The following is a 57,671-nucleotide window of genomic DNA, read 5'->3' on the forward strand; positions in this document are numbered from 1 at the left end:
TTTTTTTATCACTTGAATGAGTGTGAATTAAAATAATTTCACAGGAATATCAAGGAATAAACGCCATTCATTGGTGTCTGGCATATAAACGTTGTTATACGTTTGGTCTGCGCGTAAGTGTGAATAACGTGCACGGAAGCTTACATCTTTAGCAAAACCAGATTGAACTGTATATTTCACTTGGTTAAAGAATTCGCTTTCTTTGGCATTATCATCAGTAACAACACCATTGCTCACCGCTTTAATATCCCAACCATAAACATACGCAGTCGTCCAATTTAAACCAGGTACGCCATAGCCACCGAAGTCTAAGTTATATTGAAGTTGCGCTGATTTTTCATGGTTGCCAATGAAATCAGATAAATATGAGTTAGGAAGATAGATCGACTGACCGCCATCTGCATTCGCACCGTAGTCATAACCCGTATTGCCCGTGTTTTGTTGGTAAGCCAACATTACAGAGTGTGGACCTTGGTTATAAGTACCTGATAATGCCCAGATATTGTTGCTACGATCATCTACATTGGTATCACCTTTGGTCGATGAGTAAGTAGAAGCGTCTTTATCCCATTCAGTGTGATAACCACTGAAATCAAATGTTAATGAACTTTGATTTGCAAGAGGATATTTATAGTTTGCATTTACATAATGACGTTCTAAAGCATTTTTAGAATCTAAACCATAATATGATGCATTTAATTGATCATCAAATTTATATTTAGCACCCCAAACAACAGCATCATCTAGTTTGTTTTGATCTGTTGCAATTTGGTCTGAATATTGGTTTTTAGTAAATTTACCAGCAATAAGCTCAAGATCTTTGATTTCATGGCTTGTTATTAAAGTACCTGTAAAATATTCAGGAACTAAACGAGCTGTATTGCTTGCAAGTACAGGCAAGTCTAAAACTTGAGTACCGTAACGTACAGTCGTATTTGAGAAACGAGCTTTAACATTTGCACCACCACGCGCCCAATGATCATAAGGATTACCCTCATCATCACGTGGGATCATGTTGTTACCAGAATGGTTATTGTCACCAATTTTAAATGAACCATCACCAACTACGCCAACACCGAAACCAACGATACCTTTGGTAAAACCAGAATCAATATTAACAATTGCTGTTTGAGCAAAAGAGCTTTTGTCTGTATCTGGTGCAACATTTTTGTAGTCACGGCTGATATAACCCGTGCGGAATAAAATAGATCCTGTTGAGTCTTCTAAAAATCCTTTTGCTTCACTTTGTTCGCTAGCAAATGCTGGGGCAATAATGGCAGCATTAATTAATACCGCTAAAGTAAGTTTTGTAGCTTTAAGCATGTGTTTCCTCGTAAGCGAGAGAATATGGTAATCACTGACTGAATTCAGAACAGATAATGGATGAATTGTATATTTAATCTATAAAAATGGAATCACTTTTGATCAAAAATATTTCATTTTTGTAATATATTTATCCAATATAAAGTCATTAGCTTATGAAAAAACTGTATAAGTATGTATAAATTAATGAAATTTAGAGAAATATAGAAAATATTCAGAAAAATGATGAATTAACATTCATAATTTTTTTACTAGAAGTTCAAAAGCACAGTAAAATTCAACTTTATTTTCTCCTGTTCGCACTCATTTTAATGCAAATAACGTTCTCTCAAATACTATGGGCTATGCCTATAGCAGTACTTTCGTGCTCAGCAATTGCTGAAGAATCACATAATTCTGTAGCACAGGGGCTTTTCTCTGGAAACATCGGCTTCGTCTCAAAATATATTTATCATGGTGGTGTCGAAAATGATGACCTCGCAATACAAGGTGGATTGGAATATGCGCATAAAAGTGGCGTTTCTATCGGGTATTGGGGTTCAACTTTAGATTATGATCCTTCCGATGAAACACAAGATCATGGTTTTGAACATAATATTTACTTATCTTATGGACAACAAATCGCACAAAATTGGAGCTATAACCTAAAAACCACAGCTTATATTTATCAAAATGGCGGATCTGTTTATGCAGATCAAAATACGCAACGTAAAACGACAGCTTTTGATGTATTGGGTGAGTTGGTTTATAAAAATTTAAGCTTTAGTACGTCTATGATCTTGGCCGATGCCTCTTCTGCTAATGCAGGAGATCTGTATTTTAGTGCAGCTTATAGTCAGCCCTTAGCCCATGATTTTATTTTAAATACAGTGCTAGGTGCTTCGGCATATAACAGTAGTCATGATGATGATATTGTCCAAACTAAAAAAGATTTTGCTTTTAATGAAGCTCGATTCGGGATCAGTAAAACATTTGCTGATTCGGGTGTTTCAGCCAGTTTGGATTATGTGCTTGGTGGTGAAGATCGTTTAGGCGAAGATTTTGAGAATAATGTGGTCTTTGCTCTAAGCTATAATTTTTAGTGGATAGATCTCTTTAAAAGTGCATTGTTGCAGACAGCAGTGCACTTTTTTTAAGCATTTTAAAGAAGAATATTGATTTTAGATTAAAAAATAAAACCAAATACAATTTAACACGCTCATTTTTATTGGGTTTTATTTTCAATTGGGTACTTATAAATAGGAAATGTATACCGTTGCTAGAAATATGACTCCACGTTTACATTTATGCTTACAAGTCGATTGATACAAAACCTCTGGTTGTGTTGCTTGTTGAAATTGAAACTTTGGTGCTAAGTAGATAAGCGGTTTAACTATTTTAATTTAAAATTAAACAATAAAAAACAAATACTTGTGTATTTGTAAATATTTTTATTACAAGTCTATTAAAACTTGGCATGACGATTGCTAAGCAAATATCGAGTTTATTAAATTTTAGCAAAACAAATATACATCGAATGATGGGGGAGCACTCAAGATGAAATTCTCAACTAAAGCATTAACATTAGCAGTTTTGTCAACGACAGCAACAATGGCGATGGCAGAAGATGATACGCTTTCAAAATTAGGTTTAAGTTTCTCTGGTAGTGCTGCTGTAACCAGCGATTATCGTTATCGTGGGATTACACAAACAGGGAATGATCCAGCAGTACAAGCAGGCTTTACCTTGTCGCACAATTCAGGTTTATATGCGGGTCTTTGGGGTTCAAATGTAAACTTTGGATCGCCTGACCCACATTTAGAACTTGACCCTTTCATTGGTTATTCAACATCATTGGATGGTTTTGCGAGCAAGCCAATTTTAGATGTTGGGGTTTGGTATTATAGCTATCCGAGTGCAAGTGATCTTAATTGGGTTGAGCTGTACGGTAAATTGATCTTTAAAAATGCATTTGCAGAAGGTGATAGCATTTTAACCAATATCAATTATACAAATGACTATGCTGGTGCAGATGCAGACAGTTGGAATGTTAATGTTGGTTATTCTATACCATTTGGATCGACTGGTTTTGGTGGCGTTGCAAATGTTGGTTATACCGTTGTTACTGATGATGACAAGTATGACTTTAATGGCGATGATAACTATGTTGATTGGAAAGCTGGTGTAACGTATACCTTTAAGTCTATTCCAACTGTAACGGCTGAGCTTGCTGCGATTGGTACCAATATTGATACCAAAGATATGACTGATTCAACTAAGCGTGGTGTTGAAACAGGTGCAGTATTTACATTGACCAAAGCATTTTAATTTTAAAACCAGTGATAAAAGCAATGTACTAAACCAAAGGTGACGATATGTCACCTTTTGTTTTTTGCGTATCACCATTAATAATGAATTTACATTATTGAGTTGCTGTAAAGGCTGGAGAATATTTGACTTCACCTTGTGGGAAGGTTTGATCAAAAGAAAGGGCTTGAAAATATTCAGCAGGTACATTCGCTAAAGTTAAATTTGGAATAACGTTGAAACCAAATTTTGAATAATATGTAGGATCGCCTAAAACTACACATCCCGCTGCGCCAAGTTGTTTTAACTGTTCTAATACAGCGTGCATTAACGCTGAACCAACACCTTGCTGTTGATATTCAGGTGCAACAGAAATTGGGCCTAAACCATACCAATCTGATGCGCCCGAGGAAATCTCTACAGGTGAAATCGCAACATGCCCAATGATTTGTTGATCATGTTCAGCAACCATTGAAAGGGTGAGTTGTTGCATCTTTCTTAGCGCATTGACAATAAATTGTTCAGTATGATCTGTATGTTCGGCATTTTTAAAAGCAGACTCCGTCAGTTTGAAAATAGCATCAACATCTTGATCTTGTTCATTTCTTAAAATTAAATTCAGCATATTTTTATCCTGTTTAAATTTTCAAAAGCTAAGATTGAGTACCACGATAAGACAAAGCCTCAGTCAAATGGGTGCTTTGAATTTCTTCACTCTGTGCCAAATCGGCAATGGTGCGTGAAACACGTAAAATACGATGATATGCACGTGCAGATAAATTTAAACGTTGTTGTGCCATTTCAATCATTTTTTTCGAAGTATCATCCAAAACAGCATGTACTTCTAAGTCTTTTGGAGAAAGTGCATGATTTAAACCAGCTTGTCTTTGTATTTGGAAATCAAAGGCTTGAATCACACGCTCTCTGACCACCGCTGAATTTTCTACAACTTGTGAATCTTGTAATTCCTGAGCTTTTAAGGGGGGTACATCAATATGTAAGTCAATTCGATCCAGTAAAGGGCCAGAAATCCGATTCTGATAACGTTTAATGGCTTCCGCAGAACATTGGCAACGACTGTCTTGATTAAATGCATAACCACAAGGGCACGGATTCATTGCTGCAATCAATTGAAAATTCGCAGGAAAAGTGATTTGACGAGATGCACGAGAAATCACGATTTCTTTAGATTCTAAGGGTTGTCTTAAAACCTCTAAAACTTTACGGTCAAATTCAGGCAACTCATCTAAAAATAAAACGCCTAAATGGGCCAGTGTAATTTCCCCAGGTTTTGGATGTGAGCCACCACCAACCAAAGCGATTGCAGACGCTGTATGATGAGGCGCTCGAAAAGGACGCTGCCCAAAATGGTGCTGCATATTGGCAATCGAATAAATGCTGGCAACTTCTAAATTTTCCTGAGCATTGAGAGCCGGTAAAATACTGGGCAACCGTGATGCCAAAAGCGTTTTGCCTGTACCCGGTGGCCCTCTAAATAAAATGGAATGTCCGCCTGCTGCTGCAATTTCCAAAGCACGTCTTGGGCGTAGTTGTCCTTTGACATCGGCTAAATCAAATTTATATTGTTGTGAATGTATGCTTTTTTGCGAAATGGCTGCTTCGATTTTTTGCGAACTTAAAAAATGCTCACAGACTTGTTTGAGATGGCTTGCTGCAAAAACTTTGAATTCAGGCAATTGCGCTGCTTCATCAGCATTTTCTTTTGGCAACATCAGTTGGTGCTTTGCCATTTGACATGCCATGGCAATGGTGAGTGTTCCTGTTGTAGGGCGTAAGTGACCATCTAAAGCCAATTCACCAATAAATTCAAAATCATCTGTGACATTTTCAGGCAGTTGTCCCGTTGCAATGAGTATTCCCAAAGCAATGGGTAAATCTAAACGTGAACCATCTTTGGGTAAATCTGCTGGTGCAAGATTGATGGTTAAGCGTTTGGTTGGAAATTGATAACCACTGTTAATAATGGCTGAACGCACACGATCTTTGCTTTCACGAACTGCGGCTTCAGCTAAGCCAACAATAGTCAAAGACGGCAGCCCTGCACTCACATGGACTTCAACTTCAATTAAAGGTGCATGTAATCCAAGCAAACCTCGGGTATAAATTTTTGCAAAAGACATTATTATTTTCCAATTTGCTTTATTTTTAATCGTTTTATTGTTCTTATTGCACTAAGTTTGTGCAAAAACTATTAACTATTTTTTTGAATTAATACTTCAAGTGCTTTTACTTGTGCTTGTAATTCATTTAAACGCAAATTGGCATTATTTAGTGCAGTTTTTTGACGTTCAATTTCATCTTTGGACACAATATCCATTTTGGTGACGGTTTCGTTGAGTAATGCACGTAAATTATGTTCTAAATCTTTTTTAGGTTGATCGACTTGTTCTAATATTGCTTGTAATAATGTTTCAATCATGAGAAATCCGCTAATGTTATAGTCTTTCGCGAGTGTAGCATTTCTCATTTTTTTTTGCTTTAGGAATCATCGCTTCAAAGATAAAAATCAGATAACCAAGCACCGTCGCTATGCTACAAAGCTGTTTCAAGCTTAGATGTAATGGAGTTTCAGTATTTATTGTTTTAAATTTATAAAATAAAAAAAGTCTGTGGTTCACCATTGAATCGTAAAAAATATGTATAAATTTTCAGTTTTTTAAAGCTCAAACTTCACCTATATGGATAGAATAGGTTATAAAGGCAATCATGTTAATCCGATGAGCATCCCCAACCGCTAGGAAGATTGGCATGAAAATTGAACATAAAACCTTACTGGTGAAATAAGCCGAAGGAAAACAATATGAAGCTCGTAACTGCAATAGTAAAACCGTTTAAATTAGATGACGTGCGTGAAGCATTGTCTGAAATTGGCGTTCAAGGGATTACCGTAACTGAAGTAAAAGGTTTCGGTCGTCAAAAAGGCCACACTGAACTTTACCGTGGTGCAGAATATGTTGTTGATTTCTTACCTAAAGTAAAAATCGAAATCGCGATCAGCGATGACATGGTTGATTCAGTGATTGAATCAATTACACGTGTTGCTAGCACTGGAAAAATTGGTGACGGAAAAATTTTCGTGACGAATTTAGAGCAAGTCATCCGTATTCGTACAGGTGAAACAGGTCCAGACGCTGTTTAATTTGGCACGAAGTTTGCTGGTTATGTACATAGATACATAATTTACAAAATTAGGTTGGGGGATACGAATGAAAAAAATGCTACTAGCGCTCAGCCTGTCTGGCGCACTTCTTGGTGGATCAGTTGCGTGGGCAGAAGAAACTGTAACAGAGCCTACAGCAGCAGTTGCTGCGAGTGATACTTTGGCAACAGAAGCAGTTGCAGCTCCTGAAGTGACGCCTGCACCTGTTGCAACACCAGAAGAAAAACCAAAAGCGGATACAGGTGATACAGCTTGGATATTAACTTCAACTGCACTTGTTCTACTCATGACCATTCCTGGTTTAGCACTATTCTACGGTGGTATGGTACGTAAGAAAAATGTGCTTAGTACCATGGCGCATAGTTTTTCCGCAGCAGCTATAGTCAGTGTAGTTTGGATCGTGATTGGCTATTCACTGGCCTTTGGTGAAGGCAATGCCTTTATCGGCAGTTTAGACAAAGTCATGCTGTCTGGGATAACCACAGATGCCTTAAGTGGTACGATTCCTGAGATCTTATTCGTTATTTTCCAAATGACTTTTGCGATTATCACTGTTGCGATTATCAGTGGTTCAGTTGCTGATCGTATGAAATTCAGTGCTTGGATTGCGTTTATTACAGTTTGGGTAATTGTGGTCTATGCACCAATTGCACACTGGGTATGGGGTGGCGGTTGGTTAATGAATGATGGTGCGCTTGACTTTGCGGGCGGTACAGTTGTTCATATTAACTCGGGTGTTGCTGGTTTAGTTGCAGCTTATTTACTCGGTAAGCGTATGGGCCTGGGCAAAGAATCTATGGCACCGCATAACTTAGCGCTCACTGTTTTAGGTGCAAGCCTTGTTTGGGTTGGCTGGTTTGGTTTCAACGGCGGTTCAGCGTTGGGTGCAAATGGTTCAGCAGCGTATGCATTGGTGACTACGCAAGTTGCAGCAGCAGCAGCAGCAATTGCTTGGCTAATCGTTGAAAAAATCGTACGCGGTAAAGGTTCTGTATTGGGCGCAGCATCAGGTGCAGTTGCTGGTTTGGTGGTGATTACACCAGCAGCAGGTTTCGTCACTGTAGGTGGCGCACTCATCATGGGCTTAATCGGTGGTGTTGTATGCTTTTGGGGGATTTCAGGTCTTAAACGTATCCTTAAAGCAGATGACTCTTTAGATGCCTTTGGTTTACATGGTGTAGGCGGTATCGTAGGTGCAATCTTAACGGCTGTATTTGCTAGTGAATTCATCATGGGTGATAAAGCACCAACCGATATGATGCATCAATTGTGGGTACAAGTAGAAGGTGTATTGGCAACGATTGCTTACTCAGCAGTGGCGACATTCATCCTACTCAAAATCATCGATGTTGTGATTGGAATCCGCGTTGAATCTGATGATGAGCGTATGGGTCTTGATTTAAGTCAACACGGTGAACGTATTGAATAATACGCCAACTATATAATTTAAAAACAATAACTATATATTGTGTAAAACAGCCCATTTGGGCTGTTTTTTTTCCATATCTTGCGAAATGCTCAACAAAAACCAGTTTTTTTGCTACACTAGCTAAAATCACGAATTTTGTTCAATTAAACCACTATGCATTGTCCATTTTGCAACGCCGCTGATAGTAAAGTGATCGATTCGCGTTTGGCAGCGGAAGGCTGCCAGATTCGTCGACGCCGTGAATGTATTAATTGTGGTGAGCGTTTCACGACATTTGAAAGTTATGAAGTCGTGATGCCACGTGTAACCAAGTCTGATGGTAAAAATGAGCCATTTGATGAGGCGAAGTTGCGCCGCTCTTTAATGCACGCTTTACAAAAAAGACCTGTGACTCAAGAACAAATTGAAACGGTATTGAGTGATATTCAATTGCAAATCCGCCGTTTGGGTGAACGTGATGTGCGTTCAAGGACCATTGGCGAGATTGTCATGCAAGCTTTATTTGCTTTAGACCATGTTGCTTATGTGCGTTTTGCGTCGGTTTATCAGGATTTCCAAGATGTAGAAGCATTCCGACATCAAATTGAGCAAATGCAACATCGTGACCAAGACCATTAATTTATTTTCAAAAAATGATTTATCAGGAATGCTATGTCTGAGTTAAGCGAAAATGCGAAGCATGTCGAATCTGATTCGGATCAATTTTGGATGCGTCAAGCCATTGCAGAAGCTGAGAAAGCGATTTATCGAACTCGTCCTAATCCTGCTGTGGGTTGTGTGATTGTGAAAGAGGGTGTGATCGTTGGACGTGGAGCAACGGCTCCAGTCGGTGGTCCACATGCTGAAGTTTTTGCGATGAGAGAAGCTGGAGAACAAGCGCGTGGCGCAACAGCTTATGTCACACTTGAACCATGTGCACATTATGGACGTACTCCACCTTGTGCAAAGGGATTGGTGGAAGCTGGCGTGGCAAAGGTCGTGATTGCCTGTGCAGATCCAAATCCTTTAGTTGCAGGGAAGGGTGTACAAATACTGCAAGACGCTGGTATTGAAGTGGTTACAGATGTCTGTACAACTGAAGCTGAAGTGCAAAACAAAGGTTTTTTAAAAGCCATGGCAACGGGCATGCCTTATGTACGTTTAAAAGTTGCATCGAGTTTAGATGGTCGTACAGCAATGGCTTCGGGTGAATCTAAATGGATTACTGGTACGGAAGCCCGACAGGATGTGCAACATTGGCGAGCAATTTCAGGTGCTGTGATTACAGGGATTGAAACAGTCTTAGCCGATGATCCACAATTAAATGTACGCACACTGCCAAATATTGATCTTGAGAATATTGTGCAGCCAAAACGCATTATTTTAGATCGTCAGGGGCGTTTGCCTTTGACAGCACAAATTTTACAGCAACCTGAAACAGTGATGGTCATGGGGCCATTTCGTCAGGAACTTGCAGATTTAGGCGTGGTACAATTAGCTGTTCAATCTTTAAAAGATTTGCTCGCGACTTTAAAAGATTTACAAATTTATGATGTGTTGGTTGAAGCTGGTGCAACATTATCGACGGCATTTTTGCAGGAACGATTGGTTGATGAAATGATCAGCTACGTTGCACCTACTTTTTTAGGACAATCAGCACGTGCCATGTTCAATGCAGAGTTTGAATCTATGGCACAACAACTTCGTTTTAAGCTTATAGACGTCAGCCAAATGGGGGATGATATTCGCTTAAGACTCATCCCTTCACAAGAGTCAGTATGAATTCAGAGTTACCATCATCGGTTTATCACAAGCGCCGCCATGCTGCACGTACAACAGATGAATATCTGTTTCATCAGCTTGTTCCTTATTTGGGAAATAAGCGCCGTTTGTTACATCTGATTCTTGAAGCACTTGAAATTACAGGAACATTGAATACGGGCAGTAAACGTGCGCCAATTTTTGCAGACTTTTTTGCAGGCAGTGGTGTGGTTTCTCGTTTAGCACGTCAAAATGGGTATCGTGTCATTGCCAATGACTGGGAACCTTATAGCCATGCATTGAATCATGCCATTCTTGCATGTACAGATGCGCCCGCATTTAAAGAACTCGGTGGCTATCAAAAAGCCATCGATTATCTCAATCGCTTACCTGAAGTCAAAGGTTGGGTGACACATAATTTGTGCCCACGCAATGATGAAATTTACGATCCAGCTCGTGATCGTTTGTTTTTTAAACGCCGTAATGGGATGCGTATCGATGCCATTCGCCAGCAAATTGCGACATGGCAAGCGCAGGGTGCAATTGATGATGTAGAAATGAGTGCCTTGCTTGCACCATTATTGTATTCAGCAAGTTTTGTCAGTAATACCAGTGGTGTATTCAAAAGTTTCCATCATGGGTGGGGCGGTAAAACGCAAACTGCTTTGGAACGTATTGAATCATTGCTATGGCTTACGCCGAGTCGTTTTAGTGAAGTCGGTGATAATAAACAAAAAACGCCAATGGCTGAAATGTGGTGTGTAGATGCACAGCATTTGGCCAATCAAATGAGTGGCTTTGAAGTTGATGTGGCGTATTTAGATCCGCCGTACAATCAACATGCTTATAGCAGTAATTATCATGTACTCAATTCTTTAACACTTTGGGATCAAGTCGATTTACCAACCCCAGATACCAAAGGATTTAAAAGCGGAATTGATCGTGCATGGCGTAAAGAACGTCCAAGTCCATATAATTCATCAAAATATGCGCAAGAAGCGTATGAGAAATTATTGGAAACCATCAACGCCCGTTATATCTTGACCAGCTATTCGACGGATGGAAATATTGAAGCTAAAGACTTATTGGCTGCCAATTTAAAACGAGGCAAAGTAACGCTACTGACGCAGGATGTACCACGTTATCGTGTGAGTAAACAGCGTCAGTCAGAACGTGCACGTGTGCTTGAGTTTATCGTGATTACCGATACACATGCTAAATCTGGTCCACCATTACGTCAGTTATTGGGTCAGCTTTACCATTTTGCAGAATTGGGTGGCGTAGATACTTCGGGTGTAAGTACACAATTGGTGCTTTGGTAAAACCCTTTAAAAAAGACAATATGACACAATATAGTCACTAGAGAATTGGTTTGAATCCCTCATTCACTGAGGTAGTAGGATAAAGTTATGTTCACAGGCATTATTGAAAGTTTGGGAAAAGTTGAAAGTTTACAAAGTGTCGGTGGAGATATACGCTTACGTATTCATACAGATTTAGACATGTCTGATGTGCATTTAGGCGATTCGATAGCAACGAATGGTATTTGCCTCACTGTAATTGAATGGGGCGACAATTGGTATGCAGCCGATGTTTCTCGTGAAAGTTTAAATCGCACAACGCTAGAAAATTGGAAAGTAGGGCAACCTGTCAATGTGGAAAAGGCGATGCTGCCAACCACACGTTTTGGTGGACATATTGTCAGTGGCCATGTCGATGCAGTCGGTGAGATTACCGTGGTTCGTTCAGATGCACGTTCAATCTATTATGAAGTGACTGCACCTGCGGAGATTGCTAAATATTTAGCAGAAAAAGGTTCTGTGACTGTAGATGGAATCAGCCTCACCATTAACCATTTGCGTGGCAGTGTTTTAAGTTTGAATTTAATTCCGCATACGGCTGAACGTACCAATATCGGAACGTGGAAAGTTGGTTCTAAAGTTAATTTAGAAGTAGATGTTTTGGCACGTTATATTGAGCGTTTATTGTTGGGTGATAAAGCTGCTGAACAAAAAGCAGAATCAAAATTAAGCATGGAATTTTTGGCAGCAAATGGCTTTTTAAAGTAATATGCGCCGAATATGTGAAGAAAAAACCTAATCTATTTAGGTTTTTTTATATTTATGTCGTTAAATTAGACTAATATATTAAAAATGCTTCATCGAAGAGAGTTATGTATTGCTTGATTTTTTACTGCATTTAGAACAATTACTTCCTACGTTATTAGAAAATTACGGGCTTTGGATTTATGCAATTCTGTTTTTGATTATTTTTGCAGAAACAGGTTCCGTATTTATGTTCTTTTTACCAGGTGACAGTTTACTGATCGCTATTGGTGCTTTGTGCTCTACAGCAGAGTCGGTACATTTACATTATATGGGGCTGTTATTATTTATCGCCTCTGTATTGGGTTATATCGTTAATTACTACACAGGTCGTGTTTTAGGTTTTAAATTTTTCCATGCACACTCACGTTGGTTTAAGCCTGAATATATTAAAAAAACCAATCATTATTTTGTGAAGCATGGTGGTAAAACCATTCTAGTGGCTCGTTTTGTGCCTTTTGTACGTTCTTTTGCGCCATTTGCGGCAGGTGCAGGACATATGAAAATGCCTGTATTTATGTTGTATAACATCTTAGGTGGTTGGGTGTGGATTGCTTTACTACTTGGAATGGGGTATGGCGCAGGCAATTTACTGTCTTTGCTGATTGCTTCGTTTTAATTGTTTTATTATCACGATCCATACATATAAAAAAGCCCTGATTGGGCTTTTTTTGGCAGTAGTTATCTACCGACTATTGATCAAAGACAGTTTACTTTTTTTCTGCTGAAAAATTCGAGTTCGCAAGAATATACTCAATTTCTTCTTTAGCAGCCGTTTCTAATTTAGAACGGAAAGCCTGCACAGTTTGTTCAATCAGTGTTTCAGCTTCGAGTTCAAGTCTTAAACGGACACTTTCTAATTCTGAAGTGATTTGACGATCATCTATTCTAAATTGACCGCTGGCGTAGTCGATGGCTGCTACATCTGGGTTTTTCGTGTATTTTTCGCTGTATTCAGAAATTTCAATATCAATATGTTGGCGTAGATTTTGTAAAGTCAGTTGTTGATCTTTAAATTGTTGAATTTCATCTTGTTGTAATTGTTGATTATACGCATCTTGTTGCGCACGTTTTTCAGCTAAAGCTTTTTCTAAAGCCAATTGTTTACGAACACGTGCTTCTTCAATCAGTTGTGCTTTTAAATCGGCATAGGCTTGCTCAACTTGAAGTTGTGCAATTTGCATTTGGCGCTGATCATTGTTGAGCCAGTTTTGTATGTCTGTTACAGGGCTTAGAAGGTCACAGATGCGATTGAGGTCATCGACAAAAGTTTGGCGTACAGCCTCAGGCGTATCTAACCAACGCTTTTTAAAATCTTGACCGACATTTAATGTCACCACGCATCTCCTCGTTTTTAAATATGAATTTCAATAAATTAGAGTTTGAATGTTTGAGGAGTAATCCCCATTCGTCGATAGGCTTTGTATTTCTCACGACCAATGTGTTTTGCAGACTCATCATTTTCAACAATTTCTATAATGTGACTAAATTGTGTCACTTGTTCAAGTGGTTGATTGTTAAAATTAAACACAATCCATTCAACAGGGCTAGATTCTGTTGATGAGGTTGCTGTAGGCAATTGCGCAGAAATACAGATTGGGGCATGTGTTTGATCAATACCATGTGCTAAAAAGCTTGTTGGATCAAAGCTCCACAAACGGTCATCGAGTTGTTGCTGTAATTCAGGATCAGGGCAATGCAGCCAAATTTTAGCTGCATTTCGTAAAATTTTACGACATAAACGACAGGCACTTTCGGCCTGCCGTTCAGGGCTTTTTTCAAAAAGATAAAAGCTAATTTTAGCCATTTGATTGCGCACGGTTGGCAATAAATTGCATCAATAATGGAACTGGGCGACCTGTTGCACCTTTATTTGGACCTGAATTCCATGCAGTACCCGCGATGTCTAAATGCGCCCAACGATAATCACGTGTAAAGCGTTGTAAGAAACACGCTGCGGTCACAGCACCTGCTTTTGGTCCACCAATATTGGCAATATCTGCAAATGGTGTATCAAGTTGTTCTTGATAATCTTCATAAACAGGCATGCGCCATACACGGTCAAATGAGGTATGACCTGCTGCAATAATTTCCTCAGCGAGTTCATCATCTGGAGTGAATAATCCTGAAACCACAGAACCTAAAGCAATCACACATGCGCCTGTTAATGTTGCAATATCAATCACCAATGCAGGGTTGAAACGTTTGATATAGGTCAAAGTATCACAAAGAACTAAACGGCCTTCCGCATCGGTATTTAAAATTTCAACCGTTTGCCCACTCATCGTTGTGACAATATCACCCGGACGTGTTGCATGGCCTGATGGCATATTTTCAGCAGCAGCAATCGCACCTACAACATGAATCGGTAGTTTCGCTTCGCATAATGCGCGAATCGTACCTAATACTGATGCTGCACCACACATATCGAATTTCATTTCATCCATGCCTGCGCCTGGTTTTAATGAAATACCACCTGTGTCAAAAGTGACGCCTTTACCGACAAGAACAATCGGCGCTTGATCAGTATTGGCTTTATATTCTAGGGTAATGATGCGACCCGGACGGTCTGAACCTTTGCTCACAGCAAGGAAAGCATTCATGCCTAAATCAGCAAGTTTTTGTTCTTCAAGAACGCTTACTTTTAATAAATCTGGAAATTCAACAGCCAATGCACGTGCTTGTTCCGCTAAATATTCTGGGAAGCAAATATTACCTGGGCAGTTTCCAAGGTCACGGCTAAAATTTTGACCATTTTGAACAGCTTCAACAAAGTTTAATTGTGCATTGGTCAATGTGGTTTGATTTGCAATGAATTCAACACTTTCTAAACTAAACTCATTTTTCTTCGATTTAAACTCATCGTAACCATATGCTACTTGAGTAATACTTAAAGCGAATAAATAATGTAATTCAACAGGAAGTGCCGAGATATCGATACTGATTTGTTTGAATTTTTTTTGTGATGCTTTGATAATGGTTTGTGCGATTTTTGCTAATTTCGCTGCCTTTATTTCAGCGACTTTATCGATACCCACTAAAGTGCATTGTGCAATTTGAGTCAGTTTTCCGATAAGTGGCAATGTTTCATTAAAACCTGCTTTGTACTGTATTGTTTCAACTAATGAGTCTAAATCATTGATTTTATATGTTTCTTGAACTGTTTTTAGGTTTTCAGAATCCACCAAAATAAACAATGATTGGCTAGATGTAGGCGTTGAAAATGATGGGTTTATTGTAAGTTTCATATGCTGTATTTGTGCCTTTTTAACGTTTCACTTCATTAAACCATTGAACCACTTCCAATGGTAGAATTTCAATGTGGTTTTATATTTTTAACTTCGGGTAAACTAGTACTACTTCACGATTTACTCTTATTTGGAAGATTAATTTGATTATTCGACGTTATCTCGTCAAGCAAGTGGTTTCGACTTCGTTGGTCGTCGTTGCACTATTAACACTCATCATGATGGGTGGACGTTTGATCAAGTATTTTGGCGTGGCAGCGCAAGGTCGCTTAGATGCCAGCATCCTGTTTAGTATCATTGGTTATCGCTTACCTGAATTTTTAACATTAATTCTTCCATTGGGTTTCTTTATTGGATTGATGCTGGTCTTTGGTCGTTTGTATGTCGATCATGAGATGGCTGTGTTCAATAGTAGTGGTTTGAGTCGTATCCAATTGGCACGCTTATTAATTCCACTCACCGTCATTTATCTATTTGTGCAAACGATTTTGATGGTTTGGCTATCTCCTTGGGGGATTCGCCAGTATGAACAATTGGTATCGACCCAAGCAGTTCGGACAGGTTTTGACCTTGTACGACCCAAAGAGTTTATTTCCTCTGGCGCCTATACCATCTATGCGGGTTCTTTATCCGAAGATCGTAAGAATTTAAAAGATATTTTCTTTTATCAGCGTGCTGAAAAAGAAGGTAAACCTGATGTCATGATTTTGGCAAAAGAAGCGACACGCGTTGAAATGGCGAATGAAACGGCCAGTATTGTCGATCTAATTCAAGGGCGTCGCTATGAAATTTATCCGGGAACACCTAAATATACACAAGCTGAGTTTCAATCTTATCGCCTGCGTTTAGAGAGTGATAAAGAAGCCAAATTTGAGAGTGGTGAAGTCGAAGCCTTACCGATTGGAAAATTACTGGAAGTTAAAAATGATCCAGTGATTGAGAGTGAATTGGGGTGGCGTATTTTTGTACCATTTTCAATGATTGTTGCACTGATGTTGGCAACGGCATTGTGTGAAGTTAGTCCTCGACAAGGTCGTTATTTAAAACTGTTCCCAGCCTTGTTGATTTTTGCCAGTTTAATTGTGGCATTGATGGCGATTAAAACTCGAATTAGTAAAGCTGAAGTTGGGATTTGGGCTTATCCAGCAATATTGTTGGTCTATGCCATTGCTGCGGCTTTATTCTCTAGAAAGCAGAAATTAGCGCCGAAAATTAAGAAACAAATACAGCGAGTGAGGTCATAATGTTAGCACGTAGAATTGTCGCCAAGCATGTGACTAAAACCACGGCACTTGCAATGTTGGGTGCAACGGCTGTGTTATCTGTGTTACAGATTTTATTTACCTATTTGGGTGAATTGGGAGACTTAAAAGAAGGTTATACGGCTTGGAATGCTTTGCAATATGTATTGTGGGGCGCACCACGTTATCTTTATGAAATTCTTCCTATTTCTGCATTGATTGGTGCGGTACTTGGCTTAGGCTCAATGGCATCCAATAGTGAGCTCATTGTGATGCGTGCTTCAGGGATTAGCTTGTGGCGGATCGTGGGTTGGGTAATGCGTTCAGCCATGCTGTTGGTTGTTTTGTCTTTTGTATTGAGCCAATTTGTTGTGCCTTATACCAATGAACATGCGAAAAGCATCAAAAGTCACCGTAGCGTCGCTGCATTGGGTGAGGTAAAAGGGTACTGGACACGTGAAGGGCAACGCTTTATTTACATTGACTACGCCAACTCACAAGGTACGTTGAAGCAAGTTCAAGTGATTGATTTTGATGAAAGTTATCGTATGAAGTCTTTATTGAATGCTGAACAAGGTAAGTTTGTTAAAGATGGGCAGTGGAATTTACAGAATAGTACCCAAGTGAACTTACTTGCGAATGGTCAGGCTCAGGTGGCTGCAACGAATCAACAAGACTTAGCTTTGGCTTTACAACCAAAATATGTGCATATGGTGACCATTGATCCTGAAGATTTGTCACCAAGTCAGTTGATTAGTTTTATGAAATATATGCATGAATATAGTCAAGTTCCAAAAACTTATTTATTGGCTTTTTGGAAGAATGTCGGATCGCCATTTGCTTTATTAGCCTTAGTTTTAATTGCGTGTTCATTTATTTTTGGGCCATTACGTCAACAATCGATGGGCTTCCGCTTGGTGATTGCTCTATTTGTTGGATTAGGTTTCTATTATTTACAAGATTTCTTGGGCTATGCAAGTTTGGTCTATGCACCGTCGCCTGCATGGTTTGTATTTTTACCGATTGTACTCATGTTTGGTGCAGGAAGTTATTTGCTCTACAGAGCACGCTAGCCCGTTTTAGATCAAGAATAGATCAATAAGGTTGAGATAGATTAAAAATTCAGATCATGAACATCAATGATTGCCATGGTCTGAGCATAGAGTCTGCCGTAAAAAAACGGTAAGATATCACGATTAATTTGTAAACAGAAAAGAGTGTAAATCATGACGGATGCAACTGCTGGCAAAATCCCTCACGTTCTTGTGATTATGGATGGTGTGGGTCATCGTGAAGCGGTCGAAGATAATGCGTTTTTAGCAGCAAAAACGCCAAATCTAACCATGATGCAAGAAAAGCATCCGCATAGTTTAATTTCTGGTTCAGGTGAAGATGTAGGTTTACCTGATGGGCAAATGGGGAATTCAGAAGTCGGCCACATGAATTTAGGTGCTGGTCGTGTGCTTTATCAAGATTTTACCCGTATTACCAAAGACATTCGTACAGGTGATTTCTTTGAACACGAAGTTTTGATTGATGCTGTAGAAAAAGCCAAAGCTGCCAATGGCGCAGTGCATATTATGGGCTTGTTGTCTGAAGGTGGTGTGCATTCACATCAAGATCATATTGTCGCAATGTGTGAGCTTGCATTGAAACGTGGTGCAAAAGTTTATTTGCATGCATTTCTTGATGGACGTGATACGCCACCACGTAGTGCAAAACCTTCATTAGAAAAATTGGATGAAGTTTTTGCACAGTATCCAAATCAAGGTCGTATTGTCACGATGATTGGTCGTTATTTTGCAATGGATCGTGATAATCGTTGGGATCGTGTTGAGCAAGCTTATCGTTTGATGACTGAAGGTGAAGCAGCACGTGTAGTAGATTCGGCGGTTGATGGCTTAGAACAAGCGTATGCAGCCAATGAAAATGATGAATTCGTAAAAGCAACACGCATTGGCGATATTGTCAAAATTCAAGACGGCGACAGTGTGATCTTTATGAATTTCCGTGCTGACCGTGCTCGTGAAATTACCAAAGCTTTTGCTGAAAAAGATTTTGCAGGTTTTGAACGTAAAGTCGTACCTAATTTATCAAAATTTGTCATGTTAACGCGTTATCAAGCGACAATTGATGCACCTGTGGCGTATATGCCTCAAGAGTTAAAGAACTCAATTGGTGAATATTTATCATCATTAGGCAAGACTCAGTTGCGTATTGCAGAAACTGAAAAGTATGCACACGTGACTTTCTTCTTCAGCGGTGGTCGTGAAGATGAATATCCGGGTGAGAAGCGTATTTTGATTCCATCGCCGAAAGTTGCAACTTATGACTTACAGCCTGAAATGAGTGCGCCAGAAGTGACAGATAAACTTGTGGATGCGATTAATTCTGGTGAATATGATCTTTTGGTGGTGAACTATGCCAATGGCGATATGGTTGGACACACAGGTGTATTTGATGCAGCTGTGAAAGCGGTTGAAGCTGTGGATATCAGCTTAGGTCGTTTATATGAAGCAGTGATGGCAAAACATGGACATATGTTGATTACAGCTGACCATGGTAATGTTGAGCAAATGCAAGACTATGTCAGTGGTCAGGTACATACTCAGCATACAACAGAACTCGTACCATTCATCTATGTTGGGCCTACTTCGGCAACGATTGCAGAAGGTGGTGTTTTGGCAGATGTTTCACCGACTATTTTAAGTTTGATGAACCTTCCTGTGCCATCAGAAATGCAAGGGCGTAATCTGATTACGTTAAATCCATAAGATACAAATAAGATAACAAGACAGGTGTGTGAATGGCTCAAGCTTGGAAATATATTGCTGTTTTAACAGGATTACTGACCAGTGGAAGCCATTCTGTATGGGCAGTTGAAAATACTGCCCCACTTGATTTTGATGGAGAAACGGAACAAACGGTTACAGAAGTACCGATTGAGTCGATAGAACAATTTGTACAAATTTACGGAATCGTCAAAGATAATTATGTAGAAGAAAAACCAGATGATGTCCTATTTCTACAAGCAATCAAAGGGTTGGTCGGTGGGTTAGACCGCTACTCACGATATTTAACCGCTGAAGAATACAAGCAACTGATGCAATATACTGAAAGTGATCTTGCAACAGCAGATTTTGAGTTAACTTTCGATAATCATATTCATCAATGGAAAATTAAAAACTTACGTGAAAACTCAGATTCAGCCAAATTGGGCTTAAAAAATGGCTTCACTATTTTTAAAATTGAAAATCAAGAACTTAAGAATTTAAATGCAGAACAAGTTGATGACTTATTACACGGGTCGATCGGATCAACTTTTCAGTTGCAACTCAGTGAAAAAAGCCCTGCAATAACCATTATGAGAAATCGGAAGTTAGATGTCGCCGATATCGAACCGATGATGCTACATAATCAGGTTTTAGTCTTGAAGGTTAAGGTTTTTCAGCAAGATACGGCCAATGAAATTAAACGATTAATTGAAGAATATAGTTCGCAAAAAGTGAAAGCTGTTTTATTGGACTTACGTAATAATCCAGGAGGATTATTGTCTGCTGCCGTTGAAACGGCTGATTTATTTTTAAACCAAGGTACTATCGTTTCAACCAAGAGCCGTTCGGAAGGCAATCAACAATTTCAAGCTTTGCCGGGAAATGAATTTCCAAATATTAAATTAGGTATTTTGATTAATGGTCGCTCAGCATCCGCAGCTGAAGTTTTTACAGCGGCGATGAAAGAACATCAGCGAGCTTGGGTGATTGGTGAAAAAAGTTATGGTAAAGGCGTGGTGCAGAAATTATTCCCATTACCCAATGGCGCAGCCCTACAAATGACGGTTTCACATTACTTTACACCCAATGGAAATATGATTGATGGGCAGGGCATACGTCCAGATTTAGAGCTACCATGGGCGATCGATTTAAAAGAAGAAAGTTATCTCAACAATGTTTCTGATCAATTGCTTAAACATCGTTAATATTTGATTTATTACACCGTAGAGTAAATCGGGCAATAAAAAGCTGAGCGTTTTTGCTCAGCTTTTCAGTTTTCAAAAATGATGAAAGATGAAGAGCTTAATCATCATCTGTATCTAAACCAAATTTCTTCAAACGATAGCGTAGAGAGCGGAAAGTCATCCCCAATTTTTTTGCTGCTAAAGTCCGATTCCAATGGGTTTGGTTCAATGCAGAAAGAAGCACTTCTTTTTCCACTTTTTCCAAATATTCCTCTAAACCTTCTTCAGGAATTTTCTGGCCTTTCAGTGCTATATCTGTTTGTACTGCTGTTTTTACATCCGTTTCAGCGGTTTCATTTTGGCTGACTCCACGAAGTGGTGCAGGTTGTAAGTGTTGAATATCCAATTGATCTTCATCACACATGGTAATGGCTTTTTCAATGATATTACGCAGTTCACGAACGTTACCAGAGTAGTGTTGTTCTAATAAAAACGCTTTAGCTACTTCAGTGAGTTGTTTCGTTGGAATTTGCCACTCAGCACAGATCACTTGAATAAAATGCGTAGCTAAAATAAGAATATCTTGGTCGCGTTCACGTAAAGGTGGTAACACAACATCCATGACATGAATTCTAAAAAAGAGGTCATGACGGAATTTACCTTGCTCGACCAATACTTCAATGTCTTGGTGGCTGGCACTGATAATACGGAAATCGACTTCGATTTCAGTATCACTGCCTAAAGGACGGATTTTCTTTTCTTGCACAGCACGCAGTAGCTTGGCTTGCATTGCCAATGAAAGTTCTGCAATTTCATCTAAAAATAAAGTCCCACCATTGGCTACTTGGATCAGACCTTGTTTGTCTTGTGTTGCACCAGAGAAACAGCCTTTTTTATGCCCAAAAAGCTCACTTTCCATCAGATCTTCTGAAATCGCACCACAATTAATCGCAATAAATGGACTATCACTGCGGTTGCTTAATTTATGAATCAAATTGGCAACAACTTCTTTACCTGTACCTGATTCACCTGTAATGAATACAGGCGCTTGTGAGCGTGCAATCTTTTTAATCGATTCTCTGAGTTTGCGAATGACTTGAGAGTTACCAATCAGCATTGATTGCTCAATTGGGATTTCAGCAACATTAACGTCCAATTGCGGTACATGCAGCGCTTTTTGTAAGAGCTGTTGCAAGTGTAATTGGTTAATCGGTTTACTGACGAAATCAAAAGCCCCAGCTTTGAGTGAAGCAATTGCAATTTCCATGTTGCCATAAGCCGTTAAAACAGCAATGGGCGTTTTAGGATAGTGTTGAGAGACGTGTTTTACCAAGTCTAAACCACTTCCATCAGGAAGGTTAAGATCGGTAATACAAGCATCGTATTTGTATTCACTAAAAAAATATTTGGCTTGTTGTAAATGATGGGCCATATGGGTTTTTATTCCCATTCGTGAAAGGCTCATTTGCATGAGCATGCATAAATCTTGTTCATCATCTACAAGTAAAACCAATGGTTGTCGTGTAGTCATATCCCCAAAAACCTAAGTTTATTCCGTGAGTGGGCATTCGATACGAAAGCATGCCCCTTGTTGTTTTTGCTCAACGTAAATTAATTTCGCTTGATTCGCTTCACATATGCTGAGTGATAGGTACAATCCTAAACCAGTTCCATTGATTTCGGTACTAAAAAATGGCTGAAATAGTTGCGAGATGTCGTGTTTTGCAACACCTTTTCCATAATCAATCACATCAATACAAATATGATGCTCATTTTTAAACGCTTTAATCAGAACAAAATCTGCATATTCATCATTATGACGTAGTGCGTTACGAACCAGATTGATCAATACTTGGCGAAGCTGCATATCATCAAAATTAACAAAAAGCTGTGTTTGAACATCCAATTGAATGTTTTGACGAGCATCCTGTAGATCATTAATGAGTAAATCATTCAAAAAATTTTGAAGATGAATTTTAGTTGCTGTGGTTTTCCTATTTTTCGCCATATCTAAAGTATCTTTGATGATACTGTTAATACGCACAGCTTGTTTTGAAATCATTTGATGAAGAATCGCTTGTTGTTGTCCGCTACTTCCCATAATTAAATCATTGGCTTGTACTATAGCCGCGAGAGGATTTCTAATTTCATGAGCAATACTGGCAGATAGCTGTCCCAAAGCTGCGAGCTTTAATTGTTGAACCTTTTGATTGATTTTTTGAGCATCTTCCAAAACTAAAAGCGTCAATGCTTGATGCGGAACGACCAACTTTTGTACACGAATATCAACAGTATAAGCCGATTTATACGATTCGAATTGAAAGCGCTCACTGTCTTTGATCACAGTATTTTCTAATATGTCATATAAATCAGGTTGAAAATGCGAAAGAAGATATTGCTCATGTGCATAGAGCGGAGGAATACCTAAAAGTAAGCATGCAGCAGGATTACTGACAATAATTTTGTATTGTCCATCAAGCACTAAATAGCCGACTTCAATTTGTTCTAAAATATAGCGATTGATATTTTGTAATTTAAACAGCTCAATAGATTGATAGGTATTCAATGACTCAAGCAATTGAAAGCGGTTAATTGCAACCTGTCCAATACCGTAAACCATAAAAAATAAGAAAGCCAATAAAGCGCTATTCCCAATATTATTCAGATTTGAGAAATCAAAAAAACTGCCAAAAAATTGCTGATAAATAACAGCAATCACAGCAACCAGTGTTACGAATAAAGCTTTTCGTTTTGAGAGTAAAAAATTTGCGACAAATACAGTGATAACAAATAAAATACTAATGGCAAGATTTGGGCCGTCCAATGCAAAGGTGAGTAAGCTGAGGAAAGGAATGTCGACGAGAAAAAAGCCAATAAATTGTCGATTGACCCCATGTGGATAGAACCTGAGCAATACCATTTGCAATGCTGCAATCACGGTAAATGCAGCTACAGAATAAAAATATAAACTTGGATAGGTGTAATGAGGCTCTTGATTCTCTAAGGTAATCAAAAAGATCACGATAAGACAGAATGCAATAACCAGTCGATAAATTGAATACAGCGCGCCTAGACGGTAAATCGTTTGATAAATAGGAACAGATACCGTAGGCTGCATAATGTACTCAAATTAAATTTTATATTTTTAATTGATTTAAGGTTTGATCAAACCATAACGAATAGCAAGATGAGTGAGTTTAACATCACTATCGAGACCTAGTTTTTCAAAAATACGATAGCGGTAAGTATTGACGGTTTTAACACTAACAAAAAGTTTATCTGAAATTTCTTGAGCGCTCACACAATTGACCACCATCATGGCAACTTGCATTTCACGTTCTGAAAGCGCATCAAATGGCGAAGTCTGTGTATCTGATAAATATGAACTCGCCAATTGTTCAGCAATATCAGCACTAAAATATTTACCGCCTTGCATGACTTTTTTAATTGCTCGAACCATTTCAGTAATTGGCGCACCTTTGGTGATGTAACCTCTTGCTCCAGCTTTAAGGAGTAATGATGGATAAGGTTCCTCTGCAAGCCCACTGACCGCCAAAACTTTGGTATCAGGTGCTGTTTGCAATAAGCGACGTGTTGTTTCAACACCACCGATCCCCGGCATATTGACATCTAGTAAAACCACATTGGGATGCTGCTGTCTGACGATCGTAATGGCTTCTTCGCCTGATTCGGCTTGTCCAATGACTTGAATATCCGTCTGATCTTCCAGCATTCTGCAGATGCCTGTTCTTACTAATTCATGGTCATCTACCACTAAGACAGTAATCACTTACACCTCCTCACAATTCTTAATATCAATATTTTTGTTACATAACGCAAAAAATACTTGCAATGTCATCACAAAATTAGCAATCCTATTCCTAATAACCGTAAAATATTTATGCACAATGCTGTGATTAAAATATTTGTTTTAATATAGTCACGTTTGAGTGTAAATGTAAGTCATATTTGAGGCAATTAGCAAGTTTGTGAAAACCTCCCTGAGATGAGTAAATTATCGTGAAAAATCCCAAAAAAACGTTAATGCATGTACTGAGTTTATCAGTACTACTCAGTTTGAGTTCAACTGGTTTTGCTGACATCGTTATGAATTCACCGGGGACGGCAGGACAAGCAACTGTCAGTTGGTCTTCTTCAGATGCTAGCCAATTGTTGAATGATGACTCTGTTGAAGATGGTGATGAGCCTTCACCGCAAGGGTCTACCACTTTAACGACAACCATCCGTGCCTCAAATACAGCACCTACAGGCTTGACCAATAGATCTGTACAAATTGTTGATACCAACAGTTATAGCAGCCAACCTTCAGTTAACGCACGCGCTGCTTTGGTTATGGATGCAAAAACAGGTGAGGTGTTGTTCAGTAAAAATACCAATACTGCGATGCCAATTGCATCCATTACCAAGTTAATGACAGCGGTAGTGACCGCAGACGCTCGTTTGGATATGTCTGAAGATATCACGTTGCAACAAATTGATTTTGCTGGTGCGGGAGGTAAAAACTCAAGCTCAACATTAAAAGCAGGCGATACCATGAATCGCGCTGAAATGTTACTTGTTGCCTTGATGAAATCTGAAAACCCAGCAGCCGCAGCATTAGCGCGTACTTATCCAGGTGGTCGTCAGGCTTTCTTTGCCGCAATGAATGCCAAAGCACGCCAATTGGGCATGAATTCTACACATTATGTTGAATCAACTGGTTTAGACCCACACAATATATCTTCTGCACGTGATCTAGGTATTTTGGTAAGTGCAGCTTCTCAATATGGTTTGATCCGCCAATTCTCAACGACAGCGCATTATGATTTCAATTTAGGCTATCGAATTCTTAAATCAAATAATACCAATGCATTGGTTCGTAATGGTGGCTGGAATATCAATATTTCAAAAACAGGCTATATCAATGAAGCAGGGCGTTGTGTGGTGATGCATACTACTGTCAACAATCGTCCAGCCGTAGTGGTGTTGCTTGGTGCAAGTTCATCTCAAGCACGTACCAACGACGCAACCAATTTATTGAATTGGGTGAGCAATTTACCAAAACGTATTTAATATTTTCAATTAAAAAACGCTTCCTTTGTGAAGCGTTTTTTATGTCTAATAGTGTGAAATTCAAATATTTAATTAAATATTTTAATCAGGTTTCTATTTGAAATCAGTGGTTAGTGCATGAATCACTCTATTTTTTCTTGCTGAGAATCTTGACCATGTGCTGAGATTTTCCCACCCACAGTGAGTAGACCTGGGCTACCACCTTGCTCCACAACATAAGAAATTACATGATCACCATAGGTCGCAACATCCCCTTTAATGGTAATACTTTGCGCCTCACCACCATTTTTGATACTTAATGCGTATGCTGGCAAATCAAAATACACACCTTTGACCAATGAACTGCCTATAGAACCATGAGTGATCACATTACCATTTACTGTGAGCGTTCCAATTTTTTTACCGATTTGTATCCCGACAGAACCATCTCCAAATGTTTCTATAGACTGGAATGAAATATTTTCGACGGTACCATCGTATTGGTTATAACCTCTTGCCCCTAAACCAAAGGTTTGTAATGGTGCATTTACGGTAAAGTTTTTCACAATTCCAAAGTTTACAAAGCCTACACCGCTTGGCCCATAAGAAATGACGGGTGCATTACTGGTCCAGTTATCGACGCTGCCCCAGACATCTAAAACCATATCATTTACGCCATAAGTGATCACTTCACCATCTGTAATGACCTCTTGTGCATGTGCGCCATAGAGTACGAATACACCCGCAGTAATATAATCCGCAACACCTAAAGGTATTTTGCCATTGGAATAAACAGCTTTTGTATGTAATGTCGAAATTTCAGTTTTACCGCCTTGATCGCCAAAACCTGAAATGAATACACCAGAACCTGAAACTGGTGCATTTTTTCGGCCAATACTTAAATTATGAATAGAAACAGACACTAAGCTATCAGCATTTGCATTAATATTATAAATTGTCAAAGCACCTTGTAAAACATTTACGCCATACTTTTGTGGTTGTTCCAAATAATGCCTAGCATCAGCAGCATGGATATCTAAACCATTGATAATAATATTGGTTTTTTCTACACCAACTCTTGTAATGATCGAAACTTGCCCCTTGACTGACAAATTCTCAAATATAAAAGTGCCGAGGTCTTGTTGAACAATCGTATTAAAAATCGCTTTGTGATTCTCAGGTGCATCTATATTCAGGTTTTTAATCGAATTGTTTGCACTTACCCCAATACCATCTGAATGCTGAAATGAAAGTAGCGGAAGTTCTCCATTTTCCTGAGGTTTTCCAGTTAAAGTTACACCTTCAGATAATAAGATGCTGTAATTACATAGAATACTTCTGGTAATGATAATGTCTTTTTGTCCAGTTTGAATTGCAGTAATGAGGTCGTTGAATGTATTGATTAGCATGATCATTTTCCTTTTTATATGACTGAAAATCCATATCAACATAAGGATTTTATTTATCATATAATTTTAGGAATTTTGAATATATTTCTAAATTGTATTCAGGTTGTTATTACTTATAATTATTATATTATTCAATCGGATCGGTTTCATTTTTACATAATAATGTTTTATTTTATGCAAAGAAAATAACCAAGCATTGCTCATTTTAAGTATGGGTCATACTAAACCGCTAAAAAATTATTTTAAGACAGCACCGTGCAAAAAAACCAGTTGCGAACAACTGGTTTTTTTATTTTAGAATGAGACAGGTTTATTCTTACATATTAGAAAGAATCGAATCTCTCACTTGATTCATTGTTGCATCGATAGATAACATCACTGCATCTTCACATTGTTTAATCGCAGTATCAGGATCTTTTAGACCATTACCTGTTACGGTACAAACAATCATTGAACCTTCAGGAATCTTACCTGCTTTGATATCACGGATTGCACCGCCAATAGATGCAGCAGAAGCTGGCTCAACAAATACACCTTCATACATTGAAAGTAGACGTTGTGCTTCTAAGATTTCAGCATCTGTTAACTCATCAAACCAACCATTTGAATCACGAACAACGGCTTTAGCATGATTAAAGCTTTGTGGATTACCAATACGGATTGCTGTTGCAACAGTTTCAGGGTTTTCAACAGGGCCACCACGTAAGAATGGTGCAGCACCCGCTGCTTGATAACCGACCATGATCGGACGACCTTCAGGATTTGGACCTGTGAATTTGTCCGTTGCAGGGTCATAAACCACTTGCTCAAATTCTTCAATCGGTTGGTTCGCAACAGCTTCTGTATAACCCATCCAGTGCGCAGTGATATTTCCTGCATTACCAACTGGCAAGCAGTGATAATCAGGCGCACGACCTAATGCTTCAACGATTTCGTAAGCAATGGTTTTTTGACCTTGCAGACGATAAGGGTTGATCGAGTTTACAATCGTTACAGGTGCTTGATCTGCAACTTCTTTCACTAGACGCATACCGTCATCGAAGTTACCACGGATTTGCATGGTAATTGCGCCGTACATCATGGCTTGCGCCATTTTACCCATTGCAATTTTGCCTTCTGGGATCAATACAAATGCTTTGATGCCTGCACGTGCAGCATAAGCCGCAGCCGCAGCAGAGGTATTGCCTGTAGATGCACAGATAATCGCTTTAGAGCCTTCTTCAACCGCTTTCGTTACAGCCATGGTCATACCACGGTCTTTAAATGAACCTGTCGGGTTTAGACCTTCATACTTCACATAAATTTCAACATTTTTACCAATAATACCTGGAATATTGTCTAATTTAATGAGCGGTGTATTACCTTCATTTAAAGAAATAGCACGTGTAGTTTTAGATACTGGTAAGCGGTCACGATAGCGATCAACAAGTCCTGTATAGCGATTGGCATTAGACATGATGGTGTTCCAATTGTATGTAGAGCAAATAAAGATATTCTTTTAACCCCCAAAACGTTTTCGATCAAACAGTTTTGAGGGAATGTAAAACCCGATTAGTTATCGAGCAATTCTAAACGAATTCTGACGATTTCGCCATGAATAGCAGGCAAAGCTTGGATTTGAGAAAGTGCAGTATTCATGATCGATTCCTGAATTGGATCCGTTAAAATCACGATAGGAATCAAATCTTTTAAGCGAGGCTGCTGCATAATGGCATCGATACCAATACCAGCACGGCTTAAAATTGTTGTTACATCTGCAAGTACGCCAGTTTGATCTTCAGCATTTAAGCGAATGTAATAACCCGTTGTCATTTCATCACTGCTTAAAATTGGTAAGTCAGATAATGCTTCAAATGCAAGCTGTGGAATTGTTCCTGCGCCATCTTCGGTATAGATAATGTCACGGACAATATCTACGACATCCGCTACTACAGCAGAGGCGGTAGGCCCTGCACCTGCTCCAGCACCGTAATATAGTGTTGGGCCGACAGCATTGGCTTGAACCAATACTGCGTTCTTCACACCATTGACATTGGCAATTAATTCTTCTTCAGGAATTAAAGTTGGATGAACGCGAAGTTCGATGCCTTTTGCAGAACGACGTGCGATACCTAGATGCTTAATTTTATAACCGAGTTCTTCTGCATACTTCACATCTTGAGCAGTCACTTTGGTAATACCTTCGGTATAGACTTTGTCGAACTGTAAAGGAATACCAAATGCACAAGAAGCCAAAATCGTCAGTTTATGTGCCGCATCAATGCCTTCAACGTCAAACGTTGGATCTGCTTCGGCATAACCCAATTCTTGCGCTTCTTTAAGTACATCTGCAAAGGCACGACCTTTTTCACTCATCTCGGTGAGGATAAAGTTACCTGTACCGTTGATGATCCCTGCAAGCCATTCAATTTTATTGGCAGCCAAGCCTTCACGAATGACTTTAATAATTGGTATACCACCTGCAACAGCAGCTTCAAATGCAATTTGGACATGATGGTCATCAGCAGCTTTAAACAATTCATTACCATGTTCTGCTAAAAGTGCTTTGTTTGCAGTAATGACTTGTTTGCCATGTTTAATGGCTTCCATAATGACTTCATAAGCAGGGTGAATACCACCCATGACTTCAACGACAACATCGACATCAGGTTGACGGACGATATCAAGTAAATCCGCACTTTGTTTGATACTTGCAGGTAAATCTAAATCTGGGCGTGGGCGACGCGTACCCACATGAGTAATTTCAATTTCACGACCGGTGCGACGTCGAATTTCAGCAGCGTTTTCTTGTAGTAGTTTAAGGGCTCCACCGCCTACGGTACCTAGACCGAGTATTGCCAGACGAACTGGTTTCACGTCACACTCCAATTATGCATATAAATTATATTAAGCTTAGATCATAGCTAAAAAATGCGCCAGACTCTAGGGTCTGGCGCACTTTATATTGATGTATAAATAATAGTAAATTTATTGATAAAAACTATTTATTTAAACGGCTTTCAATTTCGTCTGCAGTCATGTAGCCGCCTAGGTATTCACCCTCTGAACTGTAAATCGCTGGTGTACCATTTACGCCCATTTTAAGACCTAAAGCATATTGATCACGCACTGGGTTTTTGCATGTCGCAGGTGGAAGTGCTACACCTGCAATTGCTTGGTCAAATGCAGTTTGACGGTTTGGGCTACACCATACACTTTCCATTGCAGGAATGAATTGTTCGCCACGTGGCCATGCAATATAACGAACTTCGATGCCTTTTGCTGTGATTTCACCCATATGCTCATGCAGTTTATGGCAATACGGACAGCTTGCATCGGTAAAGACATAAACGACGTGCTTGGCTTTGCCTTGCGCAGGGTAAACCAATAAATCTTCAACTTTTAGACTTGCGAAGTGTTTTTTATTCTCGGTTGCTTGAATTTTGTCGCCAATACTGCTGAGTTTTTTATCACCTAAACGAATGACATCCCCTTGAATAAGGTATTTACCATCCGCAGTTGCATAAACTGAGCTCATGCCTTCCATGCTAACCCAATACATATTTGGCATTTCGGTTGGCTTAACATCTAAAATCTTTGCGTTGATGTCCGCTTTTTTGAAATTTGCTTGTAGTGTTTGAATTAAACGTTGCTGTTTGTTTCGTTCAGTTAAATTCGATGCTTCACCAGTCGCTGGTGAAGTCGCTGTTAGGGTATCATCTTTTTTTGAGTCTTGGTTTTTTGAACAAGCACTCAATGCCATTGCACTTGCGACTACACAAGCAAGCATCAATTTTGAACGATTTAATTGCATAGATAACTCTTTATGATTCTTCAGTATGATTGATTTGAGCGAATTCGATTTAGGCGAATTAGCATAGCAAAATTTTCAACAAGATTCGTTAAAACTTGATTAAGGGATATAAATTAGCGACATATAACACAATATTATCTTTATATTCTTAAACTTAATTACTATTCACTTAATCTAAAAATGAGTAGTTTTAAGCCCGAGGATGATATTTCTCATGCAATTGTTGCATTCGCACTTGTGCAACGTGGGTGTAAATTTGGGTGGTTGATAAATCGCTATGCCCTAACAACATCTGCACCACACGCAGATCTGCGCCATGATTTAATAGATGCGTTGCAAATGCATGTCTGAGTGTATGTGGCGATAATTCAGATTGAATATTGGCTTGTAAGGCATAACGTTTAATGGCATACCAAAAGTTTTGGCGACTCATAATGCCACCGTGTTGTGTGAGAAATAAATAATCCGTAGATGATTTATACAGTTGTGGTCGTGCATCGACTAAATATTTCTCAACCCATTCACAAGCTACAGCACCTAAAGGAACCAAACGTTCTTTGTTGCCTTTACCTGTAATGCGTAAATAGCCTTGTTTTAAATTGATCAATTCAAGTCTTAAATTTAATAATTCAGTAACACGTAAACCACAAGCGTAAAGCACTTCAAACATGGCTCGATCACGCAACCCAAGTGCTGTTTCGGTATTGGGTGCTTGAATCAACGCATCCACATCCTGTTCAGATAAATCTTTCGGTAAAGCCCTTCCTAGTTTCGGGGTTTTATGTGTTGCGACAGGATTATCAAGACGAATTTTTTGTTCACGAAGAAATTTAAAAAAAGATCGTAATGCAGATAGCGTACGGGCAATTGAACGAGGACTTTTACCTTGTTTAGTGAGTTTGATCAGCACATCAGAAATATCGTCAGCAGACCAGTCTGGTAAATTGGTATTCGCATCTTCACTGCATTGAATTAAATCAGATAAATAGGCATTACGTGTATGTGGACTAACCGTTTGAGCAATTAAATAGTCACGAAAACCGTTTAGAAAACTCAAATTTTCTGGAATTGTTACGGCTGTTGGTATTCGTGGTTTTTTATTTAGCATAGTTTTAAAGCATAAGAAAATCGGTTTATTGTTGAAATGTAGACTAAAAAAACAAGGAAGTCGAATCCTGAAGAGAATGAGAATTGGAATCAAACCTTATTTGGTAATTATTCTCATTTGTATGTATAATAAATTATATATCGAATTAATTTTAGGATTAGTTGCAGTGCGTTTGTCAGACTTGAAAGTAAAGCAAACTGCCATTATCAGCAAGGTCAATCGCACCACTGAAGATAATGACAATCAACCAGATTTAGTGGCGAGCCGTTTGGAAACATTAGGTTTTGTAGCTGGCACACGTGTACAAGTCATCACTAAAGGCGTTTTTGGTGGTGATCCTATTTTGATTCAGGTGGGATTTACTCGTTTTGCACTACGTAAAATTGAAGCAGCTAAAATTGAAATTGAAAAAGTATTGGAAGGAGCTTCGACATGAGCGAAACGTTACGAGTCGCTTTAGTCGGGAATCCTAACTGCGGTAAAACTTCACTATTCAACCATTTAACAGGAACTCGCCAAAAAGTTGCCAACTATGCAGGGGTAACGGTTGAACGTAAGGTCGGTACATTTAATTTACCTTCTGGTCGTGGCGTGCGTGTGTTGGATTTACCTGGAACGTATAGTTTAAATGCAACCAGCCCTGATGAAGCGATTACTCGTGATGTGGTCATGGGGAAAATTGCTGAAGAACAGACGCAAGATGCATTTTTATGTATTGTCGATGCGACAAATTTAAAACTACATCTTGGCTTAGTGTTGGAAGTGATTGAGCAAGGTAAGCCGATTCTACTTGTTTTAAACATGATGGATGAAGCACGTCGCCGTGGTATGCAGATCAATACTCAGAAGTTGTCACAACGTTTAGGTGTACCTATCGTAGAAACTGTGGCTGTGCGTAATGCAGGTATTGAAAACTTGATGGCTGCTTTGGATAGTGAAAAATTCAAAACACCTGACACAGAACTGAGTGATGTTAAATTATCAGGCTCGAATCATGAAAAAATTGATCAGATCTTAAAAGATGTGGTGATTTTTGTTGATCATGAAGATAAGCGTACAGATTTCCTAGATAAAATTTTTCTGCATCCTGTTTTGGGTCTACTCAGCTTAGCTTTGATGATGTTCGTGGTGTTCCAAGCCGTATTTGCTTGGGCTGCGCCATTTATGGATGGTATTGAAGCATTCTTTGGTTGGTTTGGTGAATGGATTGGTCCATTTATCTCACAACCTTTACTCAAAAGTTTAGTGGTAGATGGTGTTGTTGCAGGGGCAGGCAGTGTTGTAGTGTTCTTGCCACAAATTTTAATTTTATTCTTCTTTATTCTGGTCTTGGAAGAATCTGGTTATTTACCTCGAGCAGCTTTCTTACTCGATAAGTTGATGTTTAAAGCAGGTTTAAGTGGGCGTGCTTTTATTCCTCTACTTTCAAGCTTTGCTTGTGCTGTACCCGGCATTATGGCGACTCGAAGTATCAGTGATCCACGAGATCGTTTGGTGACGATACTTGTGGCACCGTTGATGACCTGTTCTGCTCGATTGCCTGTTTATGCTTTATTGATCGCTGCATTTATTCCAGAAAAAATGGTTTGGGGCTTCCTGAATCTACAAGGTTTAGTGTTGTTCGGTTTATACATGGCAGGGATCGTGAGTGCATTGATTGTTGCAACGGTGTTGAAATTCTTCCAAAAAGATAAATCGCAACATGCATTGTTGATGGAATTACCAAGTTATCGTATTCCAGATATTAAAAGTGTTTGGATTGGTTTATTAGACCGTGCCAAGATTTTCTTAAAGCGTGTCGGTGGCATTATCTTCGCTTTATCGATCTTGCTCTGGTTCTTATGTACCTTCCCGCAAGCGCCCGAAGGTGCAACTTTACCTGCGATTGACTATTCATTTGCAGGGATGTTAGGTCATGTCATGCAGCCGATTTTTGAGCCTATTGGTTTCAATTGGCAAATCTGTATTGCATTGATTCCTGCTATGGCAGCTCGTGAAGTTGTGGTTGCAGCGCTTGGAACAGTGTATGCCTTGTCTGCGACTGATGAGGATGCTGTATCTCAGGGTTTATCGCAACTGATCAGCCAAGGTGATTTGAGTTGGTCTTTAGCTACAGGCCTGTCACTGTTGGTGTGGTTTATTTACGCACCGCATTGTTTGGCAACTTTGGCAACAGTACGTCGTGAAACGGGTTCGTGGAAAACTGTGGCTGGAATGACAGTGTATTTGTTTGGTTTAGCTTATTTGATGGCATTTTTAACCTATCAAATTGCATCTCGTTATTTTGGTTTGTAAGTGTTCGATTGATATTGCTTTTTTGTACGGTCAGGTTTTGTTTAAGTCGATAAGCGAAGGAGCTTGAGATGATTGAATTATTGATTATTACAGCATTGGTTGTTTGGAGTGCGATCTTCGTTTTTAAGAAGGTGTTTCCAAAAACGGCTTATTCGGTATTTTCTAAACTTGCTCAGTTTTGCCGTGCTCAAGGTTGGAGTCGTCTAGCAACATGGTTACAGCCTGCAATGGTCGCAGGTTGTGGTGGCGGTTGTGGATGTTCAAGTAGTGATGCTGATGCGCCAAAAAAAGTTGAAGTCCAAGCGGTGAAGTGGAAATAACCAATTCATTTTAAATTCAAAAGCCATTCTAAGACTTAGGATGGCTTTTTTTATGTTTAATGATTGATGATGTGATGTATTTTTCTTTTGTTATTTGAATGTTTCTATTTTGAGGGGCTTCATCATTTATTTATGTATTTGCATCTACTACAGGATTGAAGCATAACAAAAAGATTTCAGTCATCTATTTGATGCATTTTTTGATGGCATTATTCCAAACGAATATGACGATATTTTTACGCACTGACACAAAAAATTATCAAGAAATCAAAAACAGAAAAAGCTTTCAAATCGCCAAAGTGCTAACATTTTGCAAGTTTCAAAATTTACTCTGAGTGGGACAATAATGTTAATTCAACGTGGTGGCTTAAAAGTCGTTGCTGGGCTAGGTATTTCTGGTGTTTCAGCGGTTAATTTTTTACATGAACATGGTTACCGAGTTGCAGTTACAGATTCACGTGAAGTCCCACCAGGACATGACAAAATTCCTGCCGAAGTACAAACTCGCTTTGGTCAGTTTGATCAAGATTTATTACTACAAGCTGAAGAAATTATTATTAGCCCAGGGCTTGATCCAAAGTTACCTGAAATTCAAGCAGCGATTGAAAAAGGTATTCCTGTTGTCAGTGAAATTCAGATTTTACGCCGTGCGACAGATAAACCGATTGTTGCGATTACAGGTTCAAATGCAAAAAGTACAGTAACGACATTGATTGGTCTTATGGCGCAAGAAGCAGGCGTGAAAGTGGCTGTAGGTGGAAATTTAGGTCGTCCTGCACTGGATTTAACCCATGATAATCCAGATGTTTATATTTTAGAGCTTTCAAGTTTTCAGCTCGAAACCACAACCAATTTAGCTGCTGAAGTTGCAGTTGTGTTGAACATGAGTGAAGACCATTTAGATCGTCATGGTGATATGTCAGGTTATCACACAGCAAAACATCGAATTTTCCAAGCTGTGAAAAAGGTGGTGTATAACCGTGATGATTCACTGACACGTCCACTGGTTCCAGATGTCACGCCAATGCAAAGCTTTGGCTTAAATGCACCTGATTTGAACCAATACGGTATTCTCAGAGAAGATAACGGTACAATTTGGTTAGCACGTGGGCGTGAGCGCTTATTGAAAAGTTCTGAGATGTATATTCAAGGTACACACAATGTTGCGAATGCCTTGGCATGTTTAGCGCTGGGTGAGGCAATTGGCTTACCAAGAGAGAAGATGTTAGAAACATTAAAAACCTTTAAAGGTTTAGAGCACCGTTGTGAGTTTGTGAAAGAAGTCAACAATGTTCGTTATTATAATGATTCTAAAGGGACGAATATTGGTGCGACATTGGCGGCACTCGATGGTTTAGGTGCTGCAATTGAGCCACAAGGCGGTAAAGTTGCCATTATTCTTGGTGGGCAAGGTAAAGGCCAGGATTTTACAGCATTACGTGATTCACTACAGAAGTATGCCAAAGTTGCTGTCTTGATTGGTGAAGACTGTCCAATCATTGAAAAAGCAATTGAAGGTACAACGACATTGCTCCATGCTGATTCTTTGCAAGAAGCCGTTGCTTTATGTCAGCAAAATACGCATGCTCATGACGTGGTGTTATTATCGCCAGCATGTGCAAGTTTTGATATGTTTACAGGTTATCCAGAGCGTGGACATCGCTTTGTTGAATATGTAAATGCTTTGAACTAAAAGAATCATAAGGATAACAGTATGGCTGGGTTAGCTCAGACGACTATAAGTAAAATTCAACAGGTGTATGAGCGCTGGCTACCTAAGTTTCCAGCGGAGATTACACCTCGTAATGTACTCGTATTTTGCGTCATTTCATTGTTGTGCATTGGTACGGTCATGGTGGCTTCGGCTTCAATGCCTTATGCAGAACGTATGCATGAAAATGAGTTTCACTATGTGATTCGACATGCAATTTCAATTGTCGTGGCATTGGTTGCTGCGATTATTACCTATCGTATTTCATTGAATATATGGTTTAACAATACTTTTCCATTGTGGCTCATCACGATTATTTTGTTGCTCGCAGTTTTGGTGGTGGGAACAGAGGTGAATGGTTCGACACGTTGGATTCGTGTAGGTGGATTTACTTTGCAAGCCACAGAGGTTGCTAAGGTAATGATGACCATCTTCACCGCAGACTATGTGGTACGAAGGGCGCAAGAGGTACGCAGTAACTATAAAGGATTATTGCGCTTAGCCATTGTGATGTTGCTTACAGTCGGTTTAATTATTGCTGAACCCGATTTGGGTGCGACAGTGGTAATTGCAGTTTCTATGCTGGGTGTATTCTTCTTGGCAGGTGCACCACTGATTCAATTTGGCATCGCATTTGGTGCAATTCTTTCAGCCTTTATTTTCCTGATTGTCTTTGAACCATATCGTTATGAACGTTTGATGTCATTCTCCAATCCTTGGGCAGACCCATTAGGTTCAGGTTATCAATTGTCCAATGCTTTAATGGCTTTTGGTCGTGGAGAATGGTTTGGTGTCGGTTTAGGGCATAGTATTCAAAAAATGTCTTATTTACCTGAAGCACATACCGACTTCATGTTGGCAATTTTGGGTGAGGAGTTTGGTTTCTTTGGTATTGCAACGGTTTTAGCTTTGTCTTTTGCTATGGTTGTTTGTTGTATTCGTATCGGTCAACGTGCTTTAAATCATCAATATTTACGTGCAGGTTATTTGGCTTACGGCATCAGCATTATTTTCTTATTACAAATTCTGGTAAATGCCGGGATGAATATGGGAATGTTGCCGACCAAAGGTTTGACATTGCCATTCATTAGTTATGGTGGGTCTTCGTTGATCATGTGTGCAGTGATGATTAGTTTAATTTTAAAGATCGACGCATCGACTAAAGAAGCTAACCCTGCACGAGAAGAATCGAGCTTCTAAGCTTCATAATTCAAGTTGTTCGATTTAAAAATGGTGTTACATCGCTGAGGTGTAACACCATTTTTTATTGTCCAGTTATTGCAACAACCATCTAAGTTGCTATTTGAAAATGCCCTGAATTTCAGTGCCTTTAGGAATCAATTGAATGTCCCATTGTGCAACAGCTTGAGCGAGCATTTTATGTGGTTGGTCAATATCAACAGGCTGTTGTCCAAGCGCTGAAATCGCTTGTGAAAGCAATTCAGGTGCATGTTGAATGTCGAGTGCATGGGCAAGATTTTGCTTAGAGAGTTTCTGTCCTTGAGCATTCATGGCCAGAGGAAGGTGCATATATTCAAGTTGTGGGTAGCCTAAAAGCTGTCCTAGCCATATTTGACGTTCTGTATTATCTAATAGATCTGCGCCACGTACGACATGAGTGATGCCTTGTAAATAATCATCAACCACAACAGCAAGTTGGTAGTTGATAATCCCATCACGTCGTTTAAGCACGAAATTGCCCAAATCAGTTTGTAGATTTGAACAATGCTGACCTTGTAGGTGATCTTGAAAACAAATATTTTGATCTGAAACTTTGACTCGAATGGCTTGATTTGCGAAATCTAAATGTTTTTCTCGGCATGTACCTGTATAGATATGATTTGAACCGAGTATTTTGCGGGTGCATTCACATGCATAGACCAATTGTTTTTGTTGGAGTTGTTCTATAGCGGCATCGTAAAGGTCTAAACGATTTTTTTGATAAATAATTTCAACGTCAGATTCAAATTCAAATGCATCTAAGCATTTTAAAATGTGTTGTTCACTATCTGGGTAGATACGCGGGATGTCAGTATCTTCGATTCGAACAATCCATGTACCTTGATTAGCTTTTGCATCGCAATAGCTTGCAACGGCAGTAATAAGTGAACCAAAGTGTAGCGGACCTGTGGGTGAAGGTGCAAACCTACCCGTATAAACCATTCTATCCCCCTCGTTGTCGAAAGAAGGGGGTAGAGGAGGATTAGGCAATAACATGATTAACCGTTATTTTGCTTCTCTTTGATCTCTGCAAGGGTTTTACAGTCGATACATAAAGTCGCTGTCGGGCGTGCTTCTAAACGACGTAAACCGATTTCAATACCACAAGTTTCACAGAAACCGTAATCATCATTTTTAATCGCTTCAATAGACTGTTCGATTTTGCGAATGAGTTTACGTTCACGGTCACGTGTACGTAGTTCAATAGCAAATTCTTCTTCTTGCGTTGCACGGTCATTTACATCTGGTAATGAAGAAGATTCATCTTGCATGGTGTTCAAGGTGCGGTCCACTTCAGACATTAATTCTGCTTTCCACGCGAGCAAAATTTTACGGAAATGTTCGAGCTGCCCCTCAGACATGTATTCTTCATTTTTCTTCGGCTGATAAGGCTCGATACCAAATAGACTCGCTGTAGTACCGTTGTCATTTGTCTTTGGCTTGGTTTTACGCACTCGCTTAACAGATTTGTCATCTGCTACTGCTGTTTGCTCATCCAAGGTTTGATTTTGGTTGTCATTCGCCATAAAGGGCATTCCTCATCATATACGTACTGTTCTATACGTAAAAAATATGGTGATATGCAAGTATTTTTATCACTACCAATAGAATGAATCCATCGGGGGCGTCATCATATAGATTTTTTTACAAAGATGAAAGCCATCTAACCCTTAATTCGACTTTCTGCATATCTCTTAGGTCGAATAACTTAATGGAAAAAAGTAAAAATGAAAAGCTAGTAACCTGAAATTTCTTCATTTATCGTGACCTTAAAGTGATCTAGCCGATGAACGATAGTTTCAAACTCACCATTGTTTTTTAAATGTAAGCAACGGTAACCAGGCGCAATTTCATCAAATGCAAATTCTTGGCTAAGTGGTTTAAATTGTACACAGGTTGCTGGTGTTGAAATAAATTGAATACCATTCCATTCATTGTGTGATTCTTGGTGAACATGACCGTGCAATACCATCTTAATATTTTTAAATGGTGCTAAGATTGTTTTGAATTCATCTGCATTTTTCAGTTTATGCTGATCTAACCACTTTGAACGCATATCAAATGGGTGATGGTGACAAGCAATAATGACAAACTTATCTTGCTGTTGTTCCAAAATCTGTTTTAAGTGTTGTAGCTGTTCATCTCCAATCCAACCATCCGTTTGCCCCATGATCACACTATTTAACAAGATCATTCGCCATTGATCTAATTCGATTACAGTGGGCTGAGGTTCAGGGGTATGAAAAGGAAAAATATTCAAATTGTCATGATTGCCAGGGATATGATAAAAATCGACAGCAAACTTTTGCATATACTCTAAATAACGATGATACGTTGAGGGACGAGCTGCTTGTGCAAGATCACCTGTGTGCAAAATAAGATCAATATTTGGGTAGCGTTGCTGAATATCGTCCATAATGGCATGAAAGCTTTCTTCTGGATTAATACCAACGAATTTTGCGTCTGGATGATCCATCAAATGTGTATCTGTAATCTGAATCATGACAAGATCTTTATTGATCGAATTCAGTGATTGCTCTGATTGCATGCCTTTCCCCTAGACATTTTCTAATTGGTTTACATGTTGTTGTAGCCACTGTAAAGCCATAATGATTGGCGCATTGCATAAACGTTTACTGTGTAATAAAAAATTTAAGTCTGCGTATGGAATAATATGTAGTTTTATATTTTCGCCTTCATCAGGCATGCCGAAGACCCCGCCTTCAGAAGGTAATTCTGCCTGAGCAACATAGAGATGGAAAATTTCATCACAAGCGCCTGCAGAAGGGTAGAAACTGAATAGAAGTTCAATCTGATCTAATTCACATCCAGACTCTTCAACACTTTCTCGTCGTATACAGCTTTCTGGAGATTCATCTCCATCTAGTACACCGGCAATAATTTCAAGTTGCCACGGGGACACTTGGTCATCGATTGCGCCCACTCGAAATTGTTCAATCAACACAAATTTACGTTGCTGATCATTGTAAATGAGTACCCCAGCAGCTTCTTTGCGTCGAATAAGTTCACGTTGAATGACCGTCGTATACTCAGACTGGTTAAACAAACGATGTCGCAAGCTAATTTTTTCAACTTGAACGAATCCCTGATAGGCATATTCACGAGATTGAATTTCCACATCTTTATCAGAGTAGGTTGCTTGTTGAATGATATTCATGAGTAAAGTTAGGATGAAACGTGTTCATTTCATCCTAACTGAGAAATGCTTAAAGACAAATATTTTTTTCATCTTTAAACTTTGTGGTACAACTTTTGTCCGTGTTCCTGATAAACGGTTTTCATAGTTTTAAGGCCATTTTCAATCACAGATTCATTTTCAAGTGCATTTTTTGCATTTTGCTGATTTTGCGCATGGCTTTGTGCATGATTTTGTGCATAGTCTCGCACATTCTGCGTGATTTTCATTGAGCAGAATTTAGGCCCACACATCGAACAAAAGTGTGCTGACTTGTGTGCTTCTTTTGGCATGGTTTCATCATGCATTGAGCGAGAAGTATCAGGATCTAAGCTGAGATTAAATTGATCTTCCCAACGGAATTCAAAACGTGCTTTAGATAATGCATTATCACGAACTTGAGCACCCGGATGACCTTTGGCTAAATCGGCTGCATGCGCTGCAATTTTATAAGTGATGATGCCATCTTTCACATCTTTCTTATTCGGTAGTCCCAAATGCTCTTTTGGCGTGACATAGCACAACATAGCGGTACCATACCAACCAATCATCGCAGCACCAATTGCAGAAGTGATATGGTCATAACCCGGTGCGATATCTGTGGTTAAAGGACCTAATGTGTAAAATGGTGCTTCTTGGCAGACTTCAAGTTGTAGATCCATATTCTCTTTGATCATATGCATCGGTACATGCCCCGGGCCTTCGATCATGACTTGGACATCATGTTTCCACGCACGGTGCGTCAACTCACCCAATGTACGTAATTCTGAGAATTGAGCTTCATCATTGGCATCTTGAATACAACCCGGACGTAAGCCATCACCAAGGCTGAATGACACATCATAAGCCTTCATAATTTCGCAAATTTCATCGAAATGGGTATATAGGAAGTTTTCTTCATGGTGCGCTAAACACCATTGCGCCATGATTGAACCACCACGAGAGACGATACCCGTCAGACGGTCGGCAGTCATTGGAACGTATCTTAAAAGCACACCTGCATGGATGGTAAAGTAATCCACTCCTTGCTCAGCTTGCTCAATGAGCGTGTCTTTGAAAATTTCCCAAGTCAGGTCTTCAGCTACACCATCTACTTTTTCTAAAGCTTGGTAAATGGGAACTGTACCAATTGGGACAGGGGAGTTACGAATAATCCATTCACGGGTTTCATGGATATTTTTACCTGTCGATAAGTCCATGATGGTGTCTGCACCCCAACGTGTTGCCCATGTCATTTTGGCAACTTCTTCATCAATTGAAGAGCCGAGTGCTGAGTTGCCGATATTGGCATTAATTTTCACCAAGAAATTACGTCCGATAATCATCGGTTCAATTTCAGGGTGGTTAATATTGGCAGGAATAATCGCACGACCTTCAGCAACTTCTTTTCGCACAAATTCAGGTGTGATTTCCATGAGATTACGAGCACCAAAGTTTTGACCTGCATGCTGACGCATGTCTACGCCTTCACGCTGACGCTGATTTTCACGAATCGCAATATATTCCATTTCAGGTGTGATAATGCCTTGCTTGGCATAATGCATTTGCGTCACGTTTTGACCTTGTTTGGCACGACGTGGTTTTTGAATATGCGCAAAACGGATGTCTGCGGTACGGATATCTTTTAGGCGCTCTTGACCGAAAGTTGAACTCAATGTTTCTAAACGTTCAGTATCCTGACGTTCGGCAATCCATGTTTCACGGACATTGGGTAAGCCTTTATTCAAGTCAATTTCAACTTGAGGATCGGTATAAACACCTGAAGTGTCATAGACCATCACCGCTGGATTTTGCTCACCACCTAGACCTGTGGGGGTATCTGTCAGCGTAATTTCACGCATCGGTACTTGAATGTCTGGACGAGAACCTTGGATATAGACTTTTTGCGAAGCAGGTAAAATTCGAGTGAGATCTTTGGCATCTTGCTCATGTTGAGCAGACAATTCATTTGAAGAGAGATTCGTTAATTGGTTCATTGCAATGATCCTTATGAATGACATCAACGAATCAAGCACGACCAAAAACGGTGGCAGATTGAGTCTATTTTTTAAATCCAGTATTCACGATTAAATGGTGAATACTACAGCTGTATTTCTACAAAAATAGATCAATAAAAAGCTAAATGTTTTTAGATGGCTTGATTCCTACGCAGGTCTTAACCTGATCAGGTTCAACGGTACTTGGGTTTAAGTTCATTCAATTGAAGAACTGACCTAATCTCAGCGAGTCATTACTCGCGCTCCGTCAAGCTATGCTGAGGATATTAACACATCCTTTTTAAAATAGACTTGCAATTTGTATAATTCGATCTGTGTTGAGAATGTATAAGTCATAGCCATTTTTATGGTTTTTTTAGGTATTAAATTTGCAGGCGCTAAATTTGAAGGTATTAAAAAGGTATTAAAATAGAAAAACAATCAAAGTAAAACGAAAAAATCTAAGTATCTAAGTAGTGGAACAAATCGCATCACTAAAACAATCTCTTTTAAGATTTTTAAAATTGATAGGTTTTAGATTTAAAAATTGATTCAGTTGAGAAAGTGCCAATAATTGGGGATTATTTTCCAATTTCGTTTGCTCTTTTACACTGAGTTGAATTTTTTGCTTACGTTGTTCTGCGGACATTTTGATAAATTGTTCAAACTTCTGCGCTTTTATCGACAATTCACCATCTTTAGATTGTGCTAAGTGTTCAATAACAGTCCAATAGGCCTCATTCACATCGTTGGCATTCTCAAAGTTTGAAGAAACGGGTTCATTCTCCAAGCCTAAAAATAATAAGCTGCTATAGGCATTTTCTAAGTAACGTGCATCTGCAATATAGCTGCTTTCAGGATAATCTAAGGTGTATTGTTGCCAAAATTTGGCTCTTTTCGCAATTTCATCAGCGCTGAGATCTAATTTCTGATTTTTAAAAAGCGGTTGAGTATTTTGTTCAGCCAGATTTTCTATAAATTTTTGCTCAGGCTCAATGAGATAAGGTGCAAAAACTTTGGCTAAATATTGCGGATTTCTTCGATAAGTCACTTTATTATCGCCTTGATCAATCAATTCGATATAAGCCTGACCTTTATGGCGAAGTAAATATTGGTCACGAATATTCAATTGTTCAAATTGGCTTTGTTGAATCGTTGGGTAAGCTGACTGATCTAAAGCATAGGTTTCAAAAGCTTGTTGTTGCTCTGATGTTCTGTCTAAATGTAAAAATTGCTGATACATTTGTTTTGAAAGTCGCATTAACTCTTTTTGTTCAGCAGGTTTCATGAGTGGTACACAAAGACGAATATCTTGATTGACTTGTTCAATGGCTAAAGTGGTTCTTTGAGCATCCATTGTCGTCATTTCTTTTTTTAAGTTTTGACAGATTTGACTGAGGTCTGGAACAGGGTCTTCATTTCTTTGTGGCTCTTTTGCAGCATGCACGATGTCGGCCGCAGGTTTTTCACAAGCGGTGAGTAAACTACTAAGCGCAATCAGGGTGCTACAAAGAAAGAGATGAGAGAGTTTGTAAGACAATTTCATTAGACGGACATTAAAAAAATTTACCTAATTCAGGATTTGGTTATTGTCACCTAATCTCATCTAAATAAATGATATGTTTTGTAGTTTTGTGATCATAAAACGTTAATACTTTAGTCGTGAAAAGTGTATTTTTAAGAGAATTTAAACTTAATCCGGTATAGGTTTGTTGTAGTCATTCAAAATTTGTTGATGTTTAAATAGGAATTTTATAAAGACTGAATTGAAAATCGGATAAAAAAACAGCTTTTGTAATAAGATTGAAAAGTTAACAAAATTTACGAATAGATGCTTTTTGAGTAGCTATTCTGATGGTTGATTTATATTCATGATGATTTGAAATTTAAGGGTTCAGTTCTATCATGCAGAAATGCAAGTAGGATCAAAACCCATTTGAGATTCGTCCGAAAGAAAATAGCTGTCATAAAAGATTCATAATTAGTATGGTTTAATATTAAATCTAAAAAAGCTTTTTGCTGTATGTGGAGTATCAGACTTTGAGCCCAAGTAATCCAGTGTTGACTCATCATATATCTTCTCAATTTAATGAAGATTTACAGGATGTAAATACCAAATTTATGACCATGGGCGGGCTGGTTGAACAGCAAGTTGCAAATGCGGTTCATGCCTTATTAGACACCAATGCCAATTTGGCAATAGACGTTCAGTTTCAGGACAATACGGTGAATCGTTATGAGCGTGAAATTGATGAAGCACTGACTTTGATTCTTGCGCGACGCCATCCCGCTGCGATTGATTTACGTATGGTGATTGCCATGAGTAAGGCTAATACAGACTTAGAGCGTATTGGTGATGAAGCGGCAAAAATTGCACGTATTGCACAAACTCTGTGTGAAGAAGGTGAATCACCGCGTGGTTATATGGAAACCCGTCATATTGGTAATCAGGTTCGTGTCATGATTCATGATGCTTTGGATGCATTTGCTCGAGTTGATGCAGATCAAGCTTTAAAAGTTCTATTAGCAGATGCAGATATTGACCGTGAATACCAGTCAGCAACACGTACTTTAATGACCTATATGATGGAAGATCCTCGTCATATTAGCCGTGTCATCAATGTGATGTGGGTACTCCGTTCATTGGAGCGTATTGGTGACCATGCACGTAATATTTCTGAGCAAGTGATTTATATTGCGAAAGGTTTTGATGTGCGTCATACCAGTGTCGAAGAAATTGAGCAAAAAGTTCAGAGTAAATAATTCAATTTAAAATCAATCTCTCGAATAAAAAAGACCTGAATTTTTCAGGTCTTTTTTTGAATTATTTATTTTGATTTTCTCAAATCTTGGTCAAGGCAGTGCCTTTGTGCGCTGCAATATGATCAGATTTATCACTTTTGATTTCATATTGTGGCTCTTTTTCTGTGGCGTGATGCGTATAACCTTTGTAGTTAAAATCCTGAGTGTGGATTCGTATAATCGTACCTGAAACTCGCCCCGCTTCAGAATTCCAACTGACTTTGTCACCGATTTTAAATTGTGTTTCCATGATGATCACATTTCCGTTTTGCTTTCTGTTTGGTCTGTATCCGTATTCGCATAGGATACATTGCCAGCAACAATGACCGCAGGCGCAGTGTATCGATGTTCATCAGCTTTGCCGACTTTCATAATATGTCGCACTGTCCAACCTCTGACTTTTAAAGCATCAGATAGCATAGAGCGATGACAGCGCCACCATACGGCTTCAGCACACATGACGGCAGTTGTTTGCTGGGTTGCTATTTCCTCTAAGTGTTCAATGGCTTTTTCAAAAGCTTCACTGTCCATATAATCAGCATAGCCACGGAAAGAATGATTGTGCCAACGGGTATTTTTTGAATCTTTTTTCATCCGCCGTCTTCCACCTAAATCGCTCAAGTAGGTGTACATGATGCCATGTTCAGGCAAAGCGACAGCAAGATTGTCTTGATTAAATTGCGGATATTTTCGTGAGCCCGGTAAGCTGCGTATATCCGCAAACATTTGAATATGAAAAGATTGTAGCATCTGCAAAAAATCTTCCAGACTATGGGTAGAATGACCTATGGTATAAATGATACGTGGTGTCATTTCTTCATCCCATCACCCAAAACTAACTTATATTTATCAATATATTGCTGTTTTTGTTTGGATTTGTATTGTTGGATGTAGCGTGGGTGCTCAAGTACAGTTAACTTATCAAATAATTTTGCATCATGATTCAGCTGATTGATAAATGTTGCATTCTTTTTCCCCAGTATAAATACCTCTGAGGTGTTTAATCCAAAGCTGATCTGTTTTCGCAATGATTCAATCATAAAGTCTTTGACATCTTGAAACAAAGTATCGTCATCATAATAGTTGGCGTTTAATAATTGCCCACGACTTGTTTCACGTACAAGCGCCAAAGGAAAGGGTGAATTGATATAAAATTGTTTATAAAAATCTTTTGTACCACCATAAGCAGCGATTACATCGTACATAAATACAGAAGAAATTTCGTGAGTATGTGCCGATTGCATTTTGATCCCACAAACAGCTTCCAAGCGTTTGGTGTCTGTAAATGGAATGCCTGTTACGCCTGCACCATGACGACTCGGATTAATACCGATAATAAATTTTCGCTCATTTGAATCATTATAATATTTATCATAAAACGCTTGCATGACTTGTAGTGTTTCAGGGTTATCCATAAAGGGATTCATCACCTGAAAATCTTTTGGCAGTTTTCCCACATAATGTAAATGTTGATTAAATGCTTTGATATGCTCTGCAAAAGTTTTAGACATTAGTACTCCATTTCTTGATATATGGAAGTAAAATATTTTTGTATGGCTCTACTAAACGAACATATCCATCTTGCTCGTCTATAGAGCCTTATTATAATACCCAATGAAACTCATCAGGCATTGACTTAAATACGTGTCACTTTATTTCAGAACGAGAAGTTATAACCTCAAACAACCACTACACCTGAGCCAAAGCTTGTTCTAAATCTGCAATTAAATCATCAATATGTTCAATACCTACAGACAAGCGAACCATGTCAATACTGACACCTGCTGACTTTAATTCATCTTCATTGAGCTGACGATGTGTAGTTGTCGCAGGGTGGCAAGCTAAGCTTTTTGCATCACCAATATTGACCAAACGAGTGAATAATTGCAAAGCATCAATAAAGCGAGTTCCGCCTTCAAGCCCATCTTGAACGCCGAAAGATAAAATTGCTGAAGGTTTTCCTTTGACATATTTTTGTGCCAAAGCATGTTGAGGATGATCGGTTAAACCTGCGTAATTAACCCATTTGACTTTTGGATGTTGTTGTAAATATTCAGCCACTTTTTGTGCATTTTCAGTATGGCGTTCCATACGCAAACTCAAAGTTTCTAAACCTTGTAAAATTAAGAACACACTCAGTGGACTGATTGCTGCACCAGTATTACGCAGTGGAACCACGCGTGCACGTGCAATATAAGCGGCTTCACCTAAAGCTTCAACATAATTGACGCCATGATAACTTGGATCAGGTGTATTCAAAACTTTGAAGCGCTCAGGGTATTTACCCCAAGGAAATTTACCGCTATCGATGATCGCCCCACCAATAGAATTACCATGACCACCAATATATTTGGTTAGAGAATGCACCACAATATCTGCACCATGCTCAAACGGTTTGAGTAGTGCAGGGGTCGCAACGGTATTATCGACAATTACAGGAACACCATATTCATGGGCAATTTTAGCAATGGCCTCTAAATCAATGATATTTCCCAATGGATTACCAATCGATTCTACAAAAACCAATTTGGTTTTTTCATCTATTAAATCACGTAAAGCTTCAGGATTTTGATAGTCAAAGAAACGAACCTCAATGCCTTGCTTCGGTAGCGTATGTGCAAATAAGTTGTATGTTCCACCATATAAAGTTGAAACAGAGGCAATATTATCACCAGCTTCTGCAATGGTCTGAATTGAATAGGTGATTGCAGACATACCTGAAGCCAAAGCTAATGCACCAATACCCCCTTCAAGAGCGGCTAAGCGTTGCTCAAGCACCGCAGTTGTTGGGTTCATGATGCGAGTATAAATATTGCCTTGTACTTTTAAGTCAAACAGGTCTGCACCATGTTGTGTATTATCAAAGGCATAAGAAGTGGTTTGGTAAATCGGTACGGCAACAGCTTTGGTGGTTGCTTCGGGTGTATAACCTGCATGAATCGCAAGGGTTTCATCTTTATAAGTCATGTTTTTCAGCTTTTTTGTTAAATTTCAAATGAGTGTAGCAAATAAATATATGAAGTAAACATGAGTTTTTGTATTTTTAAATCATAAAAAAAGATAAAGCTGATGATTAGTGAGGTGGGTTTTTAACATCTATGTTTTTTATAAAAAATTAAATTATTTTGGTCAATCTTTTCCTTTTATTCCTTCACCTCCATTTATGTAGGACTCTGAAAATTTAGAAAAATTTATTTTTATTCGTTCAATGCTCTGTTGGTATGCGGTACCTGCACATTTATCGCCAAACTTATTACTAAACTTAGAACCAGCGATTGGATTGGATAGAATATTTAGAAATTCATTCATGCGATTTGCAATGTCTTCATTAATTTCTTTGCGACCAGTATTCGGGTTTATTGTTATAATATTTTCAATATCAAAATCACTTGGCCTTAAGAGGATTGGTATTTGATTAACCGAAAGCTGTGGATTTAATTTGAGCATATGCTGTCTATTATAGTTTTCACACTTATCTAGAACTGTAGGTAGGTCTGGGTCGGTTAAGAAATCGTAAAGATTTTTTTCTGTTTCTGGGGTTACATAGGGGATACCATCATTTTCACCTTTGGCTAAATAATCCTCAGGCTTGAGTGCTGTTTCCTCAGGGTTGCCTTCGCCGAATTTATAATGTAATTCCTTGCCGTTAAATATAAATTTTTTGTCTTTCCAATTAGGATTAGGTGAGAATTTATCAACTTTAATTTCTTTTATTTTTCCCACATTATTAGGAGGTTTTGTTTCAACAGTCTTTTGATTTTTAATATTATTATTTGAATTTTTTAAAGGGTTTTGAGGTGGGCTTTCCAGTGTGTACACAACATACGCAGCCAATGTAATAAGTATAGTACAGGTTAAAATGAGTAATAATTTAATTTTCATTAGAATGGTGTGTTTTTTAACTTTTCAGCAAGAATACTTAAGTTTTTCTAATTCACCAAGCCATATATATTGACTAAATGTAACAATATTACATATTGGAAATTTAAGTTATTTCAAAACATTTTCTTCAAAAGAGTGATTATATCGCCATTTTAAATCCTGTCATTATGATGTCATTTGTCCCGATTAACATAAGCAACTCAATAAACTATACAACAAACAAAAATGACGATGAAAATTGCAATAATGAAAAAAACGACTTTAACGCTGGCTTTATGTGGGTTGATGAGTCTAACTGCATGTTCAGATGATGATGACGCTCAATCTCCCCCAAAAAACTTGATTGAAACCATCACTTTAGAGTTTGGCAATGAAGCATGTTCAATGGGTGGTACACGTATTCAAAGTGGTTTAGACAATAATCAGAATGCTAAACTCGAAGCCAATGAAATAACCAAAACAGAAGACAGTTGTAAAACCAATTTATTTGCACAAGGTACAGCACTTCCACTGAATATAGTGGCAAGTTATACCGTAAATGGTTCAACGATTGATCAAGCCTTTGACATCCGCCAAGGTGGTTTTGGTTCAGATGTTGTTGCACATCCAAGCAATAAAAAGCAATTTTATGCGCTCACAGATCGTGGCCCCAATGCCGATTATAATGATGGGATACACGGTGCTGGTAAGATTTTTGCCATTCCTGATTATGTGCCTAAAATAGGTTTATTTGAAGTTCAAGACAATGGCACTGTGAAACTGGTTAAAACAATTTCTTTAAAAGATAGAAATGGTAAAGAGATCAGTGGATTACCTAATACTTCTGCTTTAGGCGGTACAGGGGAAACGCCTTATGATGTGAATGGTAAAGTGATTACAGTTGATTCAACTAAGCCTTTCGATGCGGTTAATAATCCAATCAAGTTAGATGATTATGGATTAGATAGTGAAGGTCTTGCAGCATTAAAAGATGGGACTTTTTGGGTGAGCGATGAATATGGCCCACACATTGTTCACTACGATGCCAATGGTAAGGAAATCGGTCGTATTAACCCATTTAAGGCAGATCAGCGCAATCATTGGACATTACCCAATGAATTCAGTTATCGCCGTGCTAACCGTGGGATGGAAGGTCTAACCATTACCCCAGATCAAAAAACTTTGGTGGGTATCATGCAATCTACCATGAGTTTGCCTAATAAAAATGTTAATAAATCAACACTGACTCGTATTGTGACCATCAATTTGGAAACAGGTAAAGTTGCACAATATTTGTATCAACAAGAAATAAAAGAGAATTCAAACTCTGCGATCGTGGCTTTAAGTGATACGCAATTTTTGGTTTTAGAGCGTGATGGATTGTTTTATAAAGATTCTGCGAATGTCATGAAAAATGTCTATCGCATCGATCTAAGCAAGGCGACCAATCTAGAAAATATTCAAGATCAAAATAATCTTAAACAAGATGAAAAATTAGGACTAACCATTGCAGGAAAGACCTTAGAAGAATATCAACTTGAGCAAGGTTGGGATGGTTTAAAAGCGTTGAATATTCTGCCTGTGCCTAAAACATTGGTTTTGGATATGGGGAAAGCTGTGAAATATCCACATGACAAGATGGAAGGTTTGTGGCTGATCAATAATACAGCTTTAGGTATTTTAAATGATGATGATATGGGGCTGTGGTCAAATAGCAAAGGTATGGAACCGAAATATTTAGATGCTGCGCGTAGTCGTATAGATACGAATACTTTGTATATTGTTGATCATTTAAATTTAAAAACACCATAAGCCTATTATTAGCCACCGAAACGGTGGCTTTTTTATAACAATTTTCAAATTTAAAAAGAAAAGCAGGATTGAAAATGAATAAAAGATTTTTTCTCGTATTGTTCAGTAGTTTTGTGATTTCAAATACTTGGGCTGCACCACAAGTGACTTCACGGGAATATAAGTTGTTATTACAAGCCGATCAGTTTAGCTATTCCAATGAAGCGGCGAATGTAAATACTTATATACAACAAGCCAAAAATATCATTGCTCAACAAACAGGTCGTAGTGTTTCAGGAAACATGACTTTGGATAAGCAACGTCAAATCCGCTTTTATGATTCACCAAGTAGTTGTTTATTAAACGATATGGGTTATAGCTTTAGAGAGCGGATCGAAAATGGCGCTTCTGAGGTGACACTTAAGCTGAGAAGTTATGATCATTATCTGGCTGATTTTGCAGATTTAAGTAGCCCAACCTCAGGTGCAAAAACTAAACTTGAAGATGATATTACCCAAACGGCAACACAAAGCTTTTTAGTGGGGGCAAGTAAATCGACGACTGTTCCCAACACGCGGACTTTGAATGATTTCTTAGACATTCATACACATTTTCCAAAGTTTAAAGAAACCTATGCAATCAGTGACAATCAAGCTTTATCTCAAGTCGGTAATTTAACCATTTATGAGCGAAATTATAGTGGTGTCACTATAGATTTGGGCGAATTTGATGCTGAGATGGAGATGAGCTTATGGTATACCCAAGTGCCATACGCAGGACTCAAACCAGCTGTGGTTGAAGTGTCATTTAAGTATGCAGATCCAAATGCTAACTATACAAATAAAGTTGTGCAACGTGCTGCGATTAGTTTTTCAGCTTTGAAATCATTGTCGAATTACAATGCACCAAGTTCAACACAAACCAAAACGCAATTTGTGTATCAGTATCAGCCCAATTTTTGCTCTTAATGTGCTTTGGTGTGGGGAAGGGACTATGTTTGTCATGCTTGGAAAATAGTCAAGAGATCTTTTGAAAATATCTTGATCAAATTGGGCGAATCTAAACAAAAATAGATAAATTCAGCGTATAATTATTGCCATTTATTTGTTCGCATTTTTTGTTCGCATCTTGCGAATTCCTATTCTTTATAGAGGAGTCCTACGTGGCCCAATATATTTACACGATGAACCGTGTGTCGAAAATGGTTCCGCCTAAGCGCGAAATCTTAAAAGACATCTCTTTATCATTCTTTCCAGGTGCAAAAATTGGTGTACTTGGTTTAAACGGTGCAGGTAAGTCTACCTTGCTTCGTATTATGGCTGGCGTAGATAAAGATTTCTCAGGTGAAGCTCGTGCGCAACCGGGTATTAAAATCGGTTATCTAGAGCAAGAACCACCATTAGACCCAAACAAAGACGTTCGTGGTAACGTTGAAGATGGTTTACGTGAACCATTGGATGCATTGGCTCGTTTGGATGAAGTTTTTGCTGAATATGCTGCTGAAGATGCAGATTTCGATGCGCTTGCAAAAGAGCAAGAAAAACTTGAAGCGATTATCCATTCTTGGGATGCACATAATTTAAGTAACCAAATGGATCAAGCAGCGGCTGCATTGAACCTTCCAGCTTGGGATGCAGATGTAAGTTTGCTTTCAGGTGGTGAGCGTCGTCGTGTTGCATTGTGCCGTTTATTATTGTCTAAACCAGATATGCTACTTCTAGACGAACCGACGAACCATTTGGACGCAGAATCTGTGTCTTGGTTAGAACGTTTCTTGAAAGACTTTGCTGGTACGATTGTGGCAATTACGCATGACCGTTATTTCTTAGATAACGTTGCAGAGTGGATTCTTGAGCTTGACCGTGGCATGGGTATTCCTTACCAAGGTAACTATTCTTCTTGGTTAGAACAAAAGAATGCACGTTTAGAGCAGGAAAATAAACAAGAAGAATCTTTTGCTAAAGCATTGAAAAAAGAACTTGAATGGGTTCGTTCAAATGCTAAAGGTCAGCAAAAGAAAAACAAAGCGCGTATGGAGCGTTTTGAAGAACTTAACTCACGTGAGTTCCAACAGCGTAACGAAACTTCTGAAATCTATATTCCACCTGGTCCACGTCTAGGGAATAAGGTTGTAGAAATTGAAGGTATTAGCAAATCATTTGACGGTCGTTTACTGTATAAAGATTTGACCTTTACTGTTCCACCTACAGCGATTGTGGGTATTGTGGGGCCAAACGGTGCGGGTAAAACCACATTATTCCGTATGATGACGGGCGAACAGCAACCAGATACAGGTACTGTAACACTGGGTGAGTCAGTGAAAGTGGCTTATGTCGGTCAGATTCGCGATACTTTAGATAACAACAAAACAGTTTGGGAAGAAGTTTCTGGCGGTTTAGATATCTTGAGAATCGGTGAATACGAAATCGCATCTCGTGCTTATATCGGTCGCTTTAACTTTAAAGGTCAAGATCAGCAGAAGCGTGTAGGTGAGTTGTCAGGTGGTGAGCGTAACCGTTTACAACTTGCAAAAATCCTGCAAATGGGTGCAAACGTGATCCTACTCGATGAACCATCGAACGACTTGGATATTGAAACATTACGTGCGCTTGAGGATGCAATTCTTGTATTCCCAGGTACAGTAATGGTGGTATCGCATGACCGTTGGTTCCTTGACCGTATTGCGACACATATCTTGTCATTTGAAAATGAACAGCCAGAATTCTACGAAGGTAACTATGCTGAATATGAAGCATACCGCCAATCTCGTTTAGGCGATGATGCCGTTCAAAAGCGTACTAAATACAAAAAAATTGGTGGTTAATCGCCAATTTAACGTATAGAAAACCAGCTTTAGGGCTGGTTTTTTATTGTCTGAAGAAAGGTAAAGCATTGAGTTGGTCTTGCGCTTCTAGGTGGCCTTGATTTGCAGCCAAAACTAACCATTTTTGAGCTTTTAAAGTATTGCTGTCTAAACCTAAATGACCATGTAAATAAAGCATACCGAGCTTATACTGCGCTCGACTATAACCTTTTAGGGCTGAACGCAAAAGAAACCAGATGGCGTTTCGTTGATAGTGATGCAGTTGATGATTCAATGTATGCCCAATCGCAACACTGTATTGTTGATTAATTGCCAAATGCTCATACGCTGTCGCACGATGATAAGTGCTTTGAGCTTCCGATACCATAAAGGCATTACTGCGTATATGATGGTGTAAAGGCATTATTGATTTCCATATCATCCGAATTATTTTTATTAAATTCATTTTCCTCTACTCACTCTATTTTGAAATAAAGCTTTCATTTCTAAGATTAAAATAAATATATAGAATAAGAAATACCCAAATTATGTGATTGATAAAAATAGTTGGGTAAAAGTGTGATATTTATCAATCATTATAAACTTAGTGTTAAGTATTTTACCAAAAGTTAATTATTCTGTAATTTGAAAAATAAAAAAAGTGAAACCTTTTCATCAAATTGTCATTTTATTTTAAGAATTATTCAACATGGCTTTACAGTCGTTTTAACTATCTGAATTGAAGAATGTATCAATGATAGCATCTGATCAAAGTATTAAAGTATTTACAAGGTGTTGAAAAGTACAATAACGAATACATTTCTGCTGAATAAAAAAAGAGTGTTATTTCAACACTCTTTTCAGAAAAGACCGCTTATTTGTCAATCAAAGGCGCATTTCAATGCCTTGATCTGCTAAATACTGTTTGGCTTCAGGAATCGTATATTGACCAAAGTGGAAAATAGAGGCTGCAAGTACAGCATCTGCACCGCCTTTTAAAATACCATCTGCTAGATGTTGTAAATTGCCTACACCACCAGAAGCAATCGTCGGAATAGTGACACGTTCATTGATTTGACGCATTAATTCAATGTCATAGCCTGCTTTGGTTCCATCGGCATCCATTGAGGTAATTAACAGTTCACCTGCGCCAAAGTCTGCCATTTTGACAGCCCAATCAATCGCATCGATCCCTGTAGGTTTACGACCACCGTGGGTGAAAATTTCCCACTTATTATCGCCCGTTTTTTTTGCATCAATCGCAACCACGATACATTGCGCACCAAAGCGTTGTGAAGCTTCTTGTACAAATTCAGGGTTAAACACTGCAGCAGAGTTAATGCTGACTTTATCCGCACCTGCATTTAGCAGTAGGCGAATATCTTCAACTTTACGAACACCGCCACCGACAGTCAAAGGCACGAATACGCTTTCAGCCATACGTTCTACAGTGCGATAGGTTGTATCTCGCTCACCTGAGGTTGCAGTGATGTCTAAAAAAGTAATTTCATCGGCGCCTTGTTCATTATAACGGCGTGCAACTTCAACGGGATCACCTGCATCACGAATATCAAGGAACTGAACACCTTTAACTACACGCCCATTATCTACGTCTAGGCAAGGAATAATACGTTTAGCAAGCATAATTTTTTCCAAAAATAACAGCCGATTATGAAACTGAGCGATGTAGGTGCTACACCTCGCGAGTCAGAGAGGGTATTCTATCAAACTTATGTAAGTTTTTTCGCAGGTTTTATATGTCGGTTTATACCACTTTGAGTTTAAAGGAAGTTCAAGCCTTTGCAGCACCGTATGGATTAGAGGTTATTGAGCTGAATCCAATTCAAGGAGGTATTCAAAATACCAATTATTTTATAGTCTGTGCAGATGGGACACAGTTTGTTTTAACGTTGTTTGAAAATATGGACACGCAAGCAGCGGCGGAATTGATTCCAGTTTTAGAATATTTAGGACAACAAGGTTTGGCTGTACCTGTGCCGTTAAAGCATAGCGGTCAATCTATTCATACTCTGAAAGATAAGCCTGCTCAAATTGCACCACGTATGTTAGGACAGCATCCAATGCCTTCAACATTGGAGCAAGTTGAACAAATCGCCATTGCTCAGGCTCAAATGCATGTGGCTTTGCAAGATTTTCCATTACAACGCAAAACAGCGCGTGATCATGCTTATTGGTACAACGTCGCAAAGCAAATTAAACCCACTTTAAATGTTGCAGATACAGCATTGCTGAATAATCTTTTGGGTTTATATGAAGCTTTAACTGCGATGTATCCAAACCGCCCTAAAGGTTTTATCCATTCAGACTTATTCCGTGACAATACGCTCTTTGAAGGCAATACACTCAAAGGTATTCTTGATTTTTATGAAATGAATCGAGATGAATTACTGTTTGATATTGCGATTACGCTAAATGATTTTTGTACGGAATATCCTGACGTGACGTTGAATGAAGCCAAAGCAACCGCTTTTTTAAATGCATATTCATCTGTCCGTCCTTTAACTGAAGATGAAAAGTCTTGTTTAGAGTTATATTTGGCGATGGCAGCAGGGCGTTTTTGGATGATGCGTTTACAAGTGGCGCAAATGAACCAAGCAGAAGGGCGTACTGGGGATGATATTTTGCAGAAAAATCCTTTAGAAATGCGTAATATGCTGGTAGAAAGATTAAAGTTTGTAACTGCTTAATAAGTATTAGGCTTCTTTAATTCAATTTATATAGGCTTATACAGAAACCATTTAAGCATGAATAAAAGAAGCCAAAATGATTTGGGATAAATAAATGCGTGATCAAGGTCGTTTGGTTGAATGGTTTGATGATAAAGGCTATGGCTTTATCCAGCCCAATGATGAAGCTAAAGATCGTGTATTTTTACACATCAAAGACTTTGCTCAGAAAGGCCCACGTCCGCTTGTCGGTTGTGCTTTGGAGTATGTGGTGCAACTGGATGCTCAAGGAAGGTTTAAAGCCAAACAAGTCACTTATTTAAAAGCCAATCAGGCAAAGAAATTATCTAAAATGTCGAATAGTACAGAAACGCAAACACCTGCAAAACTGCAAGCAATGCAAATTCTGTGTGTGGTTTATATTATCGCTTTGGTTATTTTGACCGCTACAGGTTTACTGAATAGTCTAGCATTACTTTTTATGAGTATTATCAATGTGATGACCTATTGGTTTTATTCCCAAGATAAAGAAGCAGCTCAGCTTAATCAACGTCGTGTGCCTGAAAATACCTTGCATATACTTGCCTTTTTAGGCGGTTGGCCAGCAGCTTGGCTTGCACAACAACGTTTACGACATAAAACACAAAAACAACCTTTTAGAAAGGTATATTTCTGTACTATCTTTTTTAATATTTTATTGATTTTATGGTTAATTTCTCCCTTAAATGTATTTAAAACATAAATTAAGCCAAATCACTTTTTGAGGAACGATAATGAATAATTATGTAGATCCAAACAATAGCAAATCACTGACTTTGATTTTATATATTCTTTATATTGTTGCGATTTTTTCTGGCGGAATATTTGCCATCGTGGCTTTAGTGATCAATTATGTAAAATTAGATTCAGTACGAGGCACTATTTTTGAAAGTCATTTTAGATGGCAAATTCGTACTTTTTGGTGGTATTTAATTTGGACATTGTTGGCTTTTGTACCTTATCTGTTCTTATTTTTGACTATGGATAATGCCAATGCATTTGCAGGCGTTGCCGTGAGTGCAACCATATTCTGTGTAGCAGTCTTATTTATTTCTTGGGTATGGATTGTTTATCGTGCGATTCGAGGCATCATTGC

The 57,671-nt window shown here is 38.7% G+C and carries 54 protein-coding genes and 1 riboswitch (1 of these 55 running past the window's edge); of the genes, 26 read left to right on the forward strand and 28 right to left on the reverse strand.

Going from position 1 to position 57,671, the window contains the following annotated elements; genetic code table 11:
• Nucleotides 1-27 precede the first annotated feature (27 nt).
• Complete coding sequence (locus GGG_RS0105450) at nucleotides 28-1,323, reverse strand: OprD family outer membrane porin (protein WP_010112895.1); 1,296 nt, start codon at nucleotides 1,321-1,323, stop codon at nucleotides 28-30.
• Between the two features lie 344 nt (nucleotides 1,324-1,667).
• On the opposite strand from GGG_RS0105450, the gene GGG_RS0105455 reads away from it, so the two are divergent.
• Both GGG_RS0105455 and GGG_RS0105460 read left to right on the forward strand, forming a co-directional pair.
• The gene (locus tag GGG_RS0105455; RefSeq protein WP_010112896.1) at nucleotides 1,668-2,405 is read left to right on the forward strand and encodes a TorF family putative porin; all 738 of its coding nucleotides are present in this window, start codon (nucleotides 1,668-1,670) and stop codon (nucleotides 2,403-2,405) included.
• Between the two features lie 454 nt (nucleotides 2,406-2,859).
• Entirely contained in the window at nucleotides 2,860-3,630 is a 771-nt protein-coding gene (locus tag GGG_RS0105460; protein ID WP_010112898.1) for a TorF family putative porin, read from the forward strand.
• A gap of 94 nt (nucleotides 3,631-3,724) precedes the next feature.
• Here GGG_RS0105460 and GGG_RS0105465 read toward each other — a convergent pair whose 3' ends face one another.
• The 3 genes from GGG_RS0105465 to GGG_RS0105475 all read right to left on the reverse strand — a co-directional run bounded on the left by GGG_RS0105465 (nucleotide 3,725) and on the right by GGG_RS0105475 (nucleotide 6,049).
• A complete protein-coding gene (locus GGG_RS0105465) occupies nucleotides 3,725-4,231 on the reverse strand; it encodes a GNAT family N-acetyltransferase (protein ID WP_029574462.1) in 507 nt (168 codons plus the stop codon).
• Between the two features lie 31 nt (nucleotides 4,232-4,262).
• On the reverse strand, nucleotides 4,263-5,750 hold the full coding sequence (locus tag GGG_RS0105470) for a YifB family Mg chelatase-like AAA ATPase (protein ID WP_010112902.1): 1,488 nt from the start codon (nucleotides 5,748-5,750) through the stop codon (nucleotides 4,263-4,265).
• Between the two features lie 71 nt (nucleotides 5,751-5,821).
• Nucleotides 5,822-6,049: an accessory factor UbiK family protein gene (locus GGG_RS0105475; RefSeq protein WP_010112904.1), complete on the reverse strand. Its 228-nt coding sequence runs from the start codon at nucleotides 6,047-6,049 to the stop codon at nucleotides 5,822-5,824.
• Nucleotides 6,050-6,430: 381 nt separating this feature from the next.
• Between GGG_RS0105475 and glnK the strand changes: the two genes are divergently transcribed.
• From glnK to GGG_RS0105510, 7 genes are all read left to right on the forward strand, one after another.
• The gene (glnK, locus tag GGG_RS0105480; protein WP_004868205.1) at nucleotides 6,431-6,769 is read left to right on the forward strand and encodes a P-II family nitrogen regulator; all 339 of its coding nucleotides are present in this window, start codon (nucleotides 6,431-6,433) and stop codon (nucleotides 6,767-6,769) included.
• Between the two features lie 67 nt (nucleotides 6,770-6,836).
• Nucleotides 6,837-8,219 carry an ammonium transporter gene (locus GGG_RS0105485; RefSeq protein WP_010112907.1) on the forward strand — a complete coding sequence of 461 codons (1,383 nt, stop codon included), beginning with the start codon at nucleotides 6,837-6,839 and terminating at the stop codon, nucleotides 8,217-8,219.
• A gap of 153 nt (nucleotides 8,220-8,372) precedes the next feature.
• On the forward strand, nucleotides 8,373-8,837 hold the full coding sequence (nrdR, locus tag GGG_RS0105490) for a transcriptional regulator NrdR (RefSeq protein WP_010112908.1): 465 nt from the start codon (nucleotides 8,373-8,375) through the stop codon (nucleotides 8,835-8,837).
• Between the two features lie 33 nt (nucleotides 8,838-8,870).
• Complete coding sequence (gene ribD, locus GGG_RS0105495; RefSeq protein ID WP_010112909.1) at nucleotides 8,871-9,980, forward strand: bifunctional diaminohydroxyphosphoribosylaminopyrimidine deaminase/5-amino-6-(5-phosphoribosylamino)uracil reductase RibD; 1,110 nt, start codon at nucleotides 8,871-8,873, stop codon at nucleotides 9,978-9,980.
• Nucleotides 9,977-11,281, forward strand: a complete 1,305-nt coding sequence (locus tag GGG_RS0105500) for a DNA adenine methylase (RefSeq protein ID WP_010112910.1) — start codon at nucleotides 9,977-9,979, stop codon at nucleotides 11,279-11,281. Before ribD ends, GGG_RS0105500 begins: the two co-directional genes overlap by 4 nt.
• A gap of 87 nt (nucleotides 11,282-11,368) precedes the next feature.
• On the forward strand, nucleotides 11,369-12,028 hold the full coding sequence (locus tag GGG_RS0105505; RefSeq protein ID WP_010112912.1) for a riboflavin synthase: 660 nt from the start codon (nucleotides 11,369-11,371) through the stop codon (nucleotides 12,026-12,028).
• A 109-nt stretch (nucleotides 12,029-12,137) separates the two neighbouring features.
• The gene (locus tag GGG_RS0105510) at nucleotides 12,138-12,683 is read left to right on the forward strand and encodes a VTT domain-containing protein (protein ID WP_010112913.1); all 546 of its coding nucleotides are present in this window, start codon (nucleotides 12,138-12,140) and stop codon (nucleotides 12,681-12,683) included.
• Nucleotides 12,684-12,774: 91 nt separating this feature from the next.
• Here GGG_RS0105510 and GGG_RS0105515 read toward each other — a convergent pair whose 3' ends face one another.
• Genes GGG_RS0105515 through GGG_RS0105525 form a run of 3 tightly spaced genes read right to left on the reverse strand, consistent with a single transcriptional unit; the run spans nucleotide 12,775 to nucleotide 15,312 of the window.
• Nucleotides 12,775-13,401 carry a hypothetical protein gene (locus GGG_RS0105515; RefSeq protein ID WP_010112914.1) on the reverse strand — a complete coding sequence of 209 codons (627 nt, stop codon included), beginning with the start codon at nucleotides 13,399-13,401 and terminating at the stop codon, nucleotides 12,775-12,777.
• Nucleotides 13,402-13,439: 38 nt separating this feature from the next.
• Nucleotides 13,440-13,871 (reverse strand): DNA polymerase III subunit chi, encoded by a 432-nt coding sequence (locus GGG_RS0105520; RefSeq protein ID WP_010112915.1) that lies wholly within the window; start codon nucleotides 13,869-13,871, stop codon nucleotides 13,440-13,442.
• Complete coding sequence (locus GGG_RS0105525) at nucleotides 13,864-15,312, reverse strand: leucyl aminopeptidase (RefSeq protein ID WP_010112916.1); 1,449 nt, start codon at nucleotides 15,310-15,312, stop codon at nucleotides 13,864-13,866. The genes GGG_RS0105520 and GGG_RS0105525 overlap by 8 nt, the downstream gene beginning before the upstream one ends.
• Nucleotides 15,313-15,455: 143 nt before the next feature.
• Between GGG_RS0105525 and lptF the strand changes: the two genes are divergently transcribed.
• The 4 genes from lptF (at nucleotide 15,456) to GGG_RS0105545 (ending at nucleotide 20,532) form a co-directional block, all read left to right on the forward strand.
• Complete coding sequence (gene lptF, locus GGG_RS0105530; RefSeq protein WP_010112918.1) at nucleotides 15,456-16,556, forward strand: LPS export ABC transporter permease LptF; 1,101 nt, start codon at nucleotides 15,456-15,458, stop codon at nucleotides 16,554-16,556.
• On the forward strand, nucleotides 16,556-17,626 hold the full coding sequence (lptG, locus tag GGG_RS0105535; protein ID WP_010112920.1) for an LPS export ABC transporter permease LptG: 1,071 nt from the start codon (nucleotides 16,556-16,558) through the stop codon (nucleotides 17,624-17,626). Before lptF ends, lptG begins: the two co-directional genes overlap by 1 nt.
• Nucleotides 17,627-17,779: 153 nt before the next feature.
• Nucleotides 17,780-19,327 (forward strand): 2,3-bisphosphoglycerate-independent phosphoglycerate mutase, encoded by a 1,548-nt coding sequence (gene gpmI, locus GGG_RS0105540; RefSeq protein ID WP_010112921.1) that lies wholly within the window; start codon nucleotides 17,780-17,782, stop codon nucleotides 19,325-19,327.
• Nucleotides 19,328-19,359: 32 nt separating this feature from the next.
• Nucleotides 19,360-20,532 (forward strand): S41 family peptidase, encoded by a 1,173-nt coding sequence (locus GGG_RS0105545; protein WP_010112922.1) that lies wholly within the window; start codon nucleotides 19,360-19,362, stop codon nucleotides 20,530-20,532.
• A gap of 97 nt (nucleotides 20,533-20,629) precedes the next feature.
• Here the strand turns inward: GGG_RS0105545 and GGG_RS0105550 are convergent, their stop codons facing one another.
• Genes GGG_RS0105550 through GGG_RS0105560 form a run of 3 tightly spaced genes read right to left on the reverse strand, consistent with a single transcriptional unit; the run spans nucleotide 20,630 to nucleotide 24,301 of the window.
• Nucleotides 20,630-22,042, reverse strand: coding sequence for a sigma-54 dependent transcriptional regulator (locus GGG_RS0105550; protein WP_010112923.1), 1,413 nt, complete (start codon nucleotides 22,040-22,042; stop codon nucleotides 20,630-20,632).
• Nucleotides 22,043-22,060: 18 nt separating this feature from the next.
• Nucleotides 22,061-23,629, reverse strand: coding sequence for a PAS domain-containing sensor histidine kinase (locus tag GGG_RS0105555; protein WP_010112925.1), 1,569 nt, complete (start codon nucleotides 23,627-23,629; stop codon nucleotides 22,061-22,063).
• Nucleotides 23,630-23,665: 36 nt separating this feature from the next.
• Nucleotides 23,666-24,301: a response regulator gene (locus GGG_RS0105560; RefSeq protein ID WP_004718392.1), complete on the reverse strand. Its 636-nt coding sequence runs from the start codon at nucleotides 24,299-24,301 to the stop codon at nucleotides 23,666-23,668.
• Nucleotides 24,302-24,531: 230 nt separating this feature from the next.
• Between GGG_RS0105560 and pbpG the strand changes: the two genes are divergently transcribed.
• Nucleotides 24,532-25,584, forward strand: coding sequence for a D-alanyl-D-alanine endopeptidase PBP7/8 (gene pbpG, locus GGG_RS0105565; protein ID WP_010112933.1), 1,053 nt, complete (start codon nucleotides 24,532-24,534; stop codon nucleotides 25,582-25,584).
• A gap of 122 nt (nucleotides 25,585-25,706) precedes the next feature.
• Here pbpG and GGG_RS0105570 read toward each other — a convergent pair whose 3' ends face one another.
• The 5 genes from GGG_RS0105570 to xerD form a co-directional block, all read right to left on the reverse strand.
• Complete coding sequence (locus tag GGG_RS0105570; RefSeq protein ID WP_010112935.1) at nucleotides 25,707-26,972, reverse strand: hypothetical protein; 1,266 nt, start codon at nucleotides 26,970-26,972, stop codon at nucleotides 25,707-25,709.
• Nucleotides 26,973-27,288: 316 nt separating this feature from the next.
• A complete protein-coding gene (gene thrC, locus GGG_RS0105575; RefSeq protein ID WP_010112937.1) occupies nucleotides 27,289-28,428 on the reverse strand; it encodes a threonine synthase in 1,140 nt (379 codons plus the stop codon).
• A gap of 95 nt (nucleotides 28,429-28,523) precedes the next feature.
• A complete protein-coding gene (locus tag GGG_RS0105580; RefSeq protein WP_010112939.1) occupies nucleotides 28,524-29,828 on the reverse strand; it encodes a homoserine dehydrogenase in 1,305 nt (434 codons plus the stop codon).
• 124 nt (nucleotides 29,829-29,952) lie between these two features.
• A complete protein-coding gene (locus GGG_RS0105585) occupies nucleotides 29,953-30,765 on the reverse strand; it encodes a thioredoxin fold domain-containing protein (RefSeq protein ID WP_010112940.1) in 813 nt (270 codons plus the stop codon).
• 190 nt (nucleotides 30,766-30,955) lie between these two features.
• Nucleotides 30,956-31,873, reverse strand: a complete 918-nt coding sequence (gene xerD / locus GGG_RS0105590; protein ID WP_010112941.1) for a site-specific tyrosine recombinase XerD — start codon at nucleotides 31,871-31,873, stop codon at nucleotides 30,956-30,958.
• A gap of 166 nt (nucleotides 31,874-32,039) precedes the next feature.
• Here xerD and GGG_RS0105595 point away from each other — a divergent pair, with 166 nt between their 5' ends.
• The 5 genes from GGG_RS0105595 to ftsW all read left to right on the forward strand — a co-directional run bounded on the left by GGG_RS0105595 (nucleotide 32,040) and on the right by ftsW (nucleotide 37,399).
• Nucleotides 32,040-32,309, forward strand: coding sequence for a FeoA family protein (locus GGG_RS0105595; protein WP_029574464.1), 270 nt, complete (start codon nucleotides 32,040-32,042; stop codon nucleotides 32,307-32,309).
• On the forward strand, nucleotides 32,306-34,168 hold the full coding sequence (gene feoB / locus GGG_RS0105600; protein ID WP_010112943.1) for a ferrous iron transport protein B: 1,863 nt from the start codon (nucleotides 32,306-32,308) through the stop codon (nucleotides 34,166-34,168). The genes GGG_RS0105595 and feoB overlap by 4 nt, the downstream gene beginning before the upstream one ends.
• 68 nt (nucleotides 34,169-34,236) lie before the next feature.
• Nucleotides 34,237-34,488: a DUF6587 family protein gene (locus GGG_RS0105605; protein WP_010112944.1), complete on the forward strand. Its 252-nt coding sequence runs from the start codon at nucleotides 34,237-34,239 to the stop codon at nucleotides 34,486-34,488.
• A 346-nt stretch (nucleotides 34,489-34,834) separates the two neighbouring features.
• On the forward strand, nucleotides 34,835-36,181 hold the full coding sequence (gene murD, locus GGG_RS0105615; RefSeq protein WP_010112945.1) for a UDP-N-acetylmuramoyl-L-alanine--D-glutamate ligase: 1,347 nt from the start codon (nucleotides 34,835-34,837) through the stop codon (nucleotides 36,179-36,181).
• Nucleotides 36,182-36,202: 21 nt separating this feature from the next.
• The gene (gene ftsW, locus GGG_RS0105620) at nucleotides 36,203-37,399 is read left to right on the forward strand and encodes a putative lipid II flippase FtsW (protein ID WP_010112947.1); all 1,197 of its coding nucleotides are present in this window, start codon (nucleotides 36,203-36,205) and stop codon (nucleotides 37,397-37,399) included.
• A gap of 99 nt (nucleotides 37,400-37,498) precedes the next feature.
• Here the strand turns inward: ftsW and gluQRS are convergent, their stop codons facing one another.
• From gluQRS to GGG_RS0105650, 6 genes are all read right to left on the reverse strand, one after another.
• Nucleotides 37,499-38,416, reverse strand: a complete 918-nt coding sequence (gluQRS, locus tag GGG_RS0105625) for a tRNA glutamyl-Q(34) synthetase GluQRS (RefSeq protein WP_034598917.1) — start codon at nucleotides 38,414-38,416, stop codon at nucleotides 37,499-37,501.
• Between the two features lie 2 nt (nucleotides 38,417-38,418).
• The gene (dksA, locus tag GGG_RS0105630) at nucleotides 38,419-38,946 is read right to left on the reverse strand and encodes an RNA polymerase-binding protein DksA (RefSeq protein ID WP_010112951.1); all 528 of its coding nucleotides are present in this window, start codon (nucleotides 38,944-38,946) and stop codon (nucleotides 38,419-38,421) included.
• Nucleotides 38,947-39,155: 209 nt separating this feature from the next.
• Complete coding sequence (cpdA, locus tag GGG_RS0105635) at nucleotides 39,156-39,968, reverse strand: 3',5'-cyclic-AMP phosphodiesterase (RefSeq protein ID WP_010112952.1); 813 nt, start codon at nucleotides 39,966-39,968, stop codon at nucleotides 39,156-39,158.
• A gap of 9 nt (nucleotides 39,969-39,977) precedes the next feature.
• Nucleotides 39,978-40,598, reverse strand: coding sequence for an NUDIX domain-containing protein (locus GGG_RS0105640; protein ID WP_010112953.1), 621 nt, complete (start codon nucleotides 40,596-40,598; stop codon nucleotides 39,978-39,980).
• A gap of 74 nt (nucleotides 40,599-40,672) precedes the next feature.
• Nucleotides 40,673-42,592, reverse strand: a complete 1,920-nt coding sequence (thiC, locus tag GGG_RS0105645; RefSeq protein ID WP_010112954.1) for a phosphomethylpyrimidine synthase ThiC — start codon at nucleotides 42,590-42,592, stop codon at nucleotides 40,673-40,675.
• A 148-nt stretch (nucleotides 42,593-42,740) separates the two neighbouring features.
• A riboswitch (TPP riboswitch) is annotated at nucleotides 42,741-42,870 on the reverse strand.
• A gap of 191 nt (nucleotides 42,871-43,061) precedes the next feature.
• A complete protein-coding gene (locus GGG_RS0105650) occupies nucleotides 43,062-44,138 on the reverse strand; it encodes a hypothetical protein (protein WP_010112955.1) in 1,077 nt (358 codons plus the stop codon).
• Nucleotides 44,139-44,632: 494 nt separating this feature from the next.
• Here GGG_RS0105650 and phoU point away from each other — a divergent pair, with 494 nt between their 5' ends.
• The gene (gene phoU, locus GGG_RS0105655; protein ID WP_010112956.1) at nucleotides 44,633-45,355 is read left to right on the forward strand and encodes a phosphate signaling complex protein PhoU; all 723 of its coding nucleotides are present in this window, start codon (nucleotides 44,633-44,635) and stop codon (nucleotides 45,353-45,355) included.
• A gap of 79 nt (nucleotides 45,356-45,434) precedes the next feature.
• Here phoU and GGG_RS0105660 read toward each other — a convergent pair whose 3' ends face one another.
• From GGG_RS0105660 to GGG_RS0105680, 5 genes are all read right to left on the reverse strand, one after another.
• Nucleotides 45,435-45,644, reverse strand: a complete 210-nt coding sequence (locus GGG_RS0105660; protein ID WP_010112957.1) for a DUF2945 domain-containing protein — start codon at nucleotides 45,642-45,644, stop codon at nucleotides 45,435-45,437.
• 5 nt (nucleotides 45,645-45,649) lie between these two features.
• A complete protein-coding gene (locus GGG_RS0105665; RefSeq protein ID WP_010112958.1) occupies nucleotides 45,650-46,207 on the reverse strand; it encodes a DUF488 family protein in 558 nt (185 codons plus the stop codon).
• On the reverse strand, nucleotides 46,204-46,905 hold the full coding sequence (locus GGG_RS0105670) for an SMUG2 DNA glycosylase family protein (RefSeq protein ID WP_010112960.1): 702 nt from the start codon (nucleotides 46,903-46,905) through the stop codon (nucleotides 46,204-46,206). Before GGG_RS0105670 ends, GGG_RS0105665 begins: the two co-directional genes overlap by 4 nt.
• Nucleotides 46,906-47,083: 178 nt before the next feature.
• A complete protein-coding gene (locus tag GGG_RS0105675) occupies nucleotides 47,084-48,361 on the reverse strand; it encodes an O-acetylhomoserine aminocarboxypropyltransferase/cysteine synthase family protein (protein ID WP_010112962.1) in 1,278 nt (425 codons plus the stop codon).
• A gap of 162 nt (nucleotides 48,362-48,523) precedes the next feature.
• The gene (locus GGG_RS0105680) at nucleotides 48,524-49,213 is read right to left on the reverse strand and encodes a hypothetical protein (RefSeq protein WP_227500486.1); all 690 of its coding nucleotides are present in this window, start codon (nucleotides 49,211-49,213) and stop codon (nucleotides 48,524-48,526) included.
• A 309-nt stretch (nucleotides 49,214-49,522) separates the two neighbouring features.
• Here GGG_RS0105680 and GGG_RS0105685 point away from each other — a divergent pair, with 309 nt between their 5' ends.
• The 3 genes from GGG_RS0105685 to ettA all read left to right on the forward strand — a co-directional run bounded on the left by GGG_RS0105685 (nucleotide 49,523) and on the right by ettA (nucleotide 53,870).
• Nucleotides 49,523-51,067, forward strand: a complete 1,545-nt coding sequence (locus GGG_RS0105685) for an esterase-like activity of phytase family protein (RefSeq protein WP_010112966.1) — start codon at nucleotides 49,523-49,525, stop codon at nucleotides 51,065-51,067.
• Between the two features lie 68 nt (nucleotides 51,068-51,135).
• Nucleotides 51,136-52,014, forward strand: a complete 879-nt coding sequence (locus tag GGG_RS0105690) for a hypothetical protein (protein WP_029574466.1) — start codon at nucleotides 51,136-51,138, stop codon at nucleotides 52,012-52,014.
• Between the two features lie 194 nt (nucleotides 52,015-52,208).
• Nucleotides 52,209-53,870 carry an energy-dependent translational throttle protein EttA gene (gene ettA, locus GGG_RS0105695; RefSeq protein ID WP_010112970.1) on the forward strand — a complete coding sequence of 554 codons (1,662 nt, stop codon included), beginning with the start codon at nucleotides 52,209-52,211 and terminating at the stop codon, nucleotides 53,868-53,870.
• A 43-nt stretch (nucleotides 53,871-53,913) separates the two neighbouring features.
• Here the strand turns inward: ettA and GGG_RS0105700 are convergent, their stop codons facing one another.
• Together GGG_RS0105700 and hisF are read right to left on the reverse strand one after the other, a co-directional pair.
• Nucleotides 53,914-54,273, reverse strand: coding sequence for a sel1 repeat family protein (locus tag GGG_RS0105700; protein ID WP_010112972.1), 360 nt, complete (start codon nucleotides 54,271-54,273; stop codon nucleotides 53,914-53,916).
• Between the two features lie 461 nt (nucleotides 54,274-54,734).
• Nucleotides 54,735-55,493 (reverse strand): imidazole glycerol phosphate synthase subunit HisF, encoded by a 759-nt coding sequence (hisF, locus tag GGG_RS0105705; RefSeq protein ID WP_010112973.1) that lies wholly within the window; start codon nucleotides 55,491-55,493, stop codon nucleotides 54,735-54,737.
• A gap of 113 nt (nucleotides 55,494-55,606) precedes the next feature.
• Here hisF and GGG_RS0105710 point away from each other — a divergent pair, with 113 nt between their 5' ends.
• The 3 genes from GGG_RS0105710 to GGG_RS0105720 form a co-directional block, all read left to right on the forward strand.
• On the forward strand, nucleotides 55,607-56,557 hold the full coding sequence (locus tag GGG_RS0105710; protein ID WP_010112974.1) for a homoserine kinase: 951 nt from the start codon (nucleotides 55,607-55,609) through the stop codon (nucleotides 56,555-56,557).
• 94 nt (nucleotides 56,558-56,651) lie between these two features.
• Nucleotides 56,652-57,278 (forward strand): DUF1294 domain-containing protein, encoded by a 627-nt coding sequence (locus GGG_RS0105715; protein ID WP_010112975.1) that lies wholly within the window; start codon nucleotides 56,652-56,654, stop codon nucleotides 57,276-57,278.
• Nucleotides 57,279-57,309: 31 nt separating this feature from the next.
• Nucleotides 57,310-57,671 carry the 5' portion of a membrane protein gene (locus GGG_RS0105720; RefSeq protein WP_010112976.1) on the forward strand. The gene runs 31 nt beyond the window's last position, so only the first 362 of its 393 coding nucleotides appear in the window; the start codon lies at nucleotides 57,310-57,312; its stop codon lies off the right edge, out of view.

Origin of the sequence: Acinetobacter sp. P8-3-8 (genome assembly GCF_000214135.1) — a bacterium.
In the GTDB taxonomy this organism is placed as follows: Bacteria; Pseudomonadota; Gammaproteobacteria; order Pseudomonadales; family Moraxellaceae; genus Acinetobacter.

What these genes read in the sequence shown, in the direction of transcription:
- GGG_RS0105455 (WP_010112896.1), top strand. Translation starts at nt 1,668, where the DNA reads ATGCCTATAGCAGTACTTTCGTGCTCAGCAATTGCTGAAGAATCACAT.
- glnK (WP_004868205.1), top strand. Translation starts at nt 6,431, where the DNA reads ATGAAGCTCGTAACTGCAATAGTAAAACCGTTTAAATTAGATGACGTG.
- xerD (WP_010112941.1), bottom strand. Translation starts at nt 31,873, where the DNA reads ATGCTAAATAAAAAACCACGAATACCAACAGCCGTAACAATTCCAGAA.
- GGG_RS0105640 (WP_010112953.1), bottom strand. Translation starts at nt 40,598, where the DNA reads ATGAATATCATTCAACAAGCAACCTACTCTGATAAAGATGTGGAAATT.
- ftsW (WP_010112947.1), top strand. Translation starts at nt 36,203, where the DNA reads ATGGCTGGGTTAGCTCAGACGACTATAAGTAAAATTCAACAGGTGTAT.
- GGG_RS0105660 (WP_010112957.1), bottom strand. Translation starts at nt 45,644, where the DNA reads ATGGAAACACAATTTAAAATCGGTGACAAAGTCAGTTGGAATTCTGAA.
- GGG_RS0105500 (WP_010112910.1), top strand. Translation starts at nt 9,977, where the DNA reads ATGAATTCAGAGTTACCATCATCGGTTTATCACAAGCGCCGCCATGCT.
- murD (WP_010112945.1), top strand. Translation starts at nt 34,835, where the DNA reads ATGTTAATTCAACGTGGTGGCTTAAAAGTCGTTGCTGGGCTAGGTATT.
- dksA (WP_010112951.1), bottom strand. Translation starts at nt 38,946, where the DNA reads ATGGCGAATGACAACCAAAATCAAACCTTGGATGAGCAAACAGCAGTA.
- GGG_RS0105555 (WP_010112925.1), bottom strand. Translation starts at nt 23,629, where the DNA reads ATGCAGCCTACGGTATCTGTTCCTATTTATCAAACGATTTACCGTCTA.
- GGG_RS0105485 (WP_010112907.1), top strand. Translation starts at nt 6,837, where the DNA reads ATGAAAAAAATGCTACTAGCGCTCAGCCTGTCTGGCGCACTTCTTGGT.
- GGG_RS0105585 (WP_010112940.1), bottom strand. Translation starts at nt 30,765, where the DNA reads ATGCAATTAAATCGTTCAAAATTGATGCTTGCTTGTGTAGTCGCAAGT.
- GGG_RS0105450 (WP_010112895.1), bottom strand. Translation starts at nt 1,323, where the DNA reads ATGCTTAAAGCTACAAAACTTACTTTAGCGGTATTAATTAATGCTGCC.
- GGG_RS0105715 (WP_010112975.1), top strand. Translation starts at nt 56,652, where the DNA reads ATGCGTGATCAAGGTCGTTTGGTTGAATGGTTTGATGATAAAGGCTAT.
- gpmI (WP_010112921.1), top strand. Translation starts at nt 17,780, where the DNA reads ATGACGGATGCAACTGCTGGCAAAATCCCTCACGTTCTTGTGATTATG.
- GGG_RS0105665 (WP_010112958.1), bottom strand. Translation starts at nt 46,207, where the DNA reads ATGACACCACGTATCATTTATACCATAGGTCATTCTACCCATAGTCTG.
- GGG_RS0105570 (WP_010112935.1), bottom strand. Translation starts at nt 26,972, where the DNA reads ATGCTAATCAATACATTCAACGACCTCATTACTGCAATTCAAACTGGA.
- GGG_RS0105475 (WP_010112904.1), bottom strand. Translation starts at nt 6,049, where the DNA reads ATGATTGAAACATTATTACAAGCAATATTAGAACAAGTCGATCAACCT.
- GGG_RS0105685 (WP_010112966.1), top strand. Translation starts at nt 49,523, where the DNA reads ATGAAAAAAACGACTTTAACGCTGGCTTTATGTGGGTTGATGAGTCTA.
- GGG_RS0105505 (WP_010112912.1), top strand. Translation starts at nt 11,369, where the DNA reads ATGTTCACAGGCATTATTGAAAGTTTGGGAAAAGTTGAAAGTTTACAA.
- thiC (WP_010112954.1), bottom strand. Translation starts at nt 42,592, where the DNA reads ATGAACCAATTAACGAATCTCTCTTCAAATGAATTGTCTGCTCAACAT.
- lptG (WP_010112920.1), top strand. Translation starts at nt 16,556, where the DNA reads ATGTTAGCACGTAGAATTGTCGCCAAGCATGTGACTAAAACCACGGCA.
- GGG_RS0105710 (WP_010112974.1), top strand. Translation starts at nt 55,607, where the DNA reads ATGTCGGTTTATACCACTTTGAGTTTAAAGGAAGTTCAAGCCTTTGCA.
- GGG_RS0105520 (WP_010112915.1), bottom strand. Translation starts at nt 13,871, where the DNA reads ATGGCTAAAATTAGCTTTTATCTTTTTGAAAAAAGCCCTGAACGGCAG.
- GGG_RS0105650 (WP_010112955.1), bottom strand. Translation starts at nt 44,138, where the DNA reads ATGAAATTGTCTTACAAACTCTCTCATCTCTTTCTTTGTAGCACCCTG.
- GGG_RS0105460 (WP_010112898.1), top strand. Translation starts at nt 2,860, where the DNA reads ATGAAATTCTCAACTAAAGCATTAACATTAGCAGTTTTGTCAACGACA.
- feoB (WP_010112943.1), top strand. Translation starts at nt 32,306, where the DNA reads ATGAGCGAAACGTTACGAGTCGCTTTAGTCGGGAATCCTAACTGCGGT.
- GGG_RS0105675 (WP_010112962.1), bottom strand. Translation starts at nt 48,361, where the DNA reads ATGACTTATAAAGATGAAACCCTTGCGATTCATGCAGGTTATACACCC.
- ribD (WP_010112909.1), top strand. Translation starts at nt 8,871, where the DNA reads ATGTCTGAGTTAAGCGAAAATGCGAAGCATGTCGAATCTGATTCGGAT.
- GGG_RS0105525 (WP_010112916.1), bottom strand. Translation starts at nt 15,312, where the DNA reads ATGAAACTTACAATAAACCCATCATTTTCAACGCCTACATCTAGCCAA.
- GGG_RS0105470 (WP_010112902.1), bottom strand. Translation starts at nt 5,750, where the DNA reads ATGTCTTTTGCAAAAATTTATACCCGAGGTTTGCTTGGATTACATGCA.
- GGG_RS0105700 (WP_010112972.1), bottom strand. Translation starts at nt 54,273, where the DNA reads ATGCCTTTACACCATCATATACGCAGTAATGCCTTTATGGTATCGGAA.
- GGG_RS0105550 (WP_010112923.1), bottom strand. Translation starts at nt 22,042, where the DNA reads ATGACTACACGACAACCATTGGTTTTACTTGTAGATGATGAACAAGAT.
- thrC (WP_010112937.1), bottom strand. Translation starts at nt 28,428, where the DNA reads ATGTCTAATGCCAATCGCTATACAGGACTTGTTGATCGCTATCGTGAC.
- hisF (WP_010112973.1), bottom strand. Translation starts at nt 55,493, where the DNA reads ATGCTTGCTAAACGTATTATTCCTTGCCTAGACGTAGATAATGGGCGT.
- cpdA (WP_010112952.1), bottom strand. Translation starts at nt 39,968, where the DNA reads ATGCAATCAGAGCAATCACTGAATTCGATCAATAAAGATCTTGTCATG.
- GGG_RS0105670 (WP_010112960.1), bottom strand. Translation starts at nt 46,905, where the DNA reads ATGTCTAAAACTTTTGCAGAGCATATCAAAGCATTTAATCAACATTTA.
- gluQRS (WP_034598917.1), bottom strand. Translation starts at nt 38,416, where the DNA reads ATGTTATTGCCTAATCCTCCTCTACCCCCTTCTTTCGACAACGAGGGG.
- nrdR (WP_010112908.1), top strand. Translation starts at nt 8,373, where the DNA reads ATGCATTGTCCATTTTGCAACGCCGCTGATAGTAAAGTGATCGATTCG.
- GGG_RS0105605 (WP_010112944.1), top strand. Translation starts at nt 34,237, where the DNA reads ATGATTGAATTATTGATTATTACAGCATTGGTTGTTTGGAGTGCGATC.
- GGG_RS0105545 (WP_010112922.1), top strand. Translation starts at nt 19,360, where the DNA reads ATGGCTCAAGCTTGGAAATATATTGCTGTTTTAACAGGATTACTGACC.